Source organism: Noviherbaspirillum sp. (genome assembly GCF_035627455.1).
Classification (GTDB): domain Bacteria; phylum Pseudomonadota; class Gammaproteobacteria; order Burkholderiales; family Burkholderiaceae_D; genus Noviherbaspirillum.
The window spans coordinates 1-41125 of the sequence record NZ_DASPLS010000052.1 but is presented as its reverse complement, the minus strand read 5'-3'; the positions used below and the strand labels follow the sequence as shown (position 1 = coordinate 41125).

41 protein-coding genes, 4 tRNA genes and 1 pseudogene are annotated in these 41125 nt (G+C 62.4%); 35 read left to right on the top strand and 11 right to left on the bottom strand.

Annotation, left to right across the window (positions count from 1 at the left end):
* The 26 genes and pseudogenes from VEC01_RS09465 to VEC01_RS09340 all read left to right on the top strand — a co-directional run.
* Positions 1-696, top strand: a pseudogene (locus tag VEC01_RS09465) (elongation factor 4); the annotation flags it as partial.
* Positions 693-1604, top strand: coding sequence for a signal peptidase I (gene lepB, locus VEC01_RS09460; protein ID WP_324900561.1), 912 nt, complete (start codon positions 693-695; stop codon positions 1602-1604). The pseudogene VEC01_RS09465 and the gene lepB, both read left to right, overlap by 4 nt.
* Before the next feature lie 20 nt (positions 1605-1624).
* Entirely contained in the window at positions 1625-2017 is a 393-nt protein-coding gene (locus VEC01_RS09455; protein ID WP_324900560.1) for a DUF4845 domain-containing protein, read from the top strand.
* A 31-nt stretch (positions 2018-2048) separates the two neighbouring features.
* Positions 2049-3023, top strand: a complete 975-nt coding sequence (rnc, locus tag VEC01_RS09450; protein WP_324900559.1) for a ribonuclease III — start codon at positions 2049-2051, stop codon at positions 3021-3023.
* Complete coding sequence (gene era, locus VEC01_RS09445; protein ID WP_324900558.1) at positions 3020-3922, top strand: GTPase Era; 903 nt, start codon at positions 3020-3022, stop codon at positions 3920-3922. Before rnc ends, era begins: the two co-directional genes overlap by 4 nt.
* 32 nt (positions 3923-3954) lie before the next feature.
* Complete coding sequence (gene recO, locus VEC01_RS09440; RefSeq protein ID WP_324900557.1) at positions 3955-4782, top strand: DNA repair protein RecO; 828 nt, start codon at positions 3955-3957, stop codon at positions 4780-4782.
* 21 nt (positions 4783-4803) lie between these two features.
* Positions 4804-5571, top strand: coding sequence for a pyridoxine 5'-phosphate synthase (gene pdxJ, locus VEC01_RS09435; RefSeq protein ID WP_324900556.1), 768 nt, complete (start codon positions 4804-4806; stop codon positions 5569-5571).
* Positions 5568-5960 carry a holo-ACP synthase gene (gene acpS / locus VEC01_RS09430; protein ID WP_324900555.1) on the top strand — a complete coding sequence of 131 codons (393 nt, stop codon included), beginning with the start codon at positions 5568-5570 and terminating at the stop codon, positions 5958-5960. Before pdxJ ends, acpS begins: the two co-directional genes overlap by 4 nt.
* 1 nt (position 5961) lies before the next feature.
* Positions 5962-7011: a beta-N-acetylhexosaminidase gene (nagZ, locus tag VEC01_RS09425; RefSeq protein WP_324900554.1), complete on the top strand. Its 1050-nt coding sequence runs from the start codon at positions 5962-5964 to the stop codon at positions 7009-7011.
* A 7-nt stretch (positions 7012-7018) separates the two neighbouring features.
* A complete protein-coding gene (gene uvrC / locus VEC01_RS09420) occupies positions 7019-8875 on the top strand; it encodes an excinuclease ABC subunit UvrC (protein WP_324900553.1) in 1857 nt (618 codons plus the stop codon).
* 77 nt (positions 8876-8952) lie between these two features.
* Positions 8953-9537: a CDP-diacylglycerol--glycerol-3-phosphate 3-phosphatidyltransferase gene (pgsA, locus tag VEC01_RS09415; protein ID WP_324900552.1), complete on the top strand. Its 585-nt coding sequence runs from the start codon at positions 8953-8955 to the stop codon at positions 9535-9537.
* A gap of 59 nt (positions 9538-9596) precedes the next feature.
* Positions 9597-9672: transfer RNA gene (locus tag VEC01_RS09410), tRNA-Gly, on the top strand.
* Between the two features lie 99 nt (positions 9673-9771).
* Positions 9772-9847 (top strand) — tRNA-Gly (locus tag VEC01_RS09405).
* Between the two features lie 104 nt (positions 9848-9951).
* Positions 9952-10025 (top strand) — tRNA-Cys (locus VEC01_RS09400).
* A gap of 65 nt (positions 10026-10090) precedes the next feature.
* A tRNA-Leu gene (locus VEC01_RS09395) sits at positions 10091-10183 on the top strand.
* Between the two features lie 402 nt (positions 10184-10585).
* On the top strand, positions 10586-10966 hold the full coding sequence (gene gcvH / locus VEC01_RS09390) for a glycine cleavage system protein GcvH (protein ID WP_324900551.1): 381 nt from the start codon (positions 10586-10588) through the stop codon (positions 10964-10966).
* Positions 10967-11023: 57 nt separating this feature from the next.
* Positions 11024-13888, top strand: a complete 2865-nt coding sequence (gene gcvP / locus VEC01_RS09385; RefSeq protein WP_324900550.1) for an aminomethyl-transferring glycine dehydrogenase — start codon at positions 11024-11026, stop codon at positions 13886-13888.
* Positions 13889-13994: 106 nt separating this feature from the next.
* The gene (locus VEC01_RS09380) at positions 13995-15374 is read left to right on the top strand and encodes an L-serine ammonia-lyase (RefSeq protein WP_324900549.1); all 1380 of its coding nucleotides are present in this window, start codon (positions 13995-13997) and stop codon (positions 15372-15374) included.
* 37 nt (positions 15375-15411) lie between these two features.
* Entirely contained in the window at positions 15412-16533 is a 1122-nt protein-coding gene (gene gcvT / locus VEC01_RS09375) for a glycine cleavage system aminomethyltransferase GcvT (protein WP_324900548.1), read from the top strand.
* Between the two features lie 9 nt (positions 16534-16542).
* Positions 16543-17544, top strand: coding sequence for a lipoyl synthase (gene lipA / locus VEC01_RS09370; protein ID WP_324900547.1), 1002 nt, complete (start codon positions 16543-16545; stop codon positions 17542-17544).
* 407 nt (positions 17545-17951) lie between these two features.
* Complete coding sequence (locus VEC01_RS09365; RefSeq protein WP_324900546.1) at positions 17952-18236, top strand: hypothetical protein; 285 nt, start codon at positions 17952-17954, stop codon at positions 18234-18236.
* A 163-nt stretch (positions 18237-18399) separates the two neighbouring features.
* Positions 18400-18822 (top strand): DUF1178 family protein, encoded by a 423-nt coding sequence (locus VEC01_RS09360; RefSeq protein ID WP_324900562.1) that lies wholly within the window; start codon positions 18400-18402, stop codon positions 18820-18822.
* Between the two features lie 191 nt (positions 18823-19013).
* Entirely contained in the window at positions 19014-20210 is a 1197-nt protein-coding gene (locus tag VEC01_RS09355; RefSeq protein ID WP_324900545.1) for an acyl-CoA dehydrogenase family protein, read from the top strand.
* Positions 20211-20217: 7 nt separating this feature from the next.
* The gene (locus VEC01_RS09350; RefSeq protein WP_324900544.1) at positions 20218-21357 is read left to right on the top strand and encodes an acyl-CoA dehydrogenase; all 1140 of its coding nucleotides are present in this window, start codon (positions 20218-20220) and stop codon (positions 21355-21357) included.
* A gap of 18 nt (positions 21358-21375) precedes the next feature.
* Positions 21376-21831, top strand: a complete 456-nt coding sequence (locus VEC01_RS09345; RefSeq protein ID WP_324900543.1) for a MaoC family dehydratase — start codon at positions 21376-21378, stop codon at positions 21829-21831.
* Between the two features lie 23 nt (positions 21832-21854).
* Positions 21855-22310, top strand: a complete 456-nt coding sequence (locus tag VEC01_RS09340) for a MaoC family dehydratase (protein WP_324900542.1) — start codon at positions 21855-21857, stop codon at positions 22308-22310.
* A 200-nt stretch (positions 22311-22510) separates the two neighbouring features.
* On the opposite strand, the gene VEC01_RS09335 is transcribed toward VEC01_RS09340, so the two are convergent.
* The 4 genes from VEC01_RS09335 to VEC01_RS09320 form a co-directional block, all read right to left on the bottom strand.
* Positions 22511-23203 (bottom strand): glutathione binding-like protein, encoded by a 693-nt coding sequence (locus VEC01_RS09335; RefSeq protein WP_324900541.1) that lies wholly within the window; start codon positions 23201-23203, stop codon positions 22511-22513.
* 84 nt (positions 23204-23287) lie between these two features.
* A complete protein-coding gene (locus VEC01_RS09330) occupies positions 23288-24346 on the bottom strand; it encodes a phosphotransferase family protein (RefSeq protein ID WP_324900540.1) in 1059 nt (352 codons plus the stop codon).
* 111 nt (positions 24347-24457) lie between these two features.
* Positions 24458-25162, bottom strand: a complete 705-nt coding sequence (locus VEC01_RS09325) for a histidine phosphatase family protein (RefSeq protein ID WP_324900539.1) — start codon at positions 25160-25162, stop codon at positions 24458-24460.
* The gene (locus VEC01_RS09320; RefSeq protein ID WP_324900538.1) at positions 25159-25938 is read right to left on the bottom strand and encodes an oxepin-CoA hydrolase, alternative type; all 780 of its coding nucleotides are present in this window, start codon (positions 25936-25938) and stop codon (positions 25159-25161) included. Before VEC01_RS09320 ends, VEC01_RS09325 begins: the two co-directional genes overlap by 4 nt.
* A 157-nt stretch (positions 25939-26095) precedes the next feature.
* On the opposite strand from VEC01_RS09320, the gene VEC01_RS09315 reads away from it, so the two are divergent.
* Complete coding sequence (locus tag VEC01_RS09315) at positions 26096-26743, top strand: glutathione S-transferase (protein WP_324900537.1); 648 nt, start codon at positions 26096-26098, stop codon at positions 26741-26743.
* Between the two features lie 76 nt (positions 26744-26819).
* Here the strand turns inward: VEC01_RS09315 and VEC01_RS09310 are convergent, their stop codons facing one another.
* Both VEC01_RS09310 and VEC01_RS09305 read right to left on the bottom strand, forming a co-directional pair.
* Complete coding sequence (locus VEC01_RS09310; RefSeq protein ID WP_324900536.1) at positions 26820-28010, bottom strand: pyridoxal phosphate-dependent aminotransferase; 1191 nt, start codon at positions 28008-28010, stop codon at positions 26820-26822.
* Positions 28011-28040: 30 nt separating this feature from the next.
* Positions 28041-28499 carry a putative toxin-antitoxin system toxin component, PIN family gene (locus VEC01_RS09305; protein WP_324900535.1) on the bottom strand — a complete coding sequence of 153 codons (459 nt, stop codon included), beginning with the start codon at positions 28497-28499 and terminating at the stop codon, positions 28041-28043.
* Positions 28500-28527: 28 nt separating this feature from the next.
* On the opposite strand from VEC01_RS09305, the gene yaaA reads away from it, so the two are divergent.
* A complete protein-coding gene (gene yaaA, locus VEC01_RS09300; RefSeq protein WP_324900534.1) occupies positions 28528-29304 on the top strand; it encodes a peroxide stress protein YaaA in 777 nt (258 codons plus the stop codon).
* Between the two features lie 53 nt (positions 29305-29357).
* Here the strand turns inward: yaaA and VEC01_RS09295 are convergent, their stop codons facing one another.
* Positions 29358-30155: an outer membrane protein assembly factor BamD gene (locus tag VEC01_RS09295; protein WP_324900533.1), complete on the bottom strand. Its 798-nt coding sequence runs from the start codon at positions 30153-30155 to the stop codon at positions 29358-29360.
* Positions 30156-30223: 68 nt separating this feature from the next.
* Here VEC01_RS09295 and VEC01_RS09290 point away from each other — a divergent pair, with 68 nt between their 5' ends.
* Both VEC01_RS09290 and pgeF read left to right on the top strand, forming a co-directional pair.
* Positions 30224-31237, top strand: a complete 1014-nt coding sequence (locus tag VEC01_RS09290; RefSeq protein ID WP_324900532.1) for an RluA family pseudouridine synthase — start codon at positions 30224-30226, stop codon at positions 31235-31237.
* A 10-nt stretch (positions 31238-31247) separates the two neighbouring features.
* Entirely contained in the window at positions 31248-32000 is a 753-nt protein-coding gene (pgeF, locus tag VEC01_RS09285; protein WP_324900531.1) for a peptidoglycan editing factor PgeF, read from the top strand.
* Positions 32001-32032: 32 nt separating this feature from the next.
* Here pgeF and VEC01_RS09280 read toward each other — a convergent pair whose 3' ends face one another.
* Positions 32033-32278, bottom strand: coding sequence for a hypothetical protein (locus tag VEC01_RS09280; protein ID WP_324900530.1), 246 nt, complete (start codon positions 32276-32278; stop codon positions 32033-32035).
* A 56-nt stretch (positions 32279-32334) separates the two neighbouring features.
* On the opposite strand from VEC01_RS09280, the gene phaC reads away from it, so the two are divergent.
* The 5 genes from phaC to VEC01_RS09255 all read left to right on the top strand — a co-directional run bounded on the left by phaC (position 32335) and on the right by VEC01_RS09255 (position 37967).
* On the top strand, positions 32335-34053 hold the full coding sequence (gene phaC, locus VEC01_RS09275) for a class I poly(R)-hydroxyalkanoic acid synthase (RefSeq protein WP_324900529.1): 1719 nt from the start codon (positions 32335-32337) through the stop codon (positions 34051-34053).
* A 273-nt stretch (positions 34054-34326) separates the two neighbouring features.
* On the top strand, positions 34327-34887 hold the full coding sequence (gene phaR, locus VEC01_RS09270; RefSeq protein WP_324900528.1) for a polyhydroxyalkanoate synthesis repressor PhaR: 561 nt from the start codon (positions 34327-34329) through the stop codon (positions 34885-34887).
* 87 nt (positions 34888-34974) lie between these two features.
* Positions 34975-36333: a 30S ribosomal protein S12 methylthiotransferase RimO gene (rimO, locus tag VEC01_RS09265; protein WP_324900527.1), complete on the top strand. Its 1359-nt coding sequence runs from the start codon at positions 34975-34977 to the stop codon at positions 36331-36333.
* The gene (locus tag VEC01_RS09260) at positions 36334-36747 is read left to right on the top strand and encodes a hypothetical protein (protein WP_324900526.1); all 414 of its coding nucleotides are present in this window, start codon (positions 36334-36336) and stop codon (positions 36745-36747) included.
* Between the two features lie 17 nt (positions 36748-36764).
* Complete coding sequence (locus tag VEC01_RS09255) at positions 36765-37967, top strand: cystathionine beta-lyase (protein WP_324900525.1); 1203 nt, start codon at positions 36765-36767, stop codon at positions 37965-37967.
* Positions 37968-37972: 5 nt separating this feature from the next.
* Here VEC01_RS09255 and VEC01_RS09250 read toward each other — a convergent pair whose 3' ends face one another.
* From VEC01_RS09250 to mfd, 3 genes are all read right to left on the bottom strand, one after another.
* Positions 37973-38335, bottom strand: a complete 363-nt coding sequence (locus VEC01_RS09250; protein WP_324900524.1) for a hypothetical protein — start codon at positions 38333-38335, stop codon at positions 37973-37975.
* Between the two features lie 15 nt (positions 38336-38350).
* Entirely contained in the window at positions 38351-39193 is an 843-nt protein-coding gene (gene serB, locus VEC01_RS09245; RefSeq protein ID WP_324900523.1) for a phosphoserine phosphatase SerB, read from the bottom strand.
* A gap of 14 nt (positions 39194-39207) precedes the next feature.
* The coding region (gene mfd, locus VEC01_RS09240) for a transcription-repair coupling factor (RefSeq protein ID WP_324900522.1) at positions 39208-41125 on the bottom strand (1918 nt) is incomplete at its 5' end.

Here is a 41125-nt window from a genome sequence, read left to right as displayed (position 1 = left end):
GCCCCCACCGTGGTGTACGAACTGCTGCTAAAGACCGGCGAAGTCACGCAGATTGAAAATCCATCTCGCCTGCCCGAGCCTTCGCGCATCGAGGAAATCCGCGAGCCCATCATTACCGTCAACCTGCTGATGCCGCAGGATTATGTCGGCCCGGTCATGACGCTTTGCAACAACAAGCGCGGCTTGCAACGGAATATGCAGTACATGGGGCGTCAGGTCATGCTGAGCTATGAGATGCCGCTCAATGAGGTGGTGCTCGATTTCTTCGACAAGCTGAAATCGGTGTCGCGCGGTTATGCTTCCATGGATTACGAGTTCCTGGAGTTTCGCGCAGCCGACCTGGTGAAGCTCGACATCATGGTGAACGGTGAACGCGTGGATGCGCTGTCGCTGATCGTGCATCGCGCCAACAGTCAATACCGCGGACGCGAGCTTGCGGCCAAGATGCGCGAGCTGATTCCGCGCCAGATGTTCGATGTGGCCATCCAGGCGGCGATCGGCTCGAACATCATCGCGCGCGAAAACGTCAAGGCCATGCGCAAGAACGTGCTGGCAAAATGCTATGGCGGCGACATCTCGCGCAAGCGCAAGCTGCTGGAGAAGCAGAAGGCGGGCAAGAAGCGCATGAAGCAGGTGGGTTCGGTGGAGGTGCCCCAAGAGGCATTCCTGGCGATTTTACAAGTGGAAGATAAATGAGTTTGCAAGCGATACTCGGCAATTTTGCATTAATCCTTTTTCTCCTCACTATCGGCACCGGAATCATCTGGTTCCTGGACGTTTTCCACTTCGCACGACAGCGCCGCGCCCGCGCCGATGCCGCGCTGGCCGACTTCGACGCGCGCCATGCCAGGCTGCGCGCGGACGGGATCAGGGCAGACGAGAGCGATCGTGCGAAGCTGGAGGCGGACATCCTGCGCCAGCCCACCTGGATCGAGTATTCCGGCAGCTTTTTTCCAGTCATCGCACTGGTCTTCTTCCTGCGCTCCTTCCTGTACGAGCCGTTCAAGATCCCGTCGAGTTCGATGGTGCCCACGCTCGTGATCGGCGACCTGATCCTGGTGAACAAATTCACTTACGGGATCCGTTTGCCGATCATCAACAAGAAGATCATCAGCAATAACGACCCGCAGCGCGGCGACGTGATGGTGTTCAAATACCCGAAAGACCCGGCGCTCGACTACATTAAACGTGTGGTCGGTGTTCCAGGTGATAAAATCACATATAAAAACAAGCGTTTAACGGTGAATGGTAAAGAAATTTCTTACCAGCCGCTTCCGGATTACCTTGACGAGGAGCATTTAAGCTATTCGAAGCAGTATCTGGAAGACCTGACGGGAGTCCGGCACAAGATCCTCAACGACGAGCGGGCGCCCGGCTATGTGCAGAACCCGGACCCGTTCCCGCACCGGGATCTGTGCAGCTACAACCTTGAAGGCTTCACTTGTACCGTCCCCTCTGGACATTACTTCATGATGGGGGATAATCGGGATAACAGTCTCGATAGCCGTTACTGGGGTTTCGTGCCTGACGAAAATATTGTTGGAAAGGCATTTTTTGTCTGGATGAACCTGGGTAACCTGAAGCGTATCGGCGGTTTTCAATAATCAGAAACAGGGAGTGCGGGATGAAACAGGGTTGCTTCGCCATGGGCCGGCAGAATGGCCTCAGCTTGGCGGGTTTTATTTTTGTCATCATCATTGTGGCGCTGCTGGCCGTGCTGGGCATGAAAGTGGTGCCGACGGTGGTTGAGTATACGGCGATCAAGAAGGCGATCACGAACGCGAAGAACAGCGGGACGAGTGCTGCGGAGATCCAGAGCGCATTCGACAAGCAGCGCACCACCAGCTACATCGATTCGGTGAGCGGGAAGGATCTGGAGATCGTCAGGACGGCGGACGGCTGGGAAGTCAGCGTCGCCTACCAGAAGAAGATCGGCCTGTTCGGTCCCGCCAGCCTGCTGATTGATTACGCGGCCACTGCCGGCGGCGAAGCAGCGGGAAACAAAGCGCAGCAGTAATGAGATGAGTTAAGCGGGACAAACAAACGAGATGGATTTCAAGTTGCTGCAGGACAGGCTCGGCCACACGTTCAAGGATGCCGCATTGCTGCAGCAAGCCTTGACGCACCGCAGCCACAGCAGCCTGCATAACGAAAGGCTGGAATTCCTCGGCGACTCGGTGCTCAACTGCGTGGTCGCGTCCCTGCTGTTCGAGCGTTACAACAAGATCGACGAGGGTGACCTTTCGCGCCTGCGCGCCAACCTCGTCAAGCAGCAGTCGCTGTACGAGATCGCGCAGCGCCTGGAACTCTCGCAGTTCCTGCGCCTTGGCGAGGGCGAGCTCAAGTCCGGCGGATTCCGGCGCCCGTCCATTCTTGCCGACACGCTGGAGGCGCTGTTCGGCGCGATCTTCCTGGATGCCGGCTTCAATGCCGCGCGCGACGTCATCCGCTCGCTCTACATTCCCATCCTCGATACCGTCGACCCGAAAACGCTGGGCAAGGACGCAAAAACCCTGCTGCAGGAATTCCTTCAGGGCAAGAAGTTGGCGCTGCCGCAATACAACGTAGTCGCTACCCATGGCGCCGCGCACAATCAGGAATTCGAAGTCGAGTGCCTGGTGCCGAAGCTCGATATCCAGGTGTTCGGCACCGGCGGCAGCCGCCGGGCTGGCGAACAGGCAGCCGCAAAGCTCGCGCTGGAAGCGGTTCAGAGCGCGTTATCCAAGACCGCGGCTGCGACCCGCAAGAGCCGGCCCCGGGCCTCGCAACTGAAACTCGCCGGGATCGCCACCATCCAGCCTGATGCGCCGGTCGATGACGAAGGCCGCAAACCCGCCAAGCCGGCGAAGGCTGAAACAAAGACCGAGCAGGCCCGGGCCGATGCCAAGCAAAGCAGGCTGGACCTGAAGCCGGACGCCAAGGCTGATCCGGTCGAAACCGGGCAGCCGGCAACGACCCAGGACGCGGGACCGGCGGATCCGACCGCACCTGCCGCGTCCACCACTCAATCGAAAACTGCATGACATCACCTGAAACCCCGGACGACTTCCGTTGTGGATACATTGCAATTGTGGGGCGGCCGAATGTGGGTAAATCCACGCTGATGAACGCGCTGATCGGCGCGAAGGTCAGCATTACGTCGCGCAAGGCGCAGACGACCAGGCACCGTATCACCGGCATCCAGACCCGGGAAAATGCTCAGTTTGTGTACGTCGACACGCCAGGCTTCCAGACGCGGCATTCCAACGCCCTCAACAAGACCTTGAACCGTACCGTCACCAATACGCTCACTGCGGCCGACGTGATCCTGTTCGTGGTCGAGGCCGGCACCTTCGGGCCGGCCGACAAGCAGGTGCTTGACCTTCTTCCGTCCAAGGTGCCGGCGATCCTGGTGCTCAACAAGTCGGACCGCGAGAAGGACAAGGCAGTGATGCTGCCGTTTGCGCAAAAGGTCGCCGCCGAGCACGACTTCGCTGCGGTCGTTCCGGTTTCGGCGAAACAACGTTTCCAGCTTGAGGTTCTCGAGGAGGAAATCCGACGTTTCCTGCCGCCGAACCCGCCGATCTTCGGCGAGGACGACATCACCGACCGCAGCGAGCGTTTCCTTGCATCGGAAATCGTGCGCGAGAAGGTGTTCCGCTATGTGGGCGATGAATTGCCGTACACGAGCACCGTGGTTATCGAGCAGTTCGAACAGGAAGGGAACCTGCGCCGCATCTTTGCCGCCATTCTGGTTGACCGCGACAGCCACAAGGCGATGGTGATCGGGCAGAAGGGGGCCAAGCTCAAGGAAATCTCGACCCAGGCGAGGCAGGATATGGAAAAGCTGTTCGGCGGTCCGGTATACCTGGAAATCTGGGTCAAGGTGAAGTCCGGCTGGGCTGACAACGAGGCAGGCCTGCGTGCCTACGGCTACGAATAAGCGCGATTACCACCAATAATCTTCCTTCCGACATGCCGCAGCCGCTTGCACAAGGTGACGAGAGTCCGGGCGACGCGCCGCAAGACCTGACGCCGCCTTCCACGCCGTCCGCCGCAGCGCGGCAGGCGCGACCCAAGGCGCAAGAGAAGGAGCACCGCGTCGCTGCGCAGCCGGGTTTCGTGCTGCACAGTTATCCGTACAAGGAAACCAGCCTGATCGTAGATGTGTTCACCCGCGATTACGGGCGCGTTGCCCTGATTGCCAAGGGGGCAAAACGGCCGCATTCCCGGCTGCGCGGTGTGCTGCAAACCTTCCAGCCGCTCTCCGTGGGCTGGAGCGGGAAGGCGGAGGTGCGCACACTGACCGCCGCCGAATGGATCGGCGGATTGTTGCCGCTTGAAAAATCAGCGCTGCTCTGCGGCTTTTACCTGAACGAACTGCTGGTGAAGCTGCTCGCGCGCGACGATCCGCATCCCGCCTTGTTCGACCATTACGTCGCCACACTCAATCAGCTCGGTCATGACGAGCCCGCTCCGATCGTGCTGCGCAAGTTCGAGCGCGCGCTGCTGAAGGAGACTGGGGTGGGCGGAAACCTGTCGATATGCACCACCACCGGCCGGGAAGTGCAGCCGGATGTGATCTACGTGGTCGACCCCGAGCGCGGCCCGCGTCCCGCGCGGCCGGCGGACAATACGCCGCGTGTCGCGGGCAAGACTCTGCTGGACATGGAGCGGGAAGACTACGGCGACAATGCGACTCAGGTGCAAAGCAAATTCCTGATGCGCTATCTGCTCGCACATCATTTGGGTGGAACGCCGCTCAACACACGCCAGATTCTGATAGATTTGATGCAGTTATAAGACCAGACCATTCTCACTGCCATGAGCCTCCTACACCCCAAGAAACCGGTTATCGACCTCGGCGTCAACATCGACCACGTTGCCACCCTGCGCAATGCGCGCGGCACCATCTATCCGGACCCGGTGCAGGCAGCGCTGCTGGCGGAAGAGGCGGGGGCGGATTGCATTACCCTGCACCTGCGCGAAGACCGGCGCCATATCCGCGACGCCGACGTGGAAGCAATCCGTCCGCAGCTGCGTACCCGCATGAATCTGGAGTCCGCGGTGACGCCGGAAATGCTCGATTTCGCATGCCGCATCCGGCCGCACGACGTGTGTCTGGTGCCGGAGCGCCGCAATGAAGTGACGACCGAGGGCGGACTGGACGTCGCCGGCAATTTCTCCGCAGTGCAGGGCGCCGTGCGCCAGTTGCAACGCGAAGGGATACGCGTGAGCCTGTTCATCGATGCGGACGCGACGCAGATCCGCGCGGCGGTCGAGGCAGGGGCGCCGGTGATTGAAATCCACACCGGCAGGTACGCGGACGCAAAATCCGAGATCGAGATTCGGCAGGAGCTGGAGCGCGTGCAGTCGGGCGTGCTCGAAGGCGTGCGGCTCGGCCTGAAGGTCAATGCCGGCCATGGCTTGCACTACTCCAATGTGCAGGCGATCGCGGCGATTGCCGAAATCGCGGAACTGAACATCGGTCACGCGATCGTCGCCCAGTCCATCTTCGACGGCTGGAAAAATGCGATCAAGGAAATGAAGGCCATCATGGTCGCGGCGCGGCTCGGCCTCCATATGAAATGATCTACGGCATCGGCACCGACATCATCCAGATTTCGCGCATCGAAGCCGCGCTTGCGCGCAACGGTGACCGGTTCGCAGAAAAAATCCTGGGGCCCGAAGAGCTGGAGAAATACCGCCGCCGCAAGGCAAAGGTGGAAGCGCGCGGCATCCGTTTTCTCGCGAGCCGCTTTGCCGCGAAGGAAGCATTCTCCAAGGCGCTCGGCCTGGGGATGCGCATGCCGATGACCTGGCGCGCGATGCAGACATTGAACGCGCCGTCCGGCAAACCGGTCGCAGTGACGAGCGGTGCGCTGAAGGATTTCATGGAACAGAACGGGCTGACCGCGCAGGTCTCGATCACGGACGAGGCGGATTACGCGGTTGCTTTCGTGATAGTGGAGAAGGAATAACATGGCGGAAAACGCAAAACAACAACTCGGTCCGGTCATGCTCGACGTGGTCGGCACAACGCTCGATGAAAATGACCTGCGGCGTATCCGGCATCCGCTGACCGGCGGCGTGATCCTGTTCGCCCGCAATTACCAGGACCGGAAGCAGCTTGTCGCGCTCACGCAAGCGATCCACGAGGCACGCCCCGGCGTGCTGATCGCGGTTGATCATGAAGGCGGCCGGGTGCAGCGCTTCCGCAGCGACGGCTTCACGCGCCTGCCGGCCATGCGCCTGCTCGGCGAACTCTGGGACCGTGACGTGCTGGGCGCGATCAAGGCCGCCACTGACATCGGCTTCGTGCTCGCGGCGGAACTGCGCGCCTGCGGCGTCGACCTGTCGTTCACGCCGGTGCTGGACCTCGACTACGGCGAATCGGGCGTGATCGGCGACCGCGCCTTCCATCGCGATCCGCGGGTGGTGAGCGTGCTCGCCAAGAGCCTGAACCACGGCCTGGCGCTGGCCGGTATGGCGAACTGCGGCAAGCACTTCCCGGGACACGGCTTCGTGAAGGCAGATTCGCATGTCGACATTCCGGTCGACGAACGGGACCTTAAGGAAATCCTCGCGGAAGACGCGGCGCCGTACGGCTGGATGGGGCTGGGCCTGGCGGGCGTGATGCCGGCGCATGTGATCTATCCGAAGGTGGACAAGAACCCTGCCGGCTTTTCGAAGAAATGGCTTACCATCCTGCGCCGCGACTTCGGCTTCCAGGGGGTGATCTTCAGCGACGACCTGAGCATGGAAGGGGCGAGCGTCGCCGGCGGCGTGGTCGACGGCGCGAACGCGGCGCTGGCGGCCGGCTGCGACATGGTCTTGATCTGCAATTCCCCGGACAAGGCGGACGAATTGCTGGACGGCCTGAAGATCAAGGCCGGCGCCGCAAGCAAGGCGTCCTCGGCGCGCATCGAGGCGCTGGTGCCGCCGGCGCCGGCGCTGAACTGGGAACAACTGCAGGACGATCCGCGCTACCGCGCAGCAAGGAAGACGGCGGAGACCTTTGCCTCCGCCTGAAGAACAGATGACAGAACCGGCTGTACCCGACGCGCGCGCCGCGATCCTGGAAACCGTCGCGGCGCTGCCGCACCTTCCCGGCGTCTACCGTTACTTTGACGCCGAGGACAAGCTGCTCTATGTCGGCAAGGCGCGCGACCTGAAAAAGCGCGTTTCCAGCTACTTCCAGAGGAACCTTGCCAGCCCGCGCACGGCGATGATGGTCGAGCGCATCACGCGTCTCGAGACCACGGTCACGCGCAGCGAGGCGGAAGCGCTGCTGCTCGAGAATAACCTGATCAAGACGCTGCAGCCGCGCTTCAACATCCTGTTCCGCGACGACAAGTCCTATCCCTACCTGAAGATTACCGGGCAGGATGTGCCGCGCATGGCCTACTATCGCGGCGCGGTCGACAAGAAGAACCAGTATTTCGGGCCTTTCCCCAGCGCCTGGGCAGTGAAGGAATCGATCCAGATCCTGCAGAAAGTGTTCCGCCTGCGCACCTGCGAAGACACGGTGTTCGCCAACCGCACGCGGCCCTGCCTGCTGCACCAGATCCAGCGCTGCAGCGCACCCTGCGTGAATGCGATCGGTCGCGAGGATTACGCGCACGACGTCGAGAACGCGGCGAAGTTTCTGCGCGGACGCCAGAAGGAAGTGCTGGAGGAGTTGGAGAACAAGATGCACGCGTACGCCGCCGAGCTGAAGTTCGAACAGGCGGCGGGCGTGCGCAACCAGATCACGGCGTTGTCGCGCGTGCTGCACCAGCAGGCGATGGAAACCGTGGGGGATGCCGACATCGACACCATCGCGGTGCTGGTGCACGGCGGCCGCGCCTGCGTGAATCTCGCGATGGTGCGCGGCGGGCGCCATCTCGGCGATCGCGCCTATTTCCCGGCACACGTGGACGATGCGATCGCTGCGGCGGAAGAGTCGGCCGAGGTGGCGGTACTCAAGGCCTTCCTGGCGCAGCATTACATCGACACCTTCACGCCCGGCACGATCATCGTCAACGTGGACTTTGACGATCCGGAACTGATGATGGCGCTGATGGAGCAATGCGGCCACCGCATCACGCTGGTGTTCCAGCCCCAGGGGCAGCGCCGCCAGTGGCTGGAGATGGCGCAGAAGGGGGCCGAGATCGCGCTGGCGCGCCTGCTGTCGGAGCAGGGCTCGCAGAAAGCGCGTACCCGTGCCCTGGTCGATGCGCTCGGACTCGAGGCGGCCGACCTGGACGCATTGCGCATCGAATGCTTCGACATCAGCCACACCCAGGGCGAGGCGACGCAGGCTTCCTGTGTCGTGTTCCATCACCATGCAATGCAGAACGGCGAGTACCGCCGCTTCAACATCAATGACATCACTCCCGGCGACGACTACGCGGCGATGCGGCAGGTGCTCACGCGGCGCTACGAGAAGGTCGCCAACGGCGAAGGCGTAATGCCGGATGTGGTGCTGGTCGACGGCGGCAAGGGGCAGGTCGAGATGGCGCGGCAGGTGTTCAGCGAGCTGGGACTGGATACCGCCGCCATCGTCGGTGTCGCCAAGGGCGAGGGGCGCAAGGTTGGGCTGGAAACCCTGGTTTTCGCCGACGAGCGGGCGCCGCTCGAACTTGGCAAGGAGTCGGCCGCACTGATGCTGATCGCCCAGATCCGCGACGAGGCGCACCGCTTTGCGATCACCGGCATGCGCGCCAAGCGGGCCAAGGCACGGCAGACCTCGCGTCTGGAGGAAATCGAAGGCATCGGCGCCAAGCGCCGGCAAAGGCTGCTCGCGCGTTTCGGTGGACTGCGCGGCGTGGCGGACGCGAGCATCGAGGAACTGGCGTCGGTCGAGGGAATATCGCGCAAGCTGGCGGAGGAAATCTACAAGCAGTTGCATTGACGGCGCATGTGTGAAGGCGGCAATTGCGGCAAAGTCAATTTCCACGCGATAATCGCGATTATTCACCGGCGCCGACTATGCCCTTCAATATTCCGATCCTGCTGACCTGGCTGCGCGTAGCGCTCATTCCCCTCGTGGTCGGCGTTTTCTATCTGCCAGACAGCTGGATGACCTTCGAGGCAAAGGGCCTGGCATCGACCGCCGTGTTCATCGTCGCCGCGATCACCGACTGGTTCGACGGCTTCCTCGCGCGCCGCTGGAACGAAACCTCCGCTTTCGGCGCCTTCCTCGATCCGGTCGCCGACAAACTGATGGTTGCCGGCGCGCTGCTGGTGCTGGTGGAGTTTTATCAGCTCAATGCGGTGATGGCCTTCATCATCATCGGCCGCGAAATCGCCATTTCCGCGCTGCGCGAATGGATGGCGCAGATCGGCGCGTCGAAGTCGGTCGCGGTCAGTTCGATCGGCAAGATCAAGACGACCGCACAGATGATCGCCATTCCGATGCTGCTGTACGGCGGCACGCTGTTCGGCGTGATCGACACGCGCAGCTGGGGCACGCTGCTGCTGGCGGTCGCCGCCGTGCTGACGGTATGGTCCATGTTCTACTACCTGCGCAAGGCATGGCCGCTGATCAAGGAAAAGGCAGGAAGATTGAATTAGGCGTCATTTACTTGACAAAGAATGTCGCTTGTCTATAATGTGCGTCTGTTGTGAACGACGCGGGAATAGCTCAGTTGGTAGAGCGCAACCTTGCCAAGGTTGAGGTCGAGGGTTCGAGACCCTTTTCCCGCTCCAAGATTCTGAAAGGAAGCTTACCCAGCTTCCTTTTTTATTTCGCAGAGTGCGCGTGTACTGAAAGTGCGGTGCGTTTTGTGAAGGGCTGTGAAGGTTTTCGCGGGAATAGCTCAGTTGGTAGAGCGCAACCTTGCCAAGGTTGAGGTCGAGGGTTCGAGACCCTTTTCCCGCTCCAGTTTCGAGGGAGGCCGCCAGGCCTCGGTGCAATTCGGCGGGCAACGGCAGCACAAGGGGCACGTCGAGCACTGATTCAGTTTTGTGGTTACAATACCCTCCCGTGGCGGGGTAGCAAAGTGGTTATGCAGCGGCCTGCAAAGCCGTCTACGCCGGTTCAATTCCGACCCCCGCCTCCAGTTTTCAAAAAAAGCGCCGTGTGCGCTTTTTTTACTTGTGCGGCCGGTCTGTCGATTGCGCACAGGCCCGAGTGGTGAAATTGGTAGACACAGCGGACTTAAAATCCGCCGCTTACCCGAGAGGGGGCGTACCGGTTCGATTCCGGTCTCGGGCACCACATATCCCGCCATCCATCTTTCCCCATTTCAGGAACGCACCGCCTGTACCGCATGTCTTAGCGTGCACACACATCCCTTCATACTTGTTTTCCCCGAACCGCCTAGAATCCACACCTTTTTCCATGCAAAAAGGCGGGATGCCATTTCGTGTCCAATAATGAAATAAAACTGGCAATAATTTTTTTGATTCTTCAAAACCATTCAAAAATATTTTAAAAACAGATGTTTGGATGGGTCGATTGAACACATTAAAAACAGGGAACCCTCTAAAATTTTGCCGCAAGAATAACCAGTGCTTTTTCAGCAAAAAGCGTTTTCGAAGGGATGCCGGCGCTGCGCCGCGACCGTCGTCCGTGCCAGATCTGGCAGTTTGATCATTCACTTACTGAGGAGAAGAAAAAATGAGCAAGACCATGTACACGCAGGAACACGAGTGGCTGCGCATTGAGGACGATGGTCTGGTTACGGTCGGCATCACCGACTACGCTCAGGATCACCTCGGCGACCTGGTCTTTGTACAACTGCCGGACGCAGGCAAGGAGATCGCCAAGGGCGAGGAAGCTGCGGTCATCGAATCGGTGAAGGCCGCGGGCGAGATCATGATGCCGGCCGCCGGCGTTGTCACCGAGGTGAATGCTGCGCTGGCCGACGAGCCGGGCAAGGTCAATGAAGACGCGATGGGCGCGGGCTGGTTCTTCAAGTTCAAGCCGGCCCAGGCGAGCGACCTGGACGGGTTCATGGACGAAGCGGCCTACAAGACTTTCCTGGAGTCCCAGGGCTGATATTCCGCGCGGGCCGCGCCGCCCGCCACACATATTCATTTTGTTTGAGAGGTAACCATGGTTCAGAAACGGGCTGCTTTCGAGGAATTGCAGCAGCGCACGGATTTCATCGACAGGCATATCGGACCGGGCGAGGCTGACCGGCAGGCAATGCTCGCCACCGTCGGCTTCGAGTCGATGGATGCCTTCATCAAGAAGGTGGTGCCGGACGCGATCCACTCGGAAGAGCCGCTGAATCTGGAGGGCGCACGCACCGAGGCGGAAGTGCTGGACGAACTGCACAAGATCGCGTCGAAGAACAAGGTGTTCAAGTCCTACATCGGCATGGGCTACTACAACACCCACACGCCGACCGTCATCCTGCGCAACCTGCTCGAGAATCCCGCCTGGTACACCGCATACACGCCGTACCAGCCGGAGATTTCGCAGGGGCGCCTGGAAGCGCTGCTCAATTTCCAGACAATGGTCTCCGACCTGACCGGCCTCGAAATCGCCAATGCATCGCTGCTCGATGAAGCGACCGCCGCCGCAGAGGCGATGACCTTCTGCCAGCGCAGCGCCAAGAGCAAGAGCCGGGTGTTCTTCGTGTCGCAGGACTGCTTCCCGCAGACGATCGACGTGGTGCGCACGCGCGCCGAACCGATCGGCGTGGAAGTCGTGGTCGGCGACCATCGCAAGGACCTGGACGCGCTCGACTGCTTCGGCGTGCTGCTGCAGTATCCGGCGCTGAACGGCGAGATCAACGACTACGCAGAGACGGTCGCCAAGGCACACGCGAAGAACGCGCTGGTGGTGGTGTCGGCCGACCTGCTCGCGTTGACGCTGCTGACGCCGCCCGGTGAGTTCGGCGCGGACGTGGCGATCGGTTCGGCGCAGCGCTTCGGCGTGCCGCTCGGCTACGGCGGTCCGCACGCCGCCTATTTCGCCACCCGCGACGAATACAAGCGCGTGATGCCCGGTCGCCTGGTCGGCGTGTCGATCGACCACCACGGCGACAAGGCGTACCGCCTTGCGATGCAGACGCGCGAACAGCATATCCGCCGCGAAAAGGCGACCAGCAACATCTGCACCGCGCAGGTGCTGCTGGCAAACATCGCGAGCATGTATGCGGTCTACCATGGCCCCGTCGGCCTGAAGACGATCGCGCAGCGCGTGCACCGGCTGGCGGCGACGCTGGCGGAAGGTTTCCGCAAGCTGGATGTCGAAGTGCTGACGCCGTCGTTCTTCGACACCCTTACCGTGCGCACCGGCGCGCGTACCGCGGAGATTCACGCCGCGGCACGCAATCACGGCATCAACCTGCGCGAAATCGATGCCAATACCGCGGGCATTTCGCTGGACGAGACCACGACCGCCGCGGACGTGGAAGTCCTTTGGACGATTTTCGCCGGCGGCAAGACCGTTCCGTCTTTCGCAGGCTGCGAGGCCGAGGCAGGCGAGCGCATCCCGGCCGCGTTGCTGCGTACCAGTGACTACCTCACGCACCCGGTCTTCAACAGCCATCATTCCGAAACCCAGATGCTGCGCTACCTGCGCGCCCTGTCCGACAAGGACCTCGCGCTGGACCGTACCATGATTCCGCTCGGCTCCTGCACCATGAAGCTGAACGCGACCACGGAAATGATTCCGGTGACCTGGAAGGAATTCGGCGCGATTCATCCGTTTGCGCCGCTGGACCAGGCGCAGGGCTATCAGCAGCTGATCGCCGAGCTGGAGCAGATGCTGGTCGCCTGCACCGGCTACGACGCGGTGTCGCTGCAGCCGAACGCCGGCTCGCAGGGCGAGTACGCCGGCTTGCTGGCGATCCGCGCGTACCACATGAGCCGCGGCGAAGGGCATCGCAACATCTGCCTGATTCCGAGCTCCGCGCACGGCACCAATCCGGCCACGGCCAACATGGTGGGCATGCAGGTGGTGGTTGTGGCCTGCGACGAGCGCGGCAATGTCGACGTGAGCGACCTGAAGGCCAAGGCCGAGAAGCATGCGGCCGACCTGGCTGCGATCATGATCACCTATCCGTCCACCCACGGCGTGTTCGAGGCGGCGGTGCGCGAGATCTGCGAGATCGTGCATGCGCACGGCGGCCAGGTGTACATCGACGGCGCGAACATGAATGCGATGGTGGGCCTGTGCGCACCGGGCAAGTTCGGTGGCGACGTGTCGCACCTGAACCTGCACAAGACCTTCTGCATTCCGCACGGCGGCGGCGGGCCCGGCGTCGGCCCGGTGGCGGTGAAGTCGCATCTCGCGCCTTTCCTGCCCGGACACCGCGTGATGGAGAAGCAGGCGGCGCCGGTTTGCGCCGCGCCCTGGGGCAGCGCCAGCATCCTGCCGATTTCCTGGACCTACATCAAGCTGATGGGCCGCCAGGGCTTGAAGGATGCGAGCCAGATGGCGATCCTGAATGCGAACTACATCGCCAAGCGCCTCGCGCCGCATTACCCGATCCTGTACGCGGGCGAAAGCGGCATCGTCGCGCACGAGTGCATCGTCGACCTGCGTCCGCTCAAGGACGCGACCGGCGTGACCGTGGACGACGTCGCCAAGCGCCTGATGGATTATGGTTTCCATGCGCCGACGATGTCCTTCCCGGTGCCGGGCACCCTGATGATCGAACCGACCGAAAGCGAGTCCAAGGATGAGCTGGACCGCTTCTGCGACGCGATGATCGCGATCCGCGAGGAAATCCGCGAAGTGGAAAGCGGCAAGGTGACGGCGGAGGAAAGCGTGCTGCGCCACGCGCCGCATACCGCGATGGATATCGCCGGCGAGTGGGACCGCAAGTATTCCCGCGAGCAGGCGGTATTCCCTGTGGCTTCGCTGCGCGGCAACAAGTACTGGCCGCCGGTCGGGCGCGTGGACAATGTGTACGGCGACCGCAACCTGGTGTGCGCCTGCCCGCCGATGTCGGACTACGAATAAGGCTGGAATCGCGGCCCTGCCTCGCGCCGGGGCAGGGCCGCAAGGCTTTCATGGCGGACGGCAACCGGTTCCTGTGCCGGCCGGCGCAGCAACTTAGGCGGATGACATGGCCATTAGTGTTTTCGAGTTGTTCAAGATCGGTATTGGGCCGTCGAGCTCGCATACCGTCGGACCGATGCGCGCTGCGCTGCAGTTCGTCAGCGGCCTGAAGGAGTCCGGCCGGCTGGCTGGTGTGGAGGCGGTCAAGGCGGAGCTGTACGGCTCGCTTGGCGCGACCGGGAAAGGGCACGGCAGCGACAAGGCGGTGATTCTCGGCCTGCTCGGCGAAGCGCCCGACCTGGTCGATACCGACACGGTGGAGGGCACGCTGGCCAAGGTGCGCAGCAGCAAGCGCATTGTCCTGCTCGGCGAACGGGAAGTGACCTTCATCGAGAGCGAGCATCTGCTGCTCTACAAGCGGCAGTCGCTGCCGCACCATCCGAACGGAATGCGCTTCACCGCATACGGCGCCGGCGCGCAGGAGATCGAGAGCAAGGTGTACTACTCGGTCGGCGGCGGCTTCGTGGTCAATGAAGACGCTGTCGGCGCGGATCGGATCGTGCCCGATACGACGCTGGTGCGCTATCCGTTCAAGAGCGCGGAGCAGTTGCTGGCGACCTGCCGCGAACACAAGCTGTCGATCAGCCAGCTGATGCTGGAAAACGAAAAGGCGTGGCGACCGGAAGAAGAGACGCGGCAGGGCCTGCTGCGCATCTGGCAGGTGATGCAGGAATGCGTCAGGCGCGGTTGCGAGAAGGAAGGCACCCTGCCGGGCGGCCTGAAGGTGCGGCGCCGCGCGGCCGAGCTGTACCGCAAGCTGGCGAGCCAGCCCGAAGCCAACCTGCGCGACCCGCTCACCACCCTGGACTGGGTGAACCTGTATGCGCTTGCGGTGAACGAGGAAAACGCCGCCGGCGGGCGCGTGGTGACTGCGCCGACCAATGGCGCGGCCGGCATCGTGCCGGCGGTGCTGCACTATTACCACCGCTTCGTGCCCGGCGCGACCGATGAGGGCGTGATGCGCTTTCTGCTGACGGCCGCGGCAATCGGCATCCTGTACAAGGAAAACGCATCGATCTCCGGCGCTGAAGTCGGCTGCCAGGGGGAAGTCGGCGTCGCCTGCTCGATGGCGGCCGGCGCGCTGGCCGAGGTGATGGGCGGCACCGCGGAGCAGGTCGAGAATGCCGCGGAAATCGGCATGGAGCACAATCTCGGCCTGACCTGCGATCCGATCGGCGGCCTGGTGCAGGTGCCGTGCATCGAGCGCAACGCGATGGGTTCGATCAAGGCGATCAACGCCGCGCGCATGGCATTGCGCGGGAACGGCCATCACTTCGTGTCGCTCGACAAGGTGATCAAGACCATGCGCGAGACCGGCGCCGACATGAAGATCAAGTACAAGGAGACTGCGCGCGGAGGGCTCGCGGTCAATGTGATCGAGTGCTGAACTCGATTTTTGCGATTCGATAACAAGGAAGGAAAAGATGGAAAACACGCAAGCGCTTGCCCGCACTCCGCTGTACAACCTGCACGTCGAACTCGGCGCCCGCATGGTGCCCTTCGCCGGCTATGACATGCCGGTGCAGTACCCGAGCGGCGTGCTGAAGGAGCATGCGCACACGCGCAGCCAGGCCGGCCTGTTCGACGTCTCGCACATGGGGCAGGTGCGCCTGTCGGGCGACGGGGCGGCGGCGGCGCTCGAGACACTGATGCCGGTCGACATCATCGACCTGCCGGTCGGCATGCAGCGTTACGCGGTATTCACCAACGAGCAGGGTGGCATCCTGGATGACCTGATGGTGTCGAATGCCGGCGACCATCTGTTTGTCGTCGTCAATGCCGCCTGCAAGCAGCAGGATGTCGCGCATTTGCAGAAGCAGATCGGCGGCCGCTGCAAGGTGGAAGAACTGGCCGACCGCGCGTTGCTCGCGCTGCAGGGGCCGGCGGCATCGGCGGTGATGGCGCGCCTGGCGCCGGAAACGTCGAAGATGATTTTCATGAACACCGGCAAGGTGACCCTGGCCGGCGCGGAATGCTTCATCAGCCGTTCCGGCTATACCGGCGAGGACGGCTTTGAAATCTCGGTGCCGAATGACAACGCGGAGGAACTCGCCCGCCTGCTGCTGGCGCAGCCGGAAGTCGCGCCGATCGGCCTGGGCGCACGCGATTCGCTGCGCCTGGAAGCCGGCCTGTGCCTGTACGGGCACGACATGGATGCCGGCACCACGCCGGTGGAAGCCAGCCTCTCCTGGGCGTTGTCGAAGGCGCGCCGCGCCGATGGCGCGCGCGCCGGCGGCTACCCGGGGGCGGACATCATCCTGCGCCAGCTGGCCGAGGGCGCCGCGCGCAAGCGTGTGGGCCTGCTGGTGAAGGATCGCATGCCGGTGCGCGAGGGCGCGGAACTGGTGGATGCGGAAGGCCGACCGGTCGGCAAAGTCACCAGCGGCGGCTTCGGACCGACCGTGGGCGGGCCGGTCGCGATGGGTTATGTCGATGCCGGGCAGGCGAAGCTCGGTACCGCGCTGCAGGCGATCGTGCGCGGCAAGCCGGTGCCGGTGGAGGTGGCGAAGACGCCGTTTACGCCGCAGCGCTATTACCGCGGTTAAGGGGGCAGGATGAGCGATTCCAGCCGCACGCCGCAGCAGGAGGCGGCAGCGCCGCGCCCGGTGAAGACCGGCGAGAAACTGCGCGGCGCCGACAAGATGGCGCGCATTCCGATCAAGATCGTGCCCACCGAGCCGTCGCAGTACCTGCGCAAGCCAAAATGGATACGCGCCGAGTTCACCGGCTCGCGCGAGGTGCAGCGCCTGAAGGCGGTGCTGCGCGAGAACAAGCTGCACACGGTGTGCGAGGAAGCAAACTGCCCGAACCTGGGCGAGTGCTTCAAGAGCGGCACCGCCACCTTCATGATCATGGGCGACATCTGCACGCGGCGCTGTCCGTTCTGCGATGTCGGGCATGGCCGGCCCAATCCGCTCGACCCGGAAGAGCCGAAGAACGTGGCGGCGACGATCCGCGCGATGGGATTGAAGTATGTCGTGATCACCTCGGTGGACCGGGATGACCTGCGCGACGGCGGTGCCGGGCATTTCGTCTCCTGCATCGAGGAAACACGACGCCTCAACCCGGACATTACCATCGAGATCCTGACGCCGGACTTCCGCGGCCGGGTGGATGCCGCGCTCGAGATCCTCGACAAGGCACCGCCCGACGTCTTCAACCACAATCTCGAAACGGTGCCGCGCCTGTACCGTCAGGCGCGTCCCGGCGCCGATTACGATGTGTCGCTGGACCTGCTGCAAAGCTTCAAGCAGCGTCATCCGTCGGTGCCGACGAAGTCCGGCCTGATGCTCGGACTGGGCGAGACGCTGGAAGAGGTGGAGGCGGTAATGCGCGACATGCGCGCGCACGAGATCAACATGCTCACCCTTGGACAATATCTGCAACCCAGCGCGCACCACCTGCCGGTACAACGCTATGTCACGCCGGAAGAGTTTGACCGGCTGCGTGTAGTAGGCGAGCAGATGGGCTTTACGCATGTTGCCTCGGGGCCGATGGTCCGTTCCTCCTATCATGCTGACCTGCAGGCCAAAGGCAGGTTTTCGGCTGTGAAATAGGGAGCGCAGGCATTGGCATCCCATGCATTGCACAATAACCGTCCTGCATGAAATTGCTATGTGTAATCAAAGGCTTGTGATCGTATCAACAGGGTTATCAACAGACTTGGCCACAGTTGCCGTGGATAACTGTTGAGAATTCTCAATAGTGAAAAGAAGATTGCGCAAAAGCAAAGCCGTCCGGATATGCAACAGGTAGGATGAAGGTGGTCCCTTAGGCCTCCCAGGAAGTGTTAGCCCGCAGCGCTCATAGCCTGCGGGCTTTTTTTTGAGGGTGTTCCGGGGTTGTTTTTTGTTGCGCTTACATCTTCTTACAATCCCGTTGAGATATCTCAAATATTGCCCTTTGAAAATTACGCATACTTGCCCCTGAGAAAATTCCTTTCACCAACAGGAAGCGCAAGGCCATGAAAAAGAAGCTTGATACCGATGACGTCATTGAGAACTTGATCACTGCGACCATGGGTGACGGTGCGACCGCGCGCGAGCGGCACATTTTCCGGGAAAACCTGCGCAGCCTGGTTCGCCTTGCGAAGGCAGAGCAAGTGCTGGAAATCAAGGCAAGCGTGAAAAGGCTGAGCGGCGTGATCGAAGCGCATTCGGCGCGTCGCCGCGCCAAGGCGATCCTGCTTGCCCATCGCCTGCCCGGGGTGCTGGACCAGGCGCAGCAGCAGTTCGAGTTCAAGCAGTGAATCCGTTGCGGCCGCCGGCATTGCGCGGCCGCGATCCTGATCCATGCATGCCGGCGCGGGCTTTCCCGCGATGCAGCGTGGCAGCAGGGAAGGCAGTAAAATAAACGGCCTGGATGCGCGACAGCGCACCGCCCGCATTTTCTTACTGTCCTCGCCTGTTAGCATGAAAGTCTACAACCTCAGCTGCGCGCTCGATCACCGCTTTGAAGGCTGGTTTGCCTCGGAAGAGGATTTCCTTGCGCAAAACGGTGGACGACAGATCGCCTGCCCGGTATGTGACAGCCACGAGGTCCGCAAACTGCCTTCGGCACCCCACCTCTCCCTGCCCAGTTCGCAGCCCGTGCGGGAAGACGCGAAGCGCGAGATCCAGAAGCTGGTGCTCGAGATGGTGCGCCACGTCGTTGCCCATACCGAAGACGTCGGCGAGCGGTTTGCCGAAGAGGCACGCCGCATGCACTACAACGAGACGACCGAACGCGCGATCCGCGGCGTGGCGACCGTGCAGGAATGCGAGGCGCTAGTCGAGGAGGGCATCGAGGTGCTGCCGCTTCCCCTTCCAGCCGCGACCAAACAGACGCTCCAATAGGCCGGTTCCGGCCATTCCCCGCCCATGCCCCGGCTACCCGCCGCCGAACGCCTTTCGTTTTCTTTCCTGGTCCCGCGCACATGGGCGACGGCGGCATTCCCGGTTATTTAATTCGACACAAATCACGAAAATCCGCTGTATAATCGTTTTCGAACGGTCGTGCTATTAAGCCGGGACAACTAGGAGACAGCATGGATTTGAGCTATACGGCGGAAGACTTGGCCTTCCGCGATTCGGTTCGCGCCTTCCTCGAGGCCAACCTTCCGAAGGACCTGCAACAGAAGGTCCTCAATCACAAGCGTTTGTCGAAAGAAGATTACGTCCGCTGGCACAAGATTGTCGCCAAGCAGGGATGGGTCGGTACCGGCTGGCCGGTCGAGTACGGCGGCACCGGCTGGACCCCGGTACAGCGCCATATCTGGGAAGAAGAGTGCGCGCATGCCGGCACCCCGGCGATCCTGCCCTTCGGCGTGAACATGGTCGCACCAGTCATCATGGCTTTCGGCAACGAGGCGCAGAAGCGCTACTACCTGCCGCGCATCCTCAACTGCGAGGACTGGTGGTGCCAGGGTTACTCCGAGCCGGGTTCCGGCTCCGACCTGGCGTCGCTGAAGACGCGCGCCGAGCGCCAGGGCGATCATTACATCGTCAACGGCCAGAAGACCTGGACCACGCTGGCGCAGCATGCGGACATGATCTTCTGCCTGGTGCGCACCGATCCGAACGCGCGCAAGCAGGAGGGCATTTCCTTCCTGCTGATCAACATGCATACCCCGGGTATCACGGTGCGCCCGATCATCATGCTCGACGAGGAGCATGAGGTAAACGAGGTTTTCTTCGACAACGTGAAGGTGCCGGTCGAGAACCTGATCGGCGAGGAAAACAAGGGCTGGACCTACGCGAAATACCTGCTTGGGCATGAGCGCACCAACATCGCCGCGGTCGGCCGCGCCAAGCGCGAACTGCAGTTCCTCAAGCGCCTGGCGAACAAGCAGATGAAGAACGGCAAGCCGCTGCTCGAGGATCCGGTGTTCTCCTCCAAGGTCGCCAGCCTGGAGATCGAAATCATGGCGCTGGAAATGACAGTGCTGCGCGTGCTGTCGCAGGAAAGCAGCAAGCGCGGCCCCGGGCCGGAGGCGTCGATGCTGAAGGTCAAGGGCACCGAAGTGCAGCAGTGGCTGACGGAATTGATGGTCGAGGCAGTCGGACCTTACGCGCTGCCGTTCGATCCCGCCTACCTGGAAGGCGAGCAGGAGCACAGCGTGTTCGGGGATGACGATGCCGCGCCGCTTGCGCCGTACTACTTCAATTTCCGCAAGACTTCCATCTACGGCGGCTCGAACGAAATTCAGAAAAACATCATCTCCCAGATGATCCTGGGATTGTGAGGCGACCATGGACTTCAATTACTCACCCGAGCAGCAACAATTCCGCGACGCGCTGCGCCGCTTCATCGACAAGGATTACACCTTCGAGCACCGCAACAAGATCGTGCGTTCCGAGCAGGGCGTTTCCGACGAGGCGTGGGCGACCCTGGCCGAGCTGGGGATGACCGCATTGCCGGTGCCGGAAGCGCAGGGCGGCTTCAACGGCTCGGCGGTCGACATGATGGTGGTGATGCAGGAGCTGGGCCGCGGCATCGTGGTCGAGCCGTATTTCGCGACTGTCTTCGGCGCCCAGTTCCTGAAGCTGGCGGGGGGCCACGACGACCTGCTGGAGCAGCTCGCCGGCGGCGGCCTGAAACTGGCCGTCGCACTCGGCGAACAGCAGGCGCGCCACGAACTGTCCGATGTCGCGACCACGGCGAAGCAGGATGGTGACGGCTTCGTGCTCAACGGCAAGAAGACTGTGGTCATCCACGGCGCGCAGGCTGACCGCCTGATCGTCTCCGCGCGCTCGTCGGGCGGGCAGCGCGACGCGCAGGGCATTTCGCTATTCGTCGTGCCTGCCGATGCGGCCGGCATCACCCGGCGCGACTACCGCACCATCGACTGCCAGCGCGCGGCGGATATCAGCTTCGACAATGTGCGGGTGCCGGCATCCGCATTGCTCGGCCAGGCAGGCGCCGGCTGGGATATTCTCGATGCCGCAGCGGATTACGGCGCGACACTGCTGTGCGCGGAAGCGGTCGGCGCGATGGACGCGCTGAATGCGGCCACGCTGGAATACCTGAAGACGCGCCAGCAGTTTGGCGTCCCGATCGGCAAGTTCCAGGTGCTGCAGCATCGCATGGCGGAAATGTTCATGCAGGCGGAGCAGGCGCGCTCGATGGCGACCCTGGCCGCGGTCAAGGTCGCATCCGCCGATGCGAATGAGCGCCGGCGCAATGTGTCGGCTGCGAAGGCGCGCGTCGGCCAGGCCTTGAAGTATGTCGGTCAGCAGGCGGTGCAGCTGCATGGCGGCATGGGCGTAACCAATGAACTGCCGGCGGCGCATCATTTCAAGCGCCTGACGATGATCGAGCAGACGCTCGGCGATACCGACTATCATCTCGCGCGTTTCGCCGCACAGCCGGACTTCCGTAAAGCCGCATAACCAGCAGAGGGGGCAGCCATGTCGCAACTGAAGTGGTATTTCGAGGACTTCGAGGTGGGCAGGACGATCGACGTCGGTTCGCGGACCGTGTCGGAAGAAGAGATCATCGACTTCGCCACCAAGTACGACCCGCAGCCCTTTCATATCGACAAGGCTGCCGCCGAAAAATCGATGTACGGCGGCATCATCGCCAGCGGCTGGCATACCTGCGGCATGATCATGCGGCTGATGGTGGACGGCTTCCTCCGGGAAGCCGCCAGCCTCGGCTCGCCGGGCGTCGATGAGATCCGCTGGATCAAGCCGGTGCGCGGCGGCGACACCTTGCACGTCACCACGACGCCGCTCGAGTTGCGGCCATCCTCCAGCAAGCCGGATCGCGGCGTGGTGGTCACGCTGTGGGAGGCGAAGAACCAGCACGGCGACGTGGTGGCGACGATCAAGGGCATGGGCATGTTCGGGCGCCGGCCGCAATAGACACGACAACACTTGGAGACAACATGCGCACGATTGCATCGGTTGAAGAACTGAGGGGACTGGTTGGCCAGGAGGTGGCGGTAACCGACTGGTTTCCGGTCACGCAGGAGCGGATCAACCTGTTCGCGGAAGCGACCGGCGACCACCAGTGGATACACCTCGACGCGGAACGCTGCAAGAAGGAATCGCCGTATGGCAGCACGATCGCGCACGGTTTCCTGACGCTGTCGCTGTTGCCCTTGATCCTGCAAAGCGCGGTGTCTATGCCGGACGCCCGGCTGAGCGTGAACTACGGGCTGAACAAGGTCCGCTTCCCGGCGCCGGTGCCGGTCGACAGCAAGGTGCGCGGACGCCTGGCGTTGAAGGAAGTCGAGGATATCGACGGCGGCGTGCAGATCACCTGGGCAGTGACGATGGAGCGGGAAGGCGGGGACAAGCCGGTATGCGTCGCGGAGTCGATCGCGCGCAGGTATGCCTAGTCGGCCGTCAAGATAAATTTGAAGGATGGCAGGGGGGCAGCCGAGGTAGAGCGAAGCGAAACCACCGTGCGCCTCGATGGGCGTAGTCAAAATGGTGGGTTTCGCTTCGCTCTACCCACCCTACGTTCATCAAATTCATCTGGATGATCTACTAGTAGCACGTCCAGATAAATTTAGAGGATCGTAGGGCGGCCCGGTTTTCAGTGCCTCTTGTACTGGCTCGCGCCGAACAGCACTTCCCGCGATTTGTCATCGGTGATGGGCTTGCTCTGGTCGGCGAGCACGTCGACGCCGCGCATGACCGCCGGCCGTTGGCTGATTTCATCGAACCAGCGCTTGGCGTGCGGGTAGTCCTCCCAGTCGATCCCCTGATTTTTCCATGAACGCAGCCACGGGAAGGTGGCGATGTCGGCGATCGTGTACTCGTCGCCGGCAAGGTAGGCGTTCTTCGACAGCTGCGTGTCGATCACTCCGTACAGCCGCTTCGCTTCGTTGGTATAGCGGTCGACCGCATATCCGATCTTTTCCGGCGCATAGATGCGGAAATGATGCGCCTGGCCGAGCATCGGGCCGACGCCGCCCATCTGGAACATCAGCCACTGCAGGGTCACGAACTTGTCGCGGTCGGTCCTGCCGAGGAAACGGCCGACCTTGCTGGCGAGGTAGACCAGGATGGCGCCCGATTCGAACAGCGAAATCGGCTTGCCGTCCGGACCGTCGGCGTCGACGATCGCCGGGATCTTGTTGTTCGGGGAGATGGCGAGGAACTCGGGCTTGAACTGGTCCCCTTCGCGGATGTTCACGTAATGTACCCGGTAGGGCAGGCCGCATTCCTCCAGCATGATGTGGACCTTGTGGCCGTTGGGCGTGGCGGCGGTATAGACGTCGATCATTGTTTTTCTCCTGTGCGTGGAATCTCGAACACCGCAGATTATGCAGCCGTTCGGGATTCCCTGCTCTGCAGGAGCACAGGGCGCTTACGCGCCCGACGCGTACTTCCAGCCCATTTCCGCCATCGGACGCGCCGCCTGGCCGGCCTTGAGCGCCTGCTCGCTCGCGGCGGTGCCGTCCACGTAGCGCTTCATGATGCCCTGCAGGATGCCTGCCATGCGGAACATGTTGTACGCAAGGTAGAAGTTGAAGTCTGCCTTGTTGATGGTCTTGCCGGTGCGTTCGCAGTATTTCGCGATGTAGGCGTCCTCGCTCGGGATGCCGAGCGCCGGCAGGTCGAGGCCGCCGATGCCGCGGAACTGTCCCGGCGGGATATGCCAGCTCATGCAGTGGTAGGAAAAGTCGGCCAGCGGATGGCCCAGCGTCGACAATTCCCAGTCCAGCACGGCCAGCACGCGCGGCTCGGTCGGATGGAAGATCATGTTGTCGAGGCGGTAGTCGCCATGCACGATGCTGGTGTCGTCGCCCGGCGGGATATTGTCGGGCAACCATGCGATCAGCTGGTCCATCGCGTCGATCTTTTCCGTTTCCGACGCCTTGTACTGCTTGGTCCAGCGATCGATCTGGCGCACGAAATAGTTGCCGGGCTTGCCGTAGTCGGCCAGGCCGATGGCGGCGTAATCAATGGTGTGCAGCTGGGAGATGACGCGGTTCATTTCGTCGTAGTGCGCGGCGCGGTCGGCCTGGCTCATGCCCGGCATCGACTGGTCCCACAGCACGCGGCCGTCGACGAATTCCATGATGTAGAACGCGCGGCCGATGATGGCTTCGTCCAGGCAGAGCGCATACTGGCGGGCGGCGGGGAAGCCGGCCTTGTTCAGCGCATCCATCACGCGGAATTCGCGGTCGATTGCATGGGCGGAGGCGAGCAGCTTGGCCGCCGGGCCGGGCTTGGTGCGCAGCACGTAGCTCTTGCCGTCGGCGGTGAGCTTGAAGGTCGGGTTCGACTGGCCGCCCTTGAACTGCTCAACCGTCAGTTCGCCGGAAAAGCCTTCGACATGCTCGCGCATGTACGCCTGCATGGCGCCGAGATCGAACTTCTGTCGCTCCGACACCGGGCGCGTGCCCATGAACTCTTCGAACATCTTGTCTCCTTTGCGAAAACGCGCGAAATGGTGGTGAATCCTTTTCGCCAGATTCTACAACAGAAAAGAGTACGGTCGTGCGATTTCGTTCTTCAGGCATCTGCCGGCAAGTCAGAGGCCGCGCGACTTGCGGTACTGGTCGAGCAGGACTTCCATCGTGGTATGGCGCGATTCCCCCTGCAGCTCCGACACCGGCGAGTAGTTCACGATGCGCACCACCCAGTCCGCGTGGGCGTCGCCGACGTCGATCGCGTTGATGCAGCCGGCGGTCTGCGCGAGGTTGCCGAGGAACAGGCGCTGGTTGGTCAGCGCGTAGGACAGGATGGCGCGGTTCACGCCGCCATGCAGCACGAGCAGCACCGTGTCCCAGGACTTGTCTTCGCGCAGCCGGTCGATGCAGGGATGGACGCGGTCCATCAGCTGGCCAATGGTTTCGCCGCCAAGGAATTGCCGGTGTTCCGGCACCAGGCCGTCGAAGGCGCCGACGAAGGCTTCCTTCAGGCTCTCGTCCGGGATCGCGGAGAGCTTGCCGCCGCGCAGCTCTTCCAGCTCGCTCCAGCGTTCGAGCGAAATATGCTGGCCGGTTTCGGCGAGCACGCGGGTCGCCGTTTCCACGGTACGCGGCAGGCCGGACACGATCACCCGGTCGAAACGCAGGCCGGCCTCGGCGAATACCTTGCCGGCGGCCGTGGCCTGGACGCGGCCGAGTTCATTGAGCGGGACCTGTTCCGGCAGGAAAGGTTTTCCCTGCTCGTCGAAATAGGTAACGCTGCCGTGGCGCATCAGGTAGATGCGCCGTCTCTTCTGTGCAGTCATTTGTAACGGGGCTTTCTTTTTTCCAGAAACGCGGAAATGCCTTCCTGCGCGTCGCGATGATGCAGGCTTTCCACGAAATGCCGTTTTTCCGACTCGAAGTGCTGGGCCAGCGTGTTGACCTGCGCCTCGTGGGTAAGCGACTTGATGCGTTCGACCGAGTTGGGCGACAGGGCGGCGAGGGCTTCGGCCCATTCCAGGGCCGCGGCGAGTACGGAGCCATCGGCGACGAGTTTGTTGACGACGCCAAGTTCATGCAGGCGCTGCGCCGGCACCGGCTTGCCTTCGAGCAGGACTTCCGCTGCAAGCTGCTTCGGCAGCGCTTGTGTGAGCAACCACGATGCGCCGCCGTCCGGCGTGAGTCCGACCTTGACGTAGGACATCGCAAACTTTGCGGAGGTGCCGGCGACGATCAGGTCGCAGGCAAGCGCGAGCGAGAAGCCGGCGCCGGCGGCGACATCCTCGACGGCGGCGATCACCGGCTTCGGGCAATCGCGGATCGCCTCTATCCAGCCATGCAGGTTGTCGATCGATTCCGCCTGCACCGACGGATCCTTGCTGCGGTTTTCCAGCAGCCGGTGCAGGTTGCCGCCGGAGCAGAACACCTGGTCGGCGCCGGTCAGCACGACGGCGCGCACGGTATCGTCGCGCTCGGCGGTGGACAGGGTTTCGATGGCGGCGGCATACATGTCGGGATGCAGCGCGTTTTTCGCGCCGGGGTTGGACATGGTCAGGATCAGCGTCGCGTCTTCGCGGGATGCTTTCAGTTCGGCGGACATGGCAGGTGTCGGAGTTGGTGTCGGTCAGCCGCTATTATTGCCGAAATGTGTCGCCGCCGTGGATTCCCGCTGTACGGCGGCGGGAGGCGGCCTGCAGGGCGTCGCGCGCTGCGGTAAGCTTGAGACCCGGCAAGACATGACAAACCAAGGAGACGATATGCTGAAACTGTGTGGATTCGCAGGAAGCAACTACTACAACAAGGTCAAGTTCGCGTTGCTCGAGAAGGAGGTTCCCTTCGAGGAGGAACTGGTCTGGGCGGACAAGACGCCGGAGATGCTGGCGCGTTCGCCGCTCGGCAAGGTGCCGTTCATCGAAACCGAGCATGGCAGCCTGTGCGAGTCGCAGGTGATCATGGAATACATCGAGCATGCCTACCCGCAGAAGCCGCTGCTCCCCGCCGATCCGTTCGCCGCCGCAAAGGTGCGCGAACTGGTCACCTTCATGGAGCTGCATCTCGAACTCGTCGCGCGCGAGCTCTATGCGGAGGCGTTCTTCGGCGGGAAGGTGTCGGACGAAATGAAGGCGCGCACCCAGAAACTGCTGACGCGGAACGCGAAGGCCTTCGGCAAGCTGGCGAAGTTCGCCCCGTTCATTGCGGGCGAGGAATTCACGATGGCCGACTGCGCCGCGCTGGTCCACCTGCCGCTGGTCGGCATCGCATCGAAGAAGATTTTCGGCGAGGATGTGCTGGCCGGGCTGCCGGTGCGCGATTACACGAAGATGCTCGGCGAGCGGCCGGCGGCGCAGAAGGTGAATGCCGATCGCAAGGCCAATGAGGTGCTGATGATGCAGCGTGCGAAGTAGGCTTCGTGCCCGGGGCGCCGCTTCCTCGCCGCGCCGTTGCTGCGCGGCGAAGCGCAGTCTTTAATCAAGAAACTGCTCAGAGCGTCGCCAGCCTTTGGAGCGCAAGCCGCAGCGTGTCGTCCTTCTTTGCATAGCAGAAGCGCACGATGCCCGACTCCCTGGGGCGGTTGTAGAACGCGGAAACCGGGATGGCGGCGACGCCGATTTCGGCGGTCAGCCACTTCGCGAATTCGGCTTCCGGCATGGATGAAATTGCCGAATAGTCGACGCACTGGAAGTAGGTGCCATCCGACGGCAGGAGCCTGAAGCGGGTGGCGGCGAGCCCGGCGCGGAACAGGTCGCGCTTGCGCTGGTAAAAGGCCGGCAGGTCGAGATACGGGGCGGGATCGGCCATGTAACGGGCAATGCCATGCTGCACCGGCGTGTTGACGGTGAAGACGTTGAACTGGTGCACCTTGCGGAACTCCGCCATCAGGGGCGCCGGCGCGGCGACATAGCCGATCTTCCAGCCGGTGACATGGTAGGTCTTGCCGAAGCTGGAAATCACGAAGGCGCGCACTGCCAGTTCCGGGTGGCGGCACACCGATTCATGACGCGCGCCGTCATACACCATGTGTTCATAGACCTCGTCGGAGACGATCAGGATGTCCGTGCCGCGCACGATGTCGGCGAGCGCCCGCAGGTCGGGCTCGCGCAACACCGAGCCGGTAGGATTGTGCGGCGAATTGAGCATGATGAGGCGGGTTGCCGGACTCACTGCGTCGGCAAGCTTTTGCCACGGGACGGAATATCCGTCGGGCCCGACTTCCATCTGCACGAAAACCGGCTTGCCGCCGGCCAGTTCGATCGCCGGCACGTAGCTGTCGTAAGCGGGTTCGATGATGATCACCTCGTCACCCGGATGCACGCAGCACAGGATCGCGGTCAGGATGCCCTGCGTCGCGCCGGCGGTGACGGTGATCTCGGAAGCGGCGTCGTACGCATGGCCGTAGAGCCCCGCGATCTTCGCGGCGATTGCCTCGCGCAATGCCGGCACGCCGGTCATCGGTGGATACTGGTTGAAACCGGATTTCATTGCGCCGGTCACCGCATCGACCAGCGCCGGATCGCAGTCGAAATCCGGGAAGCCCTGGCCGAGGTTGACCGCGCCTTTTTCCGCGGCGAGCGCCGACATCACGGTAAAGATGGTGGTGCCGACATTCGGCAGGCGCGACTGCAAGGCGGCAACGGCGGCGGTCGCAAGGGCAGGGGAGGCGGTGCTGTTCATGCGCAATGGAATCAAGGTAAAAAAGGCATTTTAACCAAGCTGGGCTGCGGCTTGCCATTTGTCCGGCGGCGCGATCCGGAACAGCCCGTCGCGCGCGGTTTTCCTTGCCAGTTTCAGCAAGGCCTTGTCCTTGGTGATCAGTACGGCTGCATCCGCGTCGCGCGCAAGTTCCAGGAATTTCTGGTCGTCGGGGTCGCTGCAGAGCGGCAAGCGCACTCCGGCGCGCGGACGCAGGCGGTCCGGTTCGATGCAGGCGATCAGCGCGTCGAATTCGGCGGCGGCCCGCGGCCGCGATTCGGCGTCGAGCGGCAGATGCGGGTACTCGAGCACTTTCAGCCACTCGGTACGGCAGTCCGCGCGCGTGACCGCCTGCACGCGTCCTTCCTGCAGCGCGCCGAGCAGCGCCGCCCAGCGCGCGTCGCGGAATACGAACAGGTCCAGGCAGACGTTCGTGTCGATTACAATGCGCGTCGGTATTATTGCCGCCATTCTTCTTTCCAGTGAACCCGTTTCTGACATGCTGATTGTCTTATCGCCCGCAAAAACGCTCGACTATGACACACCTGCCACCACCGAGGAGCAGACGCTGCCCGATTTTATCGAACATGCGGCGGAACTGGTGGATATCCTGAAGACGCTGTCGCCGGCCGAGGTGGCGGGACTGATGGGGATTTCCGATGCGCTGGCGGTGCTGAACGTCACCCGCTACGCCGGGTGGTCGCGCCGCTTTACGAAGAAGAATGCCAAACAGGCGATTCTTGCATTCAACGGCGACGTGTACGAGGGGCTGGACGCACCTTCGCTCAATCCGAAACAGTTGGCGTACGCGCAGGCGCATGTCCGCATCCTGTCCGGGCTGTACGGGGTGCTGCGTCCGCTCGACCTGATGCAGCCCTATCGCCTGGAAATGGGAACCCGGCTCGCGAACGCGCGCGGCAAGGACCTATATGCGTTCTGGGGAAATCTCGTGTCGGAGTCCCTCAACAAGGCCCTGGCCGCGCACAAGACGAGGGTGCTGGTCAACCTCGCGTCCGAGGAATATTTCAAGGCCGTGAAGCCGCAGCAACTCGATGCGGAGGTGATCACGCCGGTATTCGAGGACTGGAAGGGCGGCAGGTACAAAGTGATTTCTTTCTATGCAAAGCGCGCGCGCGGACTGATGGCGCGCTATGCGGCGGTCAAGGGAATCACCCGGCCCGAAAAGCTCAAGGCATTCGACATCGACGGCTATGCGCTGGATGACAAGGCTTCCGACGACAGGACCTGGGTGTTCCGGCGCCGGGCGGACGCCTGAGCGGGCGAAAATAAAAAAAGCCTCCGTACGGAGGCTTTTTCATGTTGCCTGGATTACCAGATTTTCCACCACGGCGCGCTGACCTGAGGCCCGCCGCGGAAATACACGCTATTGGGGAAAGTCGCCTTCAGCACGCGCTCGGCATCGTTGCGCAGGTCAGTCATGCCCATCGCATCATAGGACTTGACCAGCAGGTACAAGGCTTCCTCGATCGCCGGCGCGTCGCGGTATTCCGACACCGCGATCTGGGCGCGGTTGGCGGCCGCCACATAGGCGCCGCGGCGATAGTAGTAGTTGGCGACATGCACCTCGTACTGCGCGAGGGCGTTCACCAGGTATTTCATGCGGTCGACTGCGTCCTTCGCGTACACGCTGTTCGGGAAACGCTCGACCAGCTGCTTGAACGAATCGAAGGCGTCGCGCGCCGCCTTCGGATCGCGTTCGCTCGGGTCCTGCCTGAAAATGAAGTCAAGGAAGCTGAGCTTGTCGTTGAAGTTGATCAGGCCGCGCAGGTAGTACATGTAGTCGACGTTCGGGTGGTTCGGATGCAGCTTGATGAAGCGTTCCACCGCCGCCAGCGCCTCCGGCGCCTCGCCCTGGCGATAATGTGCATAGGCAATTTCCATCTGTGCCTGCTGCGCATAGGTGCCGAAGGGGTAGCGCGATTCGAGCTTTTCGAAATACTCGACCGCCTTGTCGTAGCCGCCTGCCGACAATTCCTCGCGTGCCTCCGAGTATAATCTGGCCGCTGACCAATCCTTGGTTTCATCGACCTTCTCGGGGAACAGGCCGCACCCGGACAGGGACAAAGCCAGGGCAAGGGCAGCCAATTTCAACGAACTTTTATGCATGACGTTTGCGGGACCACATCGGACAAGGCCACGATTATAGCCGATGGTGCATTACCGCAGCGATACGGATGACCCCGATTTTGACGAACAACCTGCCTGACACCGACATCGACGACGGCGACGAAGACGCGGCTTCCACGCCCGCTTCATCGGCCATCGAACTGAAACTGACCCCGGAATTCTGCGGCGTGCGCCTCGACAAGGCCTTGTCCCAGCTGTTGACCGAATACTCTCGCAGCCGCATCCAGCAGTGGATCGACGCCGGCCATGTGCTGGTCGACGGCCAGGCGGCGCGCGGCAAAACGCCGATGCTGGGCGACGAAACCATCGTCATCGAGCCGCAGGAGGCGCCCGAGGAGCAGCCTTACCAGCCCGAGCCGCTGCCGCTGGCGATCGTGCACGAAGACAAGGCGATCCTGGTGATCGACAAGCCCGCCGGGCTGGTCGTGCATCCCGCCGCCGGCAACTGGAGCGGGACGCTGCTCAACGGCCTGCTGCATCACCAGCCGGCGCTGGCCGGCGTGCCGCGCGCCGGCATCGTGCACCGCCTGGACAAGGATACCAGCGGCTTGATGGTAGTCGCGAAATCCCTGCAGGCGCAGACCGACCTGGTGCGCCAGTTGCAGGCGCGCAGCGTGAAACGCGAATACCTGGCGCTGGTATGGGGCCAGCCGCAACTGACCGGCAGGGTGGACGCGGCGATCGGCCGCCATCCGCGCGACCGCATCAAGATGGCGGTGTCGCAGCATGAGAGCGCGAAACCGGCGGTAACCCATTACCAGCGGATCGCGACCGGCGCCATCGACGGGCGCCCGGTGAGCCTGATGCGCTGCCAGCTCGAGACCGGCCGCACCCACCAGATCCGGGTGCACCTGCAGTCGATCGGCTTTGGGCTGGTCGGCGATCCGTTGTACGGCAAGCCGCACCTCGCATCGGTGTTTCCGCGCCAGGCGCTGCATGCGTTCCGCCTCGGTCTCGTGCATCCTGTGTCGGGCAAGGATCTGGAATGGAATGCGCCGCTGCCGGCGGATTTTTCCGGCTTGCTGGCGCAGGCGGGCATGTCCGGCGTCACGATTGACTAGGACAACCGCGATGGAACTCATCCTGCCGGACTGGACAGGCGCGCCGCCCAATATCGGCGCGTTTTGCACGACGCGTTCCGGCGGCTGCAGCACCGGGCCGTATGACGACGGCGCCGGCGGCGGCGGCTTGAATCTCGGCGTGCACGTGGGCGACGACGCGGACGCGGTGGCCCGCAACCGGGCGCTGCTGCGCGGCCTGCTGCCGCAAGAACCGGCGTGGCTGTCGCAGGTGCACGGCAGCACGGTGGCGGATGCCGGTACGGTGAGCGGGGCCCCGCGGGCGGACGCCTGCATCGCGACGACGAGCGGCGCGGTATGCGTGATACAGACGGCGGATTGCCTGCCGGTGTTGTTCTGCGACGCCGGCGGCGCGGTTGTAGGCGCGGCGCATGCAGGCTGGCGCGGCTTGGCCGGCGGCGTACTGGAAAATACGGTGCGGCGCATGCGCGACACCGGCGCTTCGCGCATCCTGGCCTGGCTCGGGCCGGCAATCGGACCGCAGTGCTTCGAAGTCGGGCAGGATGTGTTCGACGCATTCGTGGCGTGCGACCGCGCCGCCGCAACCGCTTTCGTTCCACAGTCGGGGCACGCCGGCAAATACCTCGCGGATATTTACGCGCTTGCGCGCCTCGCGCTGCAACGCGCCGGGGTCGAACAGGTGAGTGGCGGCGGGTTGTGCACGGTCACGGACGAGCGCCGTTTCTATTCCTATCGCCGGGACCGGGTGACCGGACGCATGGCCTCGTTGATCTGGCTCAAATAGGCACGGTCCCCGATCGGCGATGATGCCGATAGTCAATCTTCCGAAGCTTTACGTTCAGCGTCCGATGCATTCGCTTCGTCCAGTGCCGCATGCGCGCGTCGCAATTTTTCCGCTTCCACGCGGTTGCGCTTGCGTTGCGGCGTTCCCATCACGTATAAAATGATAACAAGGGGGAGGACGCCATACAGCAGGAAGGTCATCACACCGGCAACTACTGTGTCTTCGGTGATCGACATCATCAGAATCACGTAAATCCATGCGATGGCGACGATATACATAGCAGTCTCGAATTCAGTTTCAACCCGTAACCTTACGCCAAAATAGAGAAGCAAGCATGAATATGTTCCAGCCTCAAGCCGGCACCGGCAGCACGTGGATGAACCAGTTCGTCGACCCCAATGCATGGCAGGCATGGCTCAAGCCGCCGGCGCTCGACACCAAGCCGCTCACCAACACCATCAAGGAATTCGGCGCGACCGTCGACCCGTCGACGCTTGCGAAGCTGCAGAGCGACTACATGCAGCAGCTGACCAGCCTGTGGCAGGAAGTACTGGGGGCGAAGACGCCGGCGATCAGCGACAAGCGCTTCGCCGCGCCGGAATGGCATTCGAATCCCCTGCATGCATTCCATGCGGCAGCCTATCTGCTCAATGCGCGCTTCCTGATGTCGATGGCGGACGCGGTGGAGGCGTCACCGCGCGCCAAGCAGAAGATCCGATTCGCGGTCCAGCAGATGGTCGACGCGATGTCGCCCGCCAATTTCCTTGTCTCCAATCCCGAAGCGCTGCAGAAGATTGTCGAGACCAAGGGCGAGAGCCTGACCAAGGGGATCGCCCACATGCTGGAAGACATGCAGAAGGGCCATATCTCGCAGACCGACGAATCGGCGTTCGAGGTCGGCCGCAACGTCGCCACCTCCGAAGGCGCGGTGGTGTTCGAGAACGAGCTGTTCCAGCTGATCCAGTACAAGCCGCTGACCGCAAAGGTCTACCAGCGGCCGCTGCTGCTGGTGCCGCCCTGCATCAACAAGTACTACATTCTGGACCTGCAGCCGGAAAACTCGCTGGTGCGCTATGCCGTCGAGCAGGGCCACACCGTGTTCCTGGTTTCCTGGTGCAACCCGGATGCATCGCTCGGGCATCTCACCTGGGATGATTACATCCTGAACGGCGCGATCAAGGCGATCAACGTGGTGCAGGAAATCTCCGGGGAGGAACAGATCAATGCGCTCGGTTTCTGTGTCGGCGGCACCATCATCGCCGCCGCGCTCGCGCTGCTTTACGGCCGCGGCGAGAACCCGGTGGCGGGCCTGACCCTGCTGACGACGCTGATCGACTTTTCGGACACCGGCGTGATTGACGTCTTCATCGACGAAGCGCAGGTCGCCATGCGCGAGCAGGCGATCGGCAAGGGCGGCCTGATGCCCGGCCGCGATTTCGCGTCGACATTCTCGAGCCTGCGTCCGAACGACCTGGTCTGGAACTACGTGAAGTCGAATTACCTGAAGGGCGAGGAACCGCCGCCGTTCGATCTGCTGTACTGGAACTCCGACAGCACCAACCTGCCGGGCCCGATGTTCTGCTACTACCTGCGCAACATGTACCTGGAGAACAACCTGCGGGTCCCGGGCAAGCTGAAAGTCGGCGGCGAAAAGATCGACCTGTCGAAGATCGACGCGCCGGTATTCATCTATGGCTCGCGCGAAGACCACATCGTTCCGTGGAATGCCGCGTTCGAGTCGATCAAGCTGCTCAATCCGAAGAAGCGCAACCGCAACCGCTTCGTGCTCGGCGCATCCGGCCACATTGCCGGCGTCATCAACCCCCCGGCGAAGAAGAAGCGCAGCTACTGGACCAACGACAAGCCGGCTACGACCCCACAGGAATGGATGGGCGGCGCGAAGGAGCAGCCGGGCAGCTGGTGGCCGGAATGGGCGGACTTCCTCAAGGCCAACGCGGGCAAGCAGGTGGCCGCACCGAAGAAGTACGGCAATGCGAAGTACAAGCCGGTCGAACCCGCGCCGGGACGCTATGTGAAGGTGAAGGCGGAGTAAGTTCCATGCAAGGGCCGGCACGTAGAATGCGCTGCCGGCTTGCTGCTCAGCAAGAGAAAAACAGCGGTGCAGGCTTGCTGTTGTTTTTGCAATCAACCGCCAACTCCAGCGTTTTTTGCTGAACTGCATCGCAAAAGGCCTATTAAAAACGTTGGAAATATTGCGTAGATCTTTGTTTTCTCGCACTATAATGAAAACAAAAGGGGGGCGAACGCGCGTTCGCTTTTTTTACGAAACGGCTCACTGCGTTGCGACGCAATCACTGGAAATTCGATGAATAGTGCAAAAAAGATGTCCGAGCGCTTGATCAAGAAGTATCCGAACCGCCGCCTTTACGACACGCAAACCAGCTCTTACATCACCTTGTCCGATGTAAAGCAGCTCGTGCTCGACAATGAGGAGTTCACCGTCGTCGATGCCAAGTCCGATGAAGACCTGACGCGCAGCATCCTGCTGCAGATCATCCTGGAGGAGGAGGCGAACGGCACGCCGATGTTTTCCAGCGGCGCGCTGTCGCAGATCATCCGCTACTACGGTCACGCGATGCAGGGCATGATGGGCTCCTACCTGGAAAAGAATATCCAGGCCTTCATCGAGATCCAGAACAAGCTGGCGGAAAGCTCCAAGGGTTTCTACGAAGGCAAGCCGTTCAGCCAGGAGATGTGGACGCAGTTCATGAACGTGCAGGGGCCGATGATGCAGGGCATGATGAGCAACTACATCGAGCAGAGCAAGAACCTGTTCATGCAGATGCAGGAGCAGATGCAGAGCCAGACCAAGAACATGTTCGGCACCTTCCCGTTCACACCGAACGACAAGAACAAGAAGCCGTAACATTGCGACAATGCTGCACCCCGGCGTGCCGGGAAGAAGCGCAAGGAGAGGTACAATAGCGGATTCGCTCTTGTACCTTTTTTTGTTATGTCCAACGCTTCACAGAATCCCAAGGTCGGTTTCGTTTCCCTCGGCTGTCCCAAGGCCCTCGTCGATTCCGAACAGATCCTCACCCAGCTGCGCGCGGAAGGTTACGACACCGCCAAGTCCTATGACGGCGCAGACCTCGTCATCGTCAATACCTGCGGCTTCATCGACGCCGCCGTGCAGGAATCCCTGGACGCCATCGGCGAAGCGCTGCAGGAAAACGGCAAGGTGATCGTCACCGGCTGCCTCGGCGCGAAGAAGGATGCCAATGGCAACGACCTGATCCAGGGCATCCACCCGAAGGTGCTGGAAGTGACCGGCCCGCATGCGCTCGGCGAAGTCATGTCCGCCGTCCACAAGCACTTGCCCAAGCCGCATGATCCCTTCCTGGACCTCGTCCCGGCGCAGGGCGTGAAGCTGACGCCCAAGCACTACGCCTACCTCAAGATTTCCGAAGGCTGCAACCATCGCTGCAGCTTCTGCATCATTCCGTCGATGCGCGGCGACCTCGTGTCGCGTCCGATTGCCGATGTCATGCTCGAAGCCGAGAACCTGTTCAAGGCCGGCGTGAAGGAATTGCTGGTGATTTCGCAGGACACCAGTGCCTACGGGGTGGACGTGAAATTCCGCACGGGCTTCTGGAGCGGCAAGCCGGTCAAGACGCACATGACCCAGCTATCCGCTGCGCTCGGCGAACTCGCCGCGCAGTACGGCGCCTGGGTGCGCCTGCATTACGTCTATCCGTACCCGCATGTCGACGACGTCATCCCGCTGATGGCCGAGGGCAAGATCCTGCCGTATCTCGACGTGCCCCTGCAGCACGCGCACCCCGACGTTCTCAAACGGATGAAGCGCCCCGCGAGCGGCGAAAAGAACATCGAGCGCATCCAGGCCTGGCGCAAGCTCTGCCCGGACCTGACGATCCGCTCCACCTTCATCGCCGGCTTCCCCGGCGAGACGGAAGCGGAGTTCGAATACCTGCTCGACTTCCTGAAGGAAGCCGAGATCGATCGCCTGGGCTGCTTCGCGTATTCCCCGGTGGAAGGCGCGACCGCGAATGAATTGGCGAATCCCGTGCCGGAAGAAGTGCGCGAAGAGCGCCGCGCGCGCGTGATGGAGCTGCAGGAAGGGATTTCGAAGAAGCGCATGCAGGCCAAGGTCGGCAAGACCATCCGTGTCCTGCTCGACGAGGTCGGGCCGAGCGGCGGCGTTGCGCGTTCGGTGGCCGACGCGCCCGAGATCGACGGCGTCGTGTACGTCAAGCCGCCGTACGAACCGCACCGCAAGCTGAAGGTAGGTGAATTCATCGACGTGAAGGTCACGGCGGCGGACGCGCACGACCTCTGGGCGGAAGCATAAATGCTGCGCATCGCTGCGGCGAGCATGCTCGCCTTGTCGCTGCTCGCTCCGAGCCTGCATGCCGCCTCGCCGGAACCGACGGGCAAGATGCTGTTCGTGAAACCGGTCGCGCTGCGCGGCACGCTGGGCGCCGAGCAGGTCCAGGTGAACCTGCGCACCAAGGCGGAGTTCGAGGACGGCATCGAAGGGGATTACTTCATTTTCGGCAGTTCGCACAGGGTCCTGCTGGCAGGCGAGATCGAGGGCGAGGAGTTCTTCCTCGAAGAATCGGTGAACGGCACTGATGTCTCCGGCCAGTGGGAGGGAAAGATGGCCGGCGATACGATCAGCGGCGAATGGCAGTCGGTTGACGGCAAGCTCAGCAAGCCGTTCCAGCTCCGCGTCGTGCGTCCGGCCAAATCATCACGGCCATAATTTCAAGGAGGCATCGGGTGTCAGAAAGCAAATCGCTGCAAACCTCGCTGATTCATTCCGATTACACAGCCCCCGAGGGCTTCGGCGGCCTGCCGGTGCCCGTGCATCACGCATCGACCGTCGTCTTCAAGGATGTCGCCGCATTGCGATCCCGCGACTGGCGCGAAAAGACGGCCTACACCTACGGACTGCATGGCACGCCCACCAGCTTCACACTGGAAGCACGCCTCGCAGCGATCGAAGGCGGCACTCATTGCCTGCTCGCACCGAGCGGCCTCGCTGCCATATCCATGGTCAATTTCGGCTTGCTCAAGGCCGGCGACGACCTGCTGATTCCCGATAACGCCTACAACCCGAACCGCGACCTCGGCCGCTGGCTGGCCCAGGATTACGGCATCTCGACGCGTTTCTACGATCCGCTCTGCGGCGCGGCGATCGCCGAACTGATCCAGCCCAACACGCGACTGGTGTGGACCGAGGCGCCCGGTTCCGTGACGATGGAAGTGCCGGATATCCCGGCGATCTGCAAAGCCGTCAGGGAAAGGCGGGCGGCCGGACAGGATATCCACGTCGCAATGGACAACACCTGGTCGGCGGGCATTGCCTTCCGCGCCTTCGATCTTGGCGTGGACATCGTGATGCAGGCGCTGACCAAGTACCACTCGGGCGGCTCCGACGTCCTGATGGGCGCGGTCATCACCCGCGACAAGGAACTCGACCACCGCATCGGCATGGCGCACATGCGCATCGGCTTCGGCGTGGGCATGGACGATGCGTATCTCGTGCTGCGCGGGCTGCCCACCATGAAGCTGCGCTTCGATGCGCACGACGCAGGCGCGCGCAAGGTCGCGCTTTGGCTGAAGGGGCGGCCGGAAATCGCACAGGTGCTGCACCCCGTCCTCGAAGATTGCCCGGGGCATGAAACCTGGAAGCGCGATTTCACCGGGGCGGGCGGGCTGTTTTCCGTGGTGTTCGATGAGCGCTTCAGCGAGACGCAGACCGACCGCTTCGTCGACAGCCTGAAGCTGTTCAAGATCGGTTTCAGCTGGGGCGGCGCACACAGCCTGGTCGTCCCGTACCGGGTGCAGACCATGCGGAAGAACTGGGCCGCGAAAGGCCAGCTGATCCGCTTCAATATCGGTCTGGAAGACCCGGACGACCTGATCGGCGACATCGGGCAGGCGTTCGCGGCAATGCATGCCCCTGACGCGCCTGCCTGAGACGATCACACCGGCATGGCCTTGTTATCGTTCAAGTCGAGCCAGCCCTTGAGCAGCCGGTAGGCCTTCCATATCCACGCGCCCAGCCAGATCAGCCAGGCGATGGGGATGCCGATCACGGTGATGAACAGGATGCCGCCGACCACCATCCAGAACAGGTACCACCAGAAGGAGCGGATCTGCCAGCGATGGTGGCTGTAGACAAAGGTGCCGGTGGTGTCGTCTTTCTTGACGTAATTGATGATCAGCGGAATAAAGGAAAACGCGCCCAGCGAAAACAGGAAGCTGATGGCGTGCGCCAGGTAAAGCCACCAGGCAAGAGTCTTGCCGGACTGCAGCCGGGGATCAAGTACGAGTTCCTGCACCATTCCGCCTCCTTGTGATCAAGCGAACAATGTTAGGACTCCATCCAGGCCCACAAAATTCAGTGCGACATCAGCTTGCGCACGAACAACAGGCTTGGCGCGGAAAGCCACCGACAGTCCGGAAATCCCCATCATCTTCAGGTCGTTCGCGCCATCGCCCATCACGATGGCCTGCAGCGGGGAAATACCGAGTTCGGCACAGACCCGTTCCACCGTATTCTTCTTTTCGTCCGCATCGACGATGCCGCCGACCACGCGCCCGGTCAGCTTGCCGTCCTCGATCTCCAGCACGTTCGAATGCGTGTAATCGAGACTGAGCCGCGTTTTCATGCGGTCGGTGAAGTAGGTGAAGCCGCCCGACACGAGCAGGGTCTTCAGGCCAGCGGCCTGCACCGCAGCCAGCATCTTTTCCGCACCCGGCGACAGCTTCAGGCGCTCGTCATAGACCCGTTGCAAGGCCGATGCATCGAGCCCCTTGAGCAGGGCGACGCGGCGGGTAAGGCTTTCGCGAAATTCGATTTCGCCGCGCATGGCCGCCTCGGTGATCTCCGCCACCTGCGGCTTGAGTCCCTGCATGTCGGCGATCTCGTCGATGCACTCGATGGTGATCAAGGTCGAGTCCATGTCCATCGCCACCAGCTTGAAGTCCGACAACTTGCGCGCGCCGTCGATGAAGGTGCCGTCCAGCTGCGCGGCCAGGCATTCCGCATCGACCTTGGCCTTGATCTCGGCGAAATGCTGCACGCCTTCGCAGCGCCAGGCATTGGCATGGATGGGAGCAATGCGTTCGGCGCCTGCAAGGGCGGCGATGCTGTCGATGGCGTTACGGTCGGTGTTCAGGCCTTGCAGGATCAGGTTCATGGATGTGAAAACGGTTACGGTACGAGGGAGCGGATGGTCGCCTTGACTTGCGACACCCGCGCGGCAAGGTCGGGCATGCTCGCGGTGATGCGCAGCTTGTCCTGGCCGTGCAGCTTGATATGCCGGTTCTTCTGGATCAGCTCGATGATGCGCATCGCATCGATCGGCGGGTTCGGCTGGAAATGCAGCACGGCCGATTCCGCGTGGGCATCGATTTTAACAATGCCGACCGGTATTGCTGCAATCCGCAGCCGGTGCGTTTCGATCAGCGCCCGGGCCGGATCGGGCAGTTTGCCGAATCGGTCGATAAGCTCTTCCTGCAGGTCGTCGATGGCCGACTGCGAGCTGCAATTGGCGAAGCGCTTGTAGAGCGACAGGCGCTCGTGCACATCGCCGCAGTAATCCTGCGGGAGCAGGGCGGGCACATGCAGGTTGATCTCGGTGGTGGTCGATAGCGGCGCCGCCAGGTCCGGCTCCTTGCCGTTCTTCAGCGAGCGCACCGCCTCGTTGAGCATGTCGGTATAGAGCTGGAAACCGATTTCCTGCATCTCGCCGGACTGGTTCTCGCCCAGCACCTCGCCCGCGCCGCGAATTTCCAGGTCGTGCATGGCGAGGTAGAAACCGCTGCCCAGTTCTTCCATCTGCTGGATGGCCTCGAGGCGGCGCTGCGCCTGTTTCGTCAGGCCGTGGACATCGGTCACCAGCAGGTAGGCATAAGCCTGGTGGTGCGAACGGCCGACGCGGCCGCGCAGCTGGTGCAACTGCGCCAGGCCGAACTTGTCGGCGCGATGCATGATAATCGTATTGGCGGTCGGGACGTCGATGCCGGTCTCGATGATGGTGGTGCAAAGCAGGATGTTGTAGCGCTGCGAAACGAAATCGCGCATCACCTTTTCGAGGTCGCGCTCGTGCATCTGGCCGTGGGCGACCGCGATGCGCGCTTCCGGCAGCAGCTCTTCCAGCATCGCCTTGCGGTTGAGGATGGTTTCCACCTCATTGTGCAGGAAGTACACCTGGCCGCCGCGCTTGAGTTCGCGCAGGCAGGCTTCGCGGATGACCGATGCTTCCTCGGTACGCACGAAGGTCTTGATCGCCAGACGTTTTTGCGGCGCGGTCGCGATCACGGAGAAATCGCGCAGTCCCTCCAGCGCCATGCCTAGCGTGCGCGGGATGGGCGTGGCGGTCAGCGTCAGCACGTCGACTTCCGAACGCAGGGCCTTCAGGGCTTCCTTCTGGCGCACGCCGAAACGGTGTTCCTCGTCGATGATGACCAGCCCGAGGCGCGCGAACTTCACGTCGTTCGACAGCAGCTTGTGCGTGCCGATCACGATGTCGATCGATCCGTCGGCGAGGCCCTTGATGGCTTGCGTGACTTCCTTCCCGGTACGGAAACGCGAGAGTTCGGCGATGCGCACCGGCCAGTCGGCGAAACGGTCGGCGAAGGTTTGTGCATGCTGTTCCGCCAGCAGCGTGGTCGGCGCCAGGATGGCGACCTGCTTGCCGCCCATGACGGCGACGAAGGCGGCCCGCAACGCGACTTCCGTCTTGCCGAAGCCGACGTCGCCGCAGATCAAGCGGTCCATCGGTTTGCCGCTGGTCATGTCCCGGATCACGGCATTGATGGCGGCGCTCTGGTCCGGCGTTTCCTCGAAGCCGAAGCTCTCGGCAAACGCCTCGTAATCGCGTGCCGAGTACTCGAAGGAGTGGCCCTGCCGCGCCGCACGGCGCGCATACAGGTTGAGCAGTTCTGCCGCGGTGTCGCGGATCTGCTGCGCTGCCTTTTTCTTTGCCTTTTCCCACTGCCCGGAGCCGAGGCTGTGCAGTGGCGCGTCGTCCGGCGAAGCGCCGGAATAGCGTGAGATGACATGCAGCTGCGAGACAGGGACGTAGAGCTTGGTTTCCTTCGCATATTCGAGGTGCAGGAACTCCGTC

What these genes read in the sequence shown, in the direction of transcription:
- lepB (WP_324900561.1), top strand. Translation starts at nt 693, where the DNA reads ATGAGTTTGCAAGCGATACTCGGCAATTTTGCATTAATCCTTTTTCTC.
- VEC01_RS09455 (WP_324900560.1), top strand. Translation starts at nt 1,625, where the DNA reads ATGAAACAGGGTTGCTTCGCCATGGGCCGGCAGAATGGCCTCAGCTTG.
- rnc (WP_324900559.1), top strand. Translation starts at nt 2,049, where the DNA reads ATGGATTTCAAGTTGCTGCAGGACAGGCTCGGCCACACGTTCAAGGAT.
- era (WP_324900558.1), top strand. Translation starts at nt 3,020, where the DNA reads ATGACATCACCTGAAACCCCGGACGACTTCCGTTGTGGATACATTGCA.
- recO (WP_324900557.1), top strand. Translation starts at nt 3,955, where the DNA reads ATGCCGCAGCCGCTTGCACAAGGTGACGAGAGTCCGGGCGACGCGCCG.
- pdxJ (WP_324900556.1), top strand. Translation starts at nt 4,804, where the DNA reads ATGAGCCTCCTACACCCCAAGAAACCGGTTATCGACCTCGGCGTCAAC.
- acpS (WP_324900555.1), top strand. Translation starts at nt 5,568, where the DNA reads ATGATCTACGGCATCGGCACCGACATCATCCAGATTTCGCGCATCGAA.
- nagZ (WP_324900554.1), top strand. Translation starts at nt 5,962, where the DNA reads ATGGCGGAAAACGCAAAACAACAACTCGGTCCGGTCATGCTCGACGTG.
- uvrC (WP_324900553.1), top strand. Translation starts at nt 7,019, where the DNA reads ATGACAGAACCGGCTGTACCCGACGCGCGCGCCGCGATCCTGGAAACC.
- pgsA (WP_324900552.1), top strand. Translation starts at nt 8,953, where the DNA reads ATGCCCTTCAATATTCCGATCCTGCTGACCTGGCTGCGCGTAGCGCTC.
- gcvH (WP_324900551.1), top strand. Translation starts at nt 10,586, where the DNA reads ATGAGCAAGACCATGTACACGCAGGAACACGAGTGGCTGCGCATTGAG.
- gcvP (WP_324900550.1), top strand. Translation starts at nt 11,024, where the DNA reads ATGGTTCAGAAACGGGCTGCTTTCGAGGAATTGCAGCAGCGCACGGAT.
- VEC01_RS09380 (WP_324900549.1), top strand. Translation starts at nt 13,995, where the DNA reads ATGGCCATTAGTGTTTTCGAGTTGTTCAAGATCGGTATTGGGCCGTCG.
- gcvT (WP_324900548.1), top strand. Translation starts at nt 15,412, where the DNA reads ATGGAAAACACGCAAGCGCTTGCCCGCACTCCGCTGTACAACCTGCAC.
- lipA (WP_324900547.1), top strand. Translation starts at nt 16,543, where the DNA reads ATGAGCGATTCCAGCCGCACGCCGCAGCAGGAGGCGGCAGCGCCGCGC.
- VEC01_RS09365 (WP_324900546.1), top strand. Translation starts at nt 17,952, where the DNA reads ATGAAAAAGAAGCTTGATACCGATGACGTCATTGAGAACTTGATCACT.
- VEC01_RS09360 (WP_324900562.1), top strand. Translation starts at nt 18,400, where the DNA reads ATGAAAGTCTACAACCTCAGCTGCGCGCTCGATCACCGCTTTGAAGGC.
- VEC01_RS09355 (WP_324900545.1), top strand. Translation starts at nt 19,014, where the DNA reads ATGGATTTGAGCTATACGGCGGAAGACTTGGCCTTCCGCGATTCGGTT.
- VEC01_RS09350 (WP_324900544.1), top strand. Translation starts at nt 20,218, where the DNA reads ATGGACTTCAATTACTCACCCGAGCAGCAACAATTCCGCGACGCGCTG.
- VEC01_RS09345 (WP_324900543.1), top strand. Translation starts at nt 21,376, where the DNA reads ATGTCGCAACTGAAGTGGTATTTCGAGGACTTCGAGGTGGGCAGGACG.
- VEC01_RS09340 (WP_324900542.1), top strand. Translation starts at nt 21,855, where the DNA reads ATGCGCACGATTGCATCGGTTGAAGAACTGAGGGGACTGGTTGGCCAG.
- VEC01_RS09335 (WP_324900541.1), bottom strand. Translation starts at nt 23,203, where the DNA reads ATGATCGACGTCTATACCGCCGCCACGCCCAACGGCCACAAGGTCCAC.
- VEC01_RS09330 (WP_324900540.1), bottom strand. Translation starts at nt 24,346, where the DNA reads ATGTTCGAAGAGTTCATGGGCACGCGCCCGGTGTCGGAGCGACAGAAG.
- VEC01_RS09325 (WP_324900539.1), bottom strand. Translation starts at nt 25,162, where the DNA reads ATGACTGCACAGAAGAGACGGCGCATCTACCTGATGCGCCACGGCAGC.
- VEC01_RS09320 (WP_324900538.1), bottom strand. Translation starts at nt 25,938, where the DNA reads ATGTCCGCCGAACTGAAAGCATCCCGCGAAGACGCGACGCTGATCCTG.
- VEC01_RS09315 (WP_324900537.1), top strand. Translation starts at nt 26,096, where the DNA reads ATGCTGAAACTGTGTGGATTCGCAGGAAGCAACTACTACAACAAGGTC.
- VEC01_RS09310 (WP_324900536.1), bottom strand. Translation starts at nt 28,010, where the DNA reads ATGAACAGCACCGCCTCCCCTGCCCTTGCGACCGCCGCCGTTGCCGCC.
- VEC01_RS09305 (WP_324900535.1), bottom strand. Translation starts at nt 28,499, where the DNA reads ATGGCGGCAATAATACCGACGCGCATTGTAATCGACACGAACGTCTGC.
- yaaA (WP_324900534.1), top strand. Translation starts at nt 28,528, where the DNA reads ATGCTGATTGTCTTATCGCCCGCAAAAACGCTCGACTATGACACACCT.
- VEC01_RS09295 (WP_324900533.1), bottom strand. Translation starts at nt 30,155, where the DNA reads ATGCATAAAAGTTCGTTGAAATTGGCTGCCCTTGCCCTGGCTTTGTCC.
- VEC01_RS09290 (WP_324900532.1), top strand. Translation starts at nt 30,224, where the DNA reads ATGACCCCGATTTTGACGAACAACCTGCCTGACACCGACATCGACGAC.
- pgeF (WP_324900531.1), top strand. Translation starts at nt 31,248, where the DNA reads ATGGAACTCATCCTGCCGGACTGGACAGGCGCGCCGCCCAATATCGGC.
- VEC01_RS09280 (WP_324900530.1), bottom strand. Translation starts at nt 32,278, where the DNA reads ATGTATATCGTCGCCATCGCATGGATTTACGTGATTCTGATGATGTCG.
- phaC (WP_324900529.1), top strand. Translation starts at nt 32,335, where the DNA reads ATGAATATGTTCCAGCCTCAAGCCGGCACCGGCAGCACGTGGATGAAC.
- phaR (WP_324900528.1), top strand. Translation starts at nt 34,327, where the DNA reads ATGAATAGTGCAAAAAAGATGTCCGAGCGCTTGATCAAGAAGTATCCG.
- rimO (WP_324900527.1), top strand. Translation starts at nt 34,975, where the DNA reads ATGTCCAACGCTTCACAGAATCCCAAGGTCGGTTTCGTTTCCCTCGGC.
- VEC01_RS09260 (WP_324900526.1), top strand. Translation starts at nt 36,334, where the DNA reads ATGCTGCGCATCGCTGCGGCGAGCATGCTCGCCTTGTCGCTGCTCGCT.
- VEC01_RS09250 (WP_324900524.1), bottom strand. Translation starts at nt 38,335, where the DNA reads ATGGTGCAGGAACTCGTACTTGATCCCCGGCTGCAGTCCGGCAAGACT.
- serB (WP_324900523.1), bottom strand. Translation starts at nt 39,193, where the DNA reads ATGAACCTGATCCTGCAAGGCCTGAACACCGACCGTAACGCCATCGAC.